This is a genomic window from Pseudomonas fluorescens (genome assembly GCF_018614775.1).
In the GTDB taxonomy this organism is placed as follows: Bacteria; Pseudomonadota; Gammaproteobacteria; order Pseudomonadales; family Pseudomonadaceae; genus Aquipseudomonas; species Aquipseudomonas fluorescens_BY.
On sequence record NZ_JAGGOF010000053.1, the window covers coordinates 1 to 41,875 of the forward strand.

The 41,875-nt window shown below is 61.7% G+C and carries 42 protein-coding genes and 2 tRNA genes; 20 read left to right on the plus strand and 24 right to left on the minus strand.

Features of this window, described 5'->3' with window-relative positions; translation table 11 throughout:
• Positions 1-44 precede the first annotated feature (44 nt).
• The 10 genes from J7E36_RS15565 (at position 45) to recX (ending at position 7,846) form a co-directional block, all read left to right on the plus strand.
• Positions 45-626 carry a phage tail assembly protein gene (locus tag J7E36_RS15565; RefSeq protein WP_215004400.1) on the plus strand — a complete coding sequence of 194 codons (582 nt, stop codon included), beginning with the start codon at positions 45-47 and terminating at the stop codon, positions 624-626.
• Between the two features lie 179 nt (positions 627-805).
• A complete protein-coding gene (locus J7E36_RS15570) occupies positions 806-2,911 on the plus strand; it encodes a phage tail tape measure protein (RefSeq protein ID WP_231286392.1) in 2,106 nt (701 codons plus the stop codon).
• On the plus strand, positions 2,911-3,294 hold the full coding sequence (locus J7E36_RS15575; RefSeq protein WP_215004404.1) for a phage tail protein: 384 nt from the start codon (positions 2,911-2,913) through the stop codon (positions 3,292-3,294). The genes J7E36_RS15570 and J7E36_RS15575 overlap by 1 nt, the downstream gene beginning before the upstream one ends.
• Complete coding sequence (locus J7E36_RS15580) at positions 3,287-3,499, plus strand: tail protein X (RefSeq protein ID WP_215004406.1); 213 nt, start codon at positions 3,287-3,289, stop codon at positions 3,497-3,499. Before J7E36_RS15575 ends, J7E36_RS15580 begins: the two co-directional genes overlap by 8 nt.
• Before the next feature lie 9 nt (positions 3,500-3,508).
• Positions 3,509-4,525: a contractile injection system protein, VgrG/Pvc8 family gene (locus J7E36_RS15585; RefSeq protein ID WP_215004408.1), complete on the plus strand. Its 1,017-nt coding sequence runs from the start codon at positions 3,509-3,511 to the stop codon at positions 4,523-4,525.
• Between the two features lie 79 nt (positions 4,526-4,604).
• Entirely contained in the window at positions 4,605-5,150 is a 546-nt protein-coding gene (locus J7E36_RS15590; protein ID WP_215004410.1) for a glycoside hydrolase family 19 protein, read from the plus strand.
• On the plus strand, positions 5,147-5,662 hold the full coding sequence (locus J7E36_RS15595) for a lysis system i-spanin subunit Rz (protein ID WP_215004412.1): 516 nt from the start codon (positions 5,147-5,149) through the stop codon (positions 5,660-5,662). The genes J7E36_RS15590 and J7E36_RS15595 overlap by 4 nt, the downstream gene beginning before the upstream one ends.
• 71 nt (positions 5,663-5,733) lie before the next feature.
• Positions 5,734-6,234 carry a CinA family protein gene (locus J7E36_RS15600; RefSeq protein ID WP_215004414.1) on the plus strand — a complete coding sequence of 167 codons (501 nt, stop codon included), beginning with the start codon at positions 5,734-5,736 and terminating at the stop codon, positions 6,232-6,234.
• A gap of 83 nt (positions 6,235-6,317) precedes the next feature.
• A complete protein-coding gene (gene recA, locus J7E36_RS15605) occupies positions 6,318-7,370 on the plus strand; it encodes a recombinase RecA (protein WP_215004416.1) in 1,053 nt (350 codons plus the stop codon).
• Between the two features lie 8 nt (positions 7,371-7,378).
• Positions 7,379-7,846 (plus strand): recombination regulator RecX, encoded by a 468-nt coding sequence (recX, locus tag J7E36_RS15610; RefSeq protein ID WP_018607949.1) that lies wholly within the window; start codon positions 7,379-7,381, stop codon positions 7,844-7,846.
• 42 nt (positions 7,847-7,888) lie between these two features.
• On the opposite strand, the gene J7E36_RS15615 is transcribed toward recX, so the two are convergent.
• A complete protein-coding gene (locus tag J7E36_RS15615; protein WP_215004418.1) occupies positions 7,889-9,007 on the minus strand; it encodes a TIGR00730 family Rossman fold protein in 1,119 nt (372 codons plus the stop codon).
• A 241-nt stretch (positions 9,008-9,248) separates the two neighbouring features.
• Between J7E36_RS15615 and J7E36_RS15620 the strand changes: the two genes are divergently transcribed.
• Positions 9,249-9,440 carry a hypothetical protein gene (locus J7E36_RS15620; RefSeq protein ID WP_215004420.1) on the plus strand — a complete coding sequence of 64 codons (192 nt, stop codon included), beginning with the start codon at positions 9,249-9,251 and terminating at the stop codon, positions 9,438-9,440.
• On the opposite strand, the gene J7E36_RS15625 is transcribed toward J7E36_RS15620, so the two are convergent.
• Entirely contained in the window at positions 9,441-9,863 is a 423-nt protein-coding gene (locus J7E36_RS15625; RefSeq protein WP_003198359.1) for a quorum-sensing-regulated virulence factor family protein, read from the minus strand.
• Positions 9,864-10,047: 184 nt separating this feature from the next.
• Here J7E36_RS15625 and J7E36_RS15630 point away from each other — a divergent pair, with 184 nt between their 5' ends.
• The 3 genes from J7E36_RS15630 (at position 10,048) to J7E36_RS15640 (ending at position 12,095) form a co-directional block, all read left to right on the plus strand.
• Positions 10,048-10,794 (plus strand): tRNA-uridine aminocarboxypropyltransferase, encoded by a 747-nt coding sequence (locus J7E36_RS15630; protein WP_215004422.1) that lies wholly within the window; start codon positions 10,048-10,050, stop codon positions 10,792-10,794.
• Between the two features lie 213 nt (positions 10,795-11,007).
• Positions 11,008-11,661 (plus strand): response regulator transcription factor ErdR, encoded by a 654-nt coding sequence (gene erdR, locus J7E36_RS15635; protein ID WP_215004424.1) that lies wholly within the window; start codon positions 11,008-11,010, stop codon positions 11,659-11,661.
• Between the two features lie 71 nt (positions 11,662-11,732).
• A complete protein-coding gene (locus tag J7E36_RS15640; RefSeq protein ID WP_063322710.1) occupies positions 11,733-12,095 on the plus strand; it encodes a diacylglycerol kinase in 363 nt (120 codons plus the stop codon).
• Between the two features lie 4 nt (positions 12,096-12,099).
• Here J7E36_RS15640 and J7E36_RS15645 read toward each other — a convergent pair whose 3' ends face one another.
• On the minus strand, positions 12,100-13,026 hold the full coding sequence (locus tag J7E36_RS15645; protein WP_215004426.1) for a LysR family transcriptional regulator: 927 nt from the start codon (positions 13,024-13,026) through the stop codon (positions 12,100-12,102).
• A gap of 121 nt (positions 13,027-13,147) precedes the next feature.
• On the opposite strand from J7E36_RS15645, the gene fpr reads away from it, so the two are divergent.
• Positions 13,148-13,927 (plus strand): ferredoxin-NADP reductase, encoded by a 780-nt coding sequence (gene fpr, locus J7E36_RS15650; protein ID WP_007923929.1) that lies wholly within the window; start codon positions 13,148-13,150, stop codon positions 13,925-13,927.
• A 191-nt stretch (positions 13,928-14,118) separates the two neighbouring features.
• On the opposite strand, the gene tsaA is transcribed toward fpr, so the two are convergent.
• From tsaA to rimO, 5 genes are all read right to left on the minus strand, one after another.
• Positions 14,119-14,817: a tRNA (N6-threonylcarbamoyladenosine(37)-N6)-methyltransferase TrmO gene (gene tsaA, locus J7E36_RS15655; protein WP_215004428.1), complete on the minus strand. Its 699-nt coding sequence runs from the start codon at positions 14,815-14,817 to the stop codon at positions 14,119-14,121.
• Between the two features lie 71 nt (positions 14,818-14,888).
• Positions 14,889-15,350 carry a DUF1456 family protein gene (locus tag J7E36_RS15660; RefSeq protein ID WP_215004430.1) on the minus strand — a complete coding sequence of 154 codons (462 nt, stop codon included), beginning with the start codon at positions 15,348-15,350 and terminating at the stop codon, positions 14,889-14,891.
• 59 nt (positions 15,351-15,409) lie between these two features.
• Complete coding sequence (locus J7E36_RS15665) at positions 15,410-16,120, minus strand: rRNA pseudouridine synthase (protein WP_215004432.1); 711 nt, start codon at positions 16,118-16,120, stop codon at positions 15,410-15,412.
• An 82-nt stretch (positions 16,121-16,202) separates the two neighbouring features.
• On the minus strand, positions 16,203-16,676 hold the full coding sequence (locus tag J7E36_RS15670; protein WP_215004434.1) for a GNAT family N-acetyltransferase: 474 nt from the start codon (positions 16,674-16,676) through the stop codon (positions 16,203-16,205).
• A 141-nt stretch (positions 16,677-16,817) separates the two neighbouring features.
• Positions 16,818-18,158 (minus strand): 30S ribosomal protein S12 methylthiotransferase RimO, encoded by a 1,341-nt coding sequence (gene rimO / locus J7E36_RS15675; protein WP_215004436.1) that lies wholly within the window; start codon positions 18,156-18,158, stop codon positions 16,818-16,820.
• 337 nt (positions 18,159-18,495) lie between these two features.
• On the opposite strand from rimO, the gene J7E36_RS15680 reads away from it, so the two are divergent.
• Positions 18,496-20,337 carry a potassium transporter Kup gene (locus J7E36_RS15680; RefSeq protein WP_435304178.1) on the plus strand — a complete coding sequence of 614 codons (1,842 nt, stop codon included), beginning with the start codon at positions 18,496-18,498 and terminating at the stop codon, positions 20,335-20,337.
• Positions 20,338-20,617: 280 nt separating this feature from the next.
• Here the strand turns inward: J7E36_RS15680 and J7E36_RS15685 are convergent, their stop codons facing one another.
• The 4 genes from J7E36_RS15685 to J7E36_RS15700 form a co-directional block, all read right to left on the minus strand.
• Positions 20,618-21,907, minus strand: coding sequence for a virulence factor family protein (locus J7E36_RS15685; RefSeq protein ID WP_215004440.1), 1,290 nt, complete (start codon positions 21,905-21,907; stop codon positions 20,618-20,620).
• Positions 21,907-24,549: a bifunctional lysylphosphatidylglycerol flippase/synthetase MprF gene (gene mprF / locus J7E36_RS15690; protein WP_215004442.1), complete on the minus strand. Its 2,643-nt coding sequence runs from the start codon at positions 24,547-24,549 to the stop codon at positions 21,907-21,909. The genes J7E36_RS15685 and mprF overlap by 1 nt, the downstream gene beginning before the upstream one ends.
• A gap of 151 nt (positions 24,550-24,700) precedes the next feature.
• Positions 24,701-24,777, minus strand: a tRNA-Met gene (locus J7E36_RS15695).
• A 229-nt stretch (positions 24,778-25,006) separates the two neighbouring features.
• A tRNA-Met gene (locus J7E36_RS15700) sits at positions 25,007-25,083 on the minus strand.
• A gap of 282 nt (positions 25,084-25,365) precedes the next feature.
• On the opposite strand from J7E36_RS15700, the gene dinB reads away from it, so the two are divergent.
• Positions 25,366-26,427 carry a DNA polymerase IV gene (gene dinB / locus J7E36_RS15705; protein WP_215004445.1) on the plus strand — a complete coding sequence of 354 codons (1,062 nt, stop codon included), beginning with the start codon at positions 25,366-25,368 and terminating at the stop codon, positions 26,425-26,427.
• A gap of 65 nt (positions 26,428-26,492) precedes the next feature.
• On the opposite strand, the gene J7E36_RS15710 is transcribed toward dinB, so the two are convergent.
• From J7E36_RS15710 to J7E36_RS15725, 4 genes are all read right to left on the minus strand, one after another.
• Positions 26,493-27,446, minus strand: a complete 954-nt coding sequence (locus J7E36_RS15710) for a hypothetical protein (RefSeq protein WP_215004446.1) — start codon at positions 27,444-27,446, stop codon at positions 26,493-26,495.
• A gap of 17 nt (positions 27,447-27,463) precedes the next feature.
• On the minus strand, positions 27,464-29,179 hold the full coding sequence (locus tag J7E36_RS15715; protein ID WP_215004448.1) for a proline--tRNA ligase: 1,716 nt from the start codon (positions 29,177-29,179) through the stop codon (positions 27,464-27,466).
• Positions 29,180-29,308: 129 nt separating this feature from the next.
• Complete coding sequence (locus tag J7E36_RS15720; RefSeq protein ID WP_215004450.1) at positions 29,309-30,868, minus strand: AmpG family muropeptide MFS transporter; 1,560 nt, start codon at positions 30,866-30,868, stop codon at positions 29,309-29,311.
• A gap of 43 nt (positions 30,869-30,911) precedes the next feature.
• Positions 30,912-31,265: an MGMT family protein gene (locus J7E36_RS15725; RefSeq protein WP_215004452.1), complete on the minus strand. Its 354-nt coding sequence runs from the start codon at positions 31,263-31,265 to the stop codon at positions 30,912-30,914.
• Between the two features lie 155 nt (positions 31,266-31,420).
• Here J7E36_RS15725 and J7E36_RS15730 point away from each other — a divergent pair, with 155 nt between their 5' ends.
• The gene (locus tag J7E36_RS15730) at positions 31,421-32,428 is read left to right on the plus strand and encodes a DUF481 domain-containing protein (RefSeq protein ID WP_215004454.1); all 1,008 of its coding nucleotides are present in this window, start codon (positions 31,421-31,423) and stop codon (positions 32,426-32,428) included.
• A gap of 192 nt (positions 32,429-32,620) precedes the next feature.
• Here J7E36_RS15730 and J7E36_RS15735 read toward each other — a convergent pair whose 3' ends face one another.
• The gene (locus tag J7E36_RS15735) at positions 32,621-32,830 is read right to left on the minus strand and encodes a cold-shock protein (RefSeq protein WP_002554837.1); all 210 of its coding nucleotides are present in this window, start codon (positions 32,828-32,830) and stop codon (positions 32,621-32,623) included.
• 354 nt (positions 32,831-33,184) lie between these two features.
• Between J7E36_RS15735 and dcd the strand changes: the two genes are divergently transcribed.
• Both dcd and J7E36_RS15745 read left to right on the plus strand, forming a co-directional pair.
• Positions 33,185-33,751 (plus strand): dCTP deaminase, encoded by a 567-nt coding sequence (gene dcd / locus J7E36_RS15740; RefSeq protein ID WP_004881882.1) that lies wholly within the window; start codon positions 33,185-33,187, stop codon positions 33,749-33,751.
• Positions 33,752-33,853: 102 nt separating this feature from the next.
• Positions 33,854-34,060 carry a hypothetical protein gene (locus J7E36_RS15745; RefSeq protein WP_041022879.1) on the plus strand — a complete coding sequence of 69 codons (207 nt, stop codon included), beginning with the start codon at positions 33,854-33,856 and terminating at the stop codon, positions 34,058-34,060.
• 71 nt (positions 34,061-34,131) lie between these two features.
• Here the strand turns inward: J7E36_RS15745 and pdeM are convergent, their stop codons facing one another.
• From pdeM to J7E36_RS15780, 7 genes are all read right to left on the minus strand, one after another.
• A complete protein-coding gene (gene pdeM, locus J7E36_RS15750) occupies positions 34,132-34,785 on the minus strand; it encodes a ligase-associated DNA damage response endonuclease PdeM (RefSeq protein ID WP_215004456.1) in 654 nt (217 codons plus the stop codon).
• Positions 34,785-37,271 (minus strand): ligase-associated DNA damage response DEXH box helicase, encoded by a 2,487-nt coding sequence (locus J7E36_RS15755; protein WP_215004458.1) that lies wholly within the window; start codon positions 37,269-37,271, stop codon positions 34,785-34,787. The genes pdeM and J7E36_RS15755 overlap by 1 nt, the downstream gene beginning before the upstream one ends.
• 150 nt (positions 37,272-37,421) lie before the next feature.
• A complete protein-coding gene (locus tag J7E36_RS15760) occupies positions 37,422-38,186 on the minus strand; it encodes an ABC transporter ATP-binding protein (protein ID WP_215004459.1) in 765 nt (254 codons plus the stop codon).
• Between the two features lie 13 nt (positions 38,187-38,199).
• Positions 38,200-39,318: a succinylglutamate desuccinylase/aspartoacylase family protein gene (locus J7E36_RS15765; RefSeq protein ID WP_215004461.1), complete on the minus strand. Its 1,119-nt coding sequence runs from the start codon at positions 39,316-39,318 to the stop codon at positions 38,200-38,202.
• Between the two features lie 27 nt (positions 39,319-39,345).
• Positions 39,346-40,056 carry an ABC transporter permease gene (locus J7E36_RS15770; RefSeq protein WP_215004463.1) on the minus strand — a complete coding sequence of 237 codons (711 nt, stop codon included), beginning with the start codon at positions 40,054-40,056 and terminating at the stop codon, positions 39,346-39,348.
• A complete protein-coding gene (locus J7E36_RS15775; protein WP_215004465.1) occupies positions 40,053-40,781 on the minus strand; it encodes an ABC transporter permease in 729 nt (242 codons plus the stop codon). Before J7E36_RS15775 ends, J7E36_RS15770 begins: the two co-directional genes overlap by 4 nt.
• A 57-nt stretch (positions 40,782-40,838) precedes the next feature.
• Positions 40,839-41,621 (minus strand): transporter substrate-binding domain-containing protein, encoded by a 783-nt coding sequence (locus tag J7E36_RS15780; RefSeq protein ID WP_215004467.1) that lies wholly within the window; start codon positions 41,619-41,621, stop codon positions 40,839-40,841.
• Between the last annotated feature and the right edge of the window lie 254 nt (positions 41,622-41,875).

Consider the following 41,875-nt stretch of genomic DNA (forward strand, 5'->3'; position numbering starts at 1 on the left):
GCTCGCTCCCACAGGGGGTCTTTATCCACCCAAGGAATTGATTCATGCCCTGGACGCCCCCCCTGCACACCCTGCTGTCGCCCATCACCGGCGACGACGGGTCACCCATCGAGCAAGTTCAACTCAAACCGCTGTACTACGCCGCACAGAAAGACGCCCTGGCCCGGGCCGGCGATGACGAAGACGATCAGTTCTTCGAACTGGCCAGGCTGGCCACCGGCTTGTCGGTCAAGGAACTGGACCAGCTCAAGCGCCCGGACTACGTGAGCATCGCCCAGTACGTCCACGAGATGTCGACCCGCCCGGCGTCGTACTTTCTCGAACAGGCCGAGGCTGATATTGCCCCGGACGATCCCGACCAGGTGCAACTGCTGCAACCGATCAGCGTGGCGGGCCGCAGTGTTACGTCGCTGACCCTGGAAATGCCGGTGCTGCGGGCCACCAAAGCGATGAAAAAACTGAAGACGGCCAAGGAACGCGCCGAGTTCATCACCGCCCATTGCACGGGCCTGATGATCCCCGATCTGGGGCTGTTGAGCGTGCCTGACTGGACCCAGCTGCAGGTGCGTATCGACGATTTTTTAAACAAACCGGCGGACTTCTTTCGGAGCGCGACATCGAAGTGATCCTCGATGTGGTGCCGCTCATTTACCAGGTAAGTGAGGCGGACATTCTGGAGTGGGACGCCGGCAAGGCATTGCGCCGTTACGGCATCGCGATCACTCGCCTTGGCGTGAAACAGGAGTAGAGCGGGATGGCGGACAATAGATATTCGCTCAAATACGCGGCCTTCGATGAGAGTGGGTTGGCGTTCGGGAATACCAGCCTGGCCACGGCAGTCACGCGCGTGCCCACACAGGAACCGGGTGGACAGCTGGCTGGCCTCGATCTGGCGCTGGAGCGCGTCGGGCTCAAGCTCAGCCTGCTGACGACGGCCATTGAATCGTTGACCTTGAAACTGTCATCGCTACGGCTGTTGTCCCAATCGGCAGGAGCGGGCGCCAAGAGCGAGCCGGCCAGTGGACAAAAGAGTGCGGGGAGTATCGAGCCCCCCGACCTGCTCAAACCCGCGATAGCCATGGATTCGGCCCTGGCCGATCTGAAGCAGGCGGGCAAGTTCACCCCTCGTCAGACCCAGGAAATGGCCCAGGGCACTCAACGAATCGCCATCGCGCCGCTGATATCGGCTGGTGCAACCCAAGCGGTTGATCTGGTGAGGATTGAAAGCCTGGCGGCCCGGGCAGGCATCGGCGGCGATTTGCCCGACCCTGCGGATCGGCAGTCTGAGCTGCTGCGCTTTGCCAGTGATGTGGGCGTTGCCGCATCGGCCTTCAAGATGCCGGCCATGGAGGTCGCCGAGATGATGCTTGGCTGGCGCACGTCCATGAAGCTCACCGGCGCCCAGGCCTTTGACCTGGCGGATGCGGCCAACCATCTGGGCAAGCTACCGGGTGGGGCGAAACCGGGTGACATCGGCGCCGTCTTGCAGCGTGACGGTGCTGCTGCAACAGCGGCCGGCCTGGCCCCCGCGCAAGCTGCGGCGTTGACGGCGGCGCTGCTCGGCAGCGGTTCGCAAAAGGATGAAGCCGGGGCAGCGCTCAGAGACATCACCACCGTCATGGGTAAAGGTAATCAAACTTCCGTAACCGAGCGGGCGGCCTGGAGACAGCTGGCGCTGGATCCCAAGGCCGTGGCGAGCGGCTTGCGCGACAAGGACACGGCGTCTGGCACCGTGATGTCGGTGCTGGCGGCCGTGAACGCGCAACCTGCCGAGCAACGCACGGCGCTTGCTGCCACGCTCTTTGGCAACAGTGACGAGGCGGTGCTGCGCATGGCGCAGAAACTGGCCGATGTGAACGACGCCTTCGGACAGGTAAACGACAAGGCTCAGTACGCCACCTCGGAGCTGGGCAATAAAGGCTCGGTGCGGCAGGACGCGTGGGCGTCGTCGCAAACCCGGCAGGGCCAGTGGAACAACCTGAACGCACGCAATGACCGAGCGCTGGTGGCTGCCGGAAACGCCCTGGCGCCCACGGAAGAAAGCTCGCTTCAAGGCCTGGGTGCGTTGGCGGACGGCATGGGTGACTTGGCCGAGTCTTCACCCAAAGCCGCTGCGGCGATTGTGCTGGTTGCCGCCGCGATCAAGCCGCTGGTGGGCGCGCTGCTCAAGGCCGTCACGGATGAGCTGAGCAGCCGAGTGGGCAAGCGGGTCGTCGGCGGTGTGGCGAGTCGTCTTCCTGAACGTATGGGCGAGATGATTTCTGAGGACGTCGCAAAGGGTCGAACGGCCAGGCTGGATATCAAGGATGCGACGGTAAACGCCGCGAAGGCCGAGGCCGGGATGGGTTCCGACCCTTCATTGCGCGGGGTGAGCGCCTCAGTCCGCTCATTGACCCGCTTCATTCCCGCCGCTGCCGCGTTAACTGCCGTCCCCGAGGTGGTCGACGGGGTGATGAGCGGCGACGCGCGGAAGGTAGGCGCAGGCCTGGGCGCTGCGGGTGGTGGCTGGGCGGGTGCTGAGGCTGGGGCTATAGCGGGCGCCACGATAGGTACCTTCTTTGGCCCGGGCCTCGGCACGGCCATTGGTGGAGCGCTCGGCGCTGTCGTCGGAGGGTTGGCGGGAGGCTGTCTGGGGAGCGAAACGGGTGCCTGGCTGGGCGAAAAGCTGACTTCGCCCGCGGACACTCTCGCCGCCCCGGAGCAAGTCAGCAAAGACCTGACCAGCACCCAAACCACCAGCCAACAGAACACCATGACCGCAAACATCTACATCAACGGCCAGGACCAGGCCAGTGCCAGCCAGTTGGCCAACCTGGTGGTGCGACAGCTCACCGGCCAATTCGGACTTACCACCATGCCCAACTCACTCGCCATGCGCAGTGACGCGGCCCTGACTGACGGAGTGACGTGATGCGCCAGCAAATGGCACTGGGCGGTTTCATTTTCGGCCTGTCCAGGAACTTTGCGTACCACTCGCTGGTGCGCACCTCGGACGGTGGCTGGAAGAGCATCGACATCCTCACCAGCAAACCCAGGTCCAGCCAGATCGGCCAAGGCCTGCAGGGGCTGACCATCACGGGCAAGTCGATGTACGCCACCGCGATGGATCGGCTCGATGAGTTGCGCGCGCTGCAAGCGCTGCGCGTCCCGGTGCCGTTGGTTGACGGTATCGGTCGCAACTGGGGCCTTTGGCAGATCAGCAAGGTCACGGAAACCCAGACCGAGATCATTGATGATGGCACCGCGATGGTGGTCGGTTGGCTGATTGAATTGACGGAGTTCGCCAATGCGTAGGGTTCGAAGTATCGCCGGTGATTCGGTGAATCTGTTGCTGTATCGCGAGTTGGGGCGCTGTGACGATGCCGCCGAAGAGGCGCTCTGGCAGCTCAATCCGGGGCTGGCGGAATGGGGGCCGGTATTGCCGGCAGAGGTGTGGGTGGTGCTGCCGGAAGTGGATCTGAAACCCGCTGCAGCCACGCCGGTCTCGGCCTGGGACTAAGGAGGCAACATGGCACTGGGTTTTACACCTGCAGTGGAAATTTACGGCGCCAACGCGGTGCTGCTCAATGAGCGATTGCTCGATTGGACGCACGTCGATGCGGCCGGTATCGAGTCCGATCAGCTGACGTTGACGATCAACCTGGAAGGGCTCGATGGCCTGCCCAGCCTGGGCGGGAAAATCGGGCTGCGGGTCGGCTATCTGGAGTCGGGGCTGGTGGACAAGGGCGAGTTCGTCATTTCACGGCTCACGCCGATTCTATTCCCCTTGCGCTTGACGCTGGTGGCCACGGCGGCGCCGTTCAGTGCTTCGGACCCGACCGGCTTCAAGCAGCGTCGATCCGTCAGCCACGGGCCGACGACCCTGGGCGCGTTGTTCCGTCAGCTGGCTTCCCGGCACGGTTTTTCCCCTCGGGTGGCGCCGGAACTGTCGTTGATAAAAATCGAGCACATCGACCAATCCAACGAAACCGACATGGGTTTCCTCACACGCCTGGCCCATCGTTATGACGCCGTCGCCAAGCCGACCAACGAGCTGTACGTGCTCGCCCGGCGCGGCCAGGCCAAATCGTTGTCGGGCAAGGTGCTGCCCGACATCCGGCTGTCGGTGACGACCAACAATCGTCCCGGTGATCACGCCTTTGTCTCGGCCATCTTTGATGAAACCGCCCGGGCGAAATACCAGGGCTGCAAGAGCAGTTGGTGGGATGCAACGGCGGGCAAGGTGCGCGTCGAGGAGAGTGGCATCGCGCCGTTCAAGACCCTTCGCCAGCGTTTCCAAAGTGCCAACGACGCCCGCGCCGCCGCTGAAGGCGAAGTACGCAGAATGCTGCGCGAAGCACTCAAGGTGACGATCGAATGCCCCGGCAACCCGGGGTTATCCGCCGAAGGTATCGTCCTGCTGGACCCCTCCTGGCCGGATTTCATGCGCGGGCGCTGGTCGATCGACAAGGTTACGGCGACGGGTAATCGGGCCACCAGCTACCGCTGCAAACTCCACGCGACCTGCCTGGACGCCCGGGCCTGACGCCCATCACCAAAGTCCACGCTGGCCCTGTGGGCGCGAGCCTGCTCGCGATGAGGCCAGCACAATCAACGAGAACGTCATGCCCATCACCCAAGCGCAACTGCTGCACATCCTCCCTGACGCCGGTGCCAATGTCGGCGTTTTCACCCCCTTCCTGAACGCCGCCATGGGCCGCTATCAGATCATCGGCCCGAAGCGTGTCGCGGCGTTCATTGCCCAGGTGGGTCACGAGTCCGGCCAACTGCGTTATGTGCGAGAACTGGGCAGCGACGCCTACCTGTCGAAATATGATACCGGTCAACTGGCCTTGCGCCTGGGTAATACGCCGGATGCGGACAGTGATGGCCAGAAGTACCGCGGCCGCGGACTGATCCAGTTGACTGGCCGGGTAAATTACCAGGCGTGCGGAGAGGCGTTGGGCCTGGACCTGGTCCATGAGCCCGCGCTGTTGGAACAGCCGCGATGGGCCGCACAGTCGGCGGCCTGGTTCTGGGCAGTCCATGGGCTCAACACGCTGGCTGACGCGGGACACTTCGACACGATCACCCAGCGGATCAACGGTGGCCAGCACGGTGCGGCGGATCGGCGGACCCTGTATGAACGGGCCTTGCAGGTGCTGGAATGAACCCCGGCTGGCTCAGACTGGCCCCAGTATGGAGGCTGGCGCTTTTGCTGGCGGCAGCCGGCGTGGCGTGGAAAGTCCAGGATTGGCGTTACGGCAAGGCGCTGGCAGATCAGGCTCGGTTGCAGGCCGAAACCCTGAGTCGATTGAACGTGGCGGCCGCCGCCTTGCAACAGCAGGAAACAGACAAGCGCCTGGTCCTGACACAACAACTCTCCATCAGCGAGCAAACCCACTACCGAGCCCTGAGCGATGCCCAACGTGACCAGGATCGCCTGCGCGATCGCCTTGCTACTGCCGATGTCCGGCTGTCAGTCCTCCTCGACGCCGACGATGCCTCCTCCGGTTGTGCGCTGCCTGCCCCCGCCAGCACCGGCAGCGTGGATCATGGCGCCCCACGCGCCCGACTTGACCCGGCGCATGCTCAACGAATTATCGGCATCACCGACGAAGGCGACCGGGGATTGATCGCTTTGCAGGCCTGTCAGGCCTACGTCAGGGCGCTGGGTCAGTAATCCGGCAAGCCTTGCAAGCGTCGACTGCTCGTGTACGGTAGGCCCCTATTGCGCCGAATCTGGAGAGTACCGTGGACGAGATTACCGAACTGGCCGCAGAACTGGGCAGGCGCTTGCAGTTGCTCAACGCCCACGTCACTACCGCCGAGTCCTGTACCGGCGGCGGGATTGCCGAGGCGATCACCCGGATTCCGGGGAGTTCGGCCTGGTTCGAGGCCGGTTACGTCACCTACTCCAATCGCCAGAAGACCCAGCAGTTGAATGTACCGGGCGGCTTGTTCGAGACGGTGGGGGCGGTCAGCCGCGAGGTGGTCGAAGCCATGGCCCGCGGCGCCCAGCACAAAAGTCTGGCGCGGTTTGCCGTGGCGGTCAGCGGCGTGGCCGGGCCTGACGGGGGCTCGCCGAACAAACCGGTGGGCACTGTATGGCTGGCCTGGGTCGTTGGCGAGGCGCTGATCAGCGAGCAGCGCTTTTTCCCGGGCAACCGTGAGGAGGTCCGCCGACAAACGGTGAAGGCCGCGCTAGAGGGGCTGTTGCACCATGCCTTGGCAGAAATCTCAAATCAGGGGTAGGCGATCTTCAATCCCTGTGGAATAATACTGGCTACTTATACAGGTGTTGGCCGCCAGGCCTTATTGATTACGTGAGGACTTTAATGGACGACAACAAGAAGAAAGCCTTGGCTGCGGCCTTGGGTCAGATCGAACGTCAATTCGGCAAGGGTGCCGTAATGCGTATGGGCGATCAGGACCGTCAGGCTATTCCTTCCATCTCCACCGGCTCCCTGGGCCTGGACATTGCGCTGGGCATCGGCGGCCTGCCGAAAGGCCGGATCGTTGAGATCTACGGTCCTGAATCTTCCGGTAAAACTACACTGACCTTGTCCGTGATCGCCCAGGCCCAGAAAGCCGGCGCGACCTGCGCCTTCGTCGACGCCGAACACGCCCTGGATCCGGAATATGCCCTCAAACTGGGTGTCAACGTCGACGACCTGCTGGTTTCCCAGCCGGACACCGGTGAGCAGGCCCTGGAAATTACCGACATGCTGGTGCGTTCCAACGCGGTTGACGTGATCATCGTCGACTCCGTGGCGGCCCTGGTGCCAAAGGCTGAAATCGAAGGTGAAATGGGCGACATGCACGTGGGCCTCCAGGCTCGCCTGATGTCCCAGGCCCTGCGCAAGATCACCGGTAACATCAAGAACGCCAACTGCCTGGTGATCTTCATCAACCAGATCCGTATGAAGATCGGCGTGATGTTCGGCAGCCCGGAAACCACCACCGGTGGTAACGCATTGAAGTTCTACGCCTCGGTTCGCCTGGACATCCGCCGCACTGGCGCGGTGAAAGAAGGTGATGAGGTGGTCGGCAGCGAAACCCGCGTCAAGGTGGTGAAGAACAAGGTGGCTTCGCCGTTCCGTCAGGCCGAGTTCCAGATTCTTTACGGCAAGGGCATCTATCTTAACGGTGAGATGATCGACCTGGGTGTGTTGCACGGTTTTGTCGAAAAATCCGGCGCCTGGTACGCCTACAACGGCACCAAGATCGGTCAGGGTAAGGCCAACTCGGCCAAGTTCCTGGCAGATAACCCGGAAGTTGCAGCGGCCCTCGAGAAGCAACTGCGTGACAAGCTGCTGAGCCCGGTGGCTGACGTCAAGGCAGTGGCCAACCGCGAGACCGCTGACGACCTGGCTGACGCTGACCTCTGATCGACTCGATGACCGCCGTACTCGATACCCTCGTCGCGGTGCGGCGAACCGCGATGGACCTGCTCGCCAGGCGCGAGCACGGGCGAGTCGAGCTGACGCGTAAACTGCGTCAGCGCGGTGCTCCCGATGAGTTGATCGACACGGCCCTCGACCGTTTGACGGAAGAGGGCCTGCTGTCGGAATCCCGTTACCTCGAAAGTTTTGTCTCCTACCGTGCTCGCTCCGGGTATGGCCCCTTGCGAATTCGTGAGGAACTGGGCCAACGCGGCTTGCAACGCCCCGATATCGAACTTGCCCTGCGCGAAAGCGGTATCGATTGGCAGGAGCAGCTAACGGACACCTGGCGTCGCAAGTTCTCCGGGCATCTGCCCATCGATGCGCGGGAGCGAGCCAAGCAGGGACGTTTCCTGGCGTATCGAGGGTATTCCATGGAGATGATCAACCGCTTGTTCAGCGGTCGCGGTATGGACGATTAAACTAAAGGCCCGCTATTCGATAGCGGGCCTTTTTTTATGGGTTCAGGTCGCCTTGATCGGTTCCCAGGTGAGGGGTTGGATCTTTTCGGCTGGCTGGGCCCAGTTTTCTGCCAGGTTGATGTAATCCACCAGTTCTCTCAAGCGGCCGTGATTGCGGGCGGTGAAGTTGAATGCCAGTCGCGTCAGGTGGCTGAAGCGGGCTTCGTCGTGGTCTTCGTCGCTGTAGTCATGCTGGTGGAAACAGTCGTTCAGGCACAGGTCGGCAAATTCCGCCTGCATTTGCTGGAGCGCCTGTTCGCTGAGCTTGTGATTCATGCGAATTACAAATTGATGCTTGAGCCAGCGACTGGAGTGGAAGTTGCGATAGAACTGGTTGATTTCTTCCACGGCGTCTTCGGCGTTGTACACCAGGCGTATCAATTTCATGTCCGTGGGCAGGATGTAGCGGTTTGCTTCCAACTGCTCGCGAATGAAATCGAGAGCGCCTTGCCAGAACTTGCCCCCCGGAACATCCAGCAGGACCACCGGTACCAGCGGGCTCTTACCGGTTTGCACCAGCGTCAGAACCTCCAGTGCTTCGTCCAACGTGCCGAAACCGCCCGGGCAGAGCACCAGTGCGTCAGCTTCCTTGACGAAGAACAGTTTGCGGGTGAAGAAAAAGTGGAACGGCAGCAAGTTCGGCGTGCCTTCGACGGTAGGGTTTGCGTGTTGTTCGAAGGGCAGGGTGATATTGAATCCCAGGCTGTAGTCGCGTCCCGCGCCTTCATGAGCCGCGGCCATGATGCCGCCGCCAGCGCCGGTAATGACCATCATGTCCGAGCGGGCCAGCGCTGTCCCCAGTTCCCGGGCCAGGGCGTATAGCGGATGTTCGATGGGTGTTCGGGCCGAGCCGAAGACGGTGACCTTGCGCCGCCCCTTGAACTGTTCGAGGGAGCGGAATGCATGTTCCAGTTCCCGCAGGGCCTGAAGCGTAATCTTGGCATTCCAGCGGTTGTGATCTTCCTGGGCCATACGCAGTACGGTCAGGATCATGTCGCGGTAGATGGGGAGGTTTGGGCTGTTGGGTGAAACCAGGTTGAGTTGTTCTTCGACCTTGCGGGTGAGGTCGTGGCCGTGGTTCTCAAAATGACGACTGAGGAGGTCATTCGGTTTGTAAGGCATTCAACTTCTCCTTCTTGGCAGGACGAATCCTGTTCCTCGTCCCAAACTTCGCTGCGTTGATCATGGCGCTCAAAAGTGACCGTTGGCAACCGCTGGATACATACGCGCGCCGCTCGTCAGATTGCCGGCCAGGCGCACGTTGCTCTGATTTACTGATTATCAAGCGTGGCAATGCAACAGGCGCTCAGGGCTGGGCGCCACGCGATGGATTGAAGGCAGAGCAGGCATGGAGGCAGGAGAGATGAGGGTGACGCTGGAACTCGACAGGCAGTTGTACCTGACGTTGTTGGAATCGGCTCAGGCCAATCGGGTGAGTCTGGAAGAGGAATGCTGTCGCCGACTGGAAGGGCGAACCTGGCGCTCGCGCTATCTACAGGCGCTGGTGGCGGAACTGCGCGCCGATGATGAACAGCGACGCGCGCGTCCGGATTGATTACTTCTTCGTCTTGGCCGGTTTCGGGCAATCCGATTCCTGGAAGCGTTCGGTCGCAACCGGACGGTTGGTCTTAACTTCGGTGAACTCGTAGCGCATCGTCGCGCCCTTGGCCATCAACTTGCGAAAGCCCGGGTTGGTGCACACCGTGGAGCCCAATTGGAAATACACGGCTTTGGGGTCGGCGCGCATTTTCTGAGCGTGGCTGCTTTGCACGCTGAGGTGGTTGATCAGCTCGGTGCCTTCGACGGTGTAACCCTGGTCGAGAATATCTTCGTTGATCGCCCGCGGCGTGCCGACGCTGCTTTCCTTGGCAACGTTCTGCAGCATCTTGTTCAGTTCGAGTTCTTTCAGCGAGGCAGCCTGAGCGCTGAAGGACGTCGCCAGCAGAACGGCAACGGTAGGGACGATAAGGCGCAACATGAAACTCTCCTGGTTCAGTGACTGGTGGTTCGACCCATCACATGACTGTGCGTTCAGTGGCCGGGAATTATAGGGGAGCTCGGGTGGACGGTACAGGCTTGCGCGCTCTGGTAGACTGCCGGCCTTTATTGCCCTGCCGAGTGTTGTTCGTGTCCAGTCCCTTTGTTCGTCGACGTCGCCCACGATGAATCACGCCCCTAACGCCGTCGCCCGCCTGCGCGACCAGCGTATCGACGAAGGCATCAAGCCAATTCAGGCCCGTGGCTGGCGTGCGCCCCGTTGCAGCGCCTGCCGGGTGATCGAGAGCCATTGCCTGTGTGCCTGGCGGCCGAGCGTGGAGACCCGTTCGGGGATCTGCCTGATCATGACCAACAAGGAAGTGTTCAAACCGAGCAATACCGGTTGGCTGATTGCCGACGTGGTGCGTGACAATCATGCGTTCATCTGGTCGCGCACCGAAGTCGACGAGCAACTGCTGGCGCTGCTGAACGACCCGCAATGGCAACCGTACCTGGTGTTTCCTGGCGAATACGTCGAACCCTCCCGGGTGACCCACACGGTTGACCTCGATCAGTCCAGGCGCCCGCTGTTCATTCTGCTGGACGCGACCTGGACGGAGGCGCGCAAGATCTTCCGTAAAAGCCCGTATTTCGACCGGCTGCCGATCCTGAGCCTGATGCCCGACAAGCTGTCGCGCTATCGCTTGCGCCGTTCGACCCGCAGCGAGCATCTGTGCACCGCCGAAGTGGCAGCGTTGTGCCTGGAACTGGCCGGGGACAGCGATGCCGCGTCGGCGCTGGACGCCTATTTCGATGTGTTCAGCCAGCATTACCTGGGTGCCAAACGCCAGCAGGAGGTGAATGTGTCGACCCCGGCTCACGCCGAGCTGCTGCCCTTCATTCAGACTGAGTCAGCGGTGTTGGCCCAATAGTGGCCCATACTCGACACACGGGTGGCCGTGCGGCTTGACCACCCCGGCTTCGCTGGGCATGCTTGGCGCCGACCCGGGTGCGGCCCAAGTTTGAAGCGCTGTGTTTGGCGCCGAACGTGCCCCGCGGATGCTGCTGCATCGGTGGCGTCATGAGTTGTTTTGGTGAGGCGCGAATGCATCGGGCCTGCCATTAAAAACAGGATCATTGAAAAAATGGCCACATACGAAATCCTGATTGCCGATGACCACCCGCTCTTTCGCAGCGCGTTGCATCAGGCAGTGACCCTGGGCCTGGGCCCGGATGTCCGGTTGACGGAGGTGGCCAGTATCGCGGAGCTGGAAGCCCGGCTGACGGAAAAGGCTGATTGGGACCTGGTCCTGCTGGACTTGAACATGCCCGGTGCCTACGGCTTTTCGGGCCTGGTGCTGTTGCGCGGCCAGTACCCGCAGATTCCCGTGGTGATGGTGTCGGCCCAGGAAGAAGCGTCGGTCATGGTCAAGGCCCGCGAGTTCGGGGCCAGTGGGTTCATCCCCAAATCCAGCTCCCTCGAGATGATCCAGAAGGCTGTGAAAGCGGTGCTCGATGGCGATGTGTCCTGGCCGCCTCAGGCGTTCGAAGCTGTGAGCGTGTCCGAAGAAGCCAAGGCCGCCAGCGCGGGCCTGGCCAGCCTGACGCCGCAGCAATTCCGGGTGTTGACCATGGTTTGCGAAGGCCTGCTGAACAAGCAGATTGCCTATGAATTGAACGTATCGGAGGCCACCATCAAGGCCCATGTGACCGCGATCTTTCGCAAGCTGAATGTGCGTACTCGGACCCAGGCGGCCCTGCTGCTGCAACAACTTGAGTCAATTTCACCGCAGTCTTAATGGTCTGGTTCACGCTTTTTTGACCGGATTTGAATTAGCTTCTCCACTCCTTTTCGATCAGTGCCTACTCTATGTCACCTTTCAAAGGCCAAACCGGCCTGAAACGCATCCTCAACGCCTCTGGCTATTCCCTGGACGGGCTGCGCGCCGCGTTTGTCGGTGAAGCGGCGTTCCGTCAATTGGTACTGCTCAATGTCGTCCTGATTCCGTTGTCGTTCTTCCTGAACGTCAGCCGCGTCGAGCAGGCGCTGCTGATTGCCGTCTGCCTGCTGGCATTGATCGTCGAGTTGCTCAACTCGGCGGTGGAAGCAGCCATCGACCGCATCTCCCTGGAGCTGCATCCGTTGTCGAAAAACGCCAAGGACATGGGCAGCGCTGCCCAGCTCGTCGCCCTGACGATGATCGCCTTGGTCTGGGGTGTGGTGCTGCTCTAATCCCTCAGGCAATGGTCGGCAGCACGATTTCGTCGCTGCGCTGGACCCCGGCGGTGAAGGCCCGACACAGCTCGAGGAATTCACGCATGGCCGAGGTCTGGTATTTCTGTTTGTGCCAGATGAAGTAGAACTGGCGCGCCAGGTCCATGTCCGGGGTTTCCACCGCGACCAGGCTGCCGCGCCGGAAGGCATCGCGCAGGGCCAGGCGAGAAATGCAGCCGATGCCCAGGCCGGATTCCACGGCGCGCTTGATGGCTTCGGTGTGCTCCAGTTCCAGGCGGATGTTCAGTGCGCTGCGGTGGTGGCGCATGGCTTGGTCGAAGGTCAGCCGAGTGCCTGAACCCTGTTCCCGCAGAATCCACGCTTGATGGGTCAGTTCCTCCATGCTCGCCTGGCCGCGCTGGGCCAGGGGGTGTTGGGGGGCGCAGAACACCACCAGTTCGTCCTCGACCCAGCTCTGCACCTCAATGTCGGGATGGTTGCAATCGCCTTCGATCAGACCCAGATCAATTTCATAGTGGGCTACCTGGTGCACGATATTGGCTGTGTTCTGCACATGCAGCTTCACTTGGCTTTCCGGATGGCGCTGCATGAAGCCGCCGATCAACAGGGTTGCCAGGTAGTTGCCGATGGTCAATGTGGCGCCAACCGCCAGTGAGCCAAAGCCGGACTTGCCGTTGAGCAGGTCCTCGATCTCCTTGGCCTGGTCCAGCAGCGCCACCGCCTGGGGCAGCAGCTGCTTGCCAAGGGCGTTGAGGCTCAGGCGCTTGCCAGCGCGGTCGAACAATTGGCAGCTTGATTGCCGCTCCAGTTCGGTGATGGAGGTGCTGGCCGCCGACTGCGACAGGTTGAGCAGGCCCGCAGCACGGGACACGCTTTCCTGCTGGGCGACGGCGACGAAGACTTGAAGTTGACGTAGAGTAAATCGCATATCTATATAACCGATAACCCTTATCTTAATAATCCAGTTAACAGATATTGTCGTCGCCATTAGAATGCGATGCAAATGCGCATATAACGACGCAGGCATCATTCCCAGGAGTCCCACGTACATGAGCAATATGAACCACGAGCGTGTCCTCAGTGTTCATCACTGGAACGACACTCTGTTCAGCTTCAAGTGCACCCGCGATCCGGGCCTGCGCTTCGAGAACGGTCAGTTCGTGATGATCGGCCTGCAGCAGCCCAACGGCCGCCCGCTTATGCGCGCTTACTCGATTGCCAGCCCGAACTGGGAAGAGCATCTCGAATTCTTCAGCATCAAGGTGCCCGATGGCCCGCTGACTTCCCAGCTGCAGCACCTGAAGGAAGGCGACGAGATCATCATCAGCAAGAAGCCCACCGGCACCTTGGTGCTGGACGATCTCAAGCCCGGCAAGCATTTGTACCTGCTCAGCACCGGCACCGGCCTGGCGCCGTTCATGAGCGTCATCCAGGATCCGGAAACCTACGAGCGTTTCGAAAAAGTGATCCTGTGCCACGGCGTGCGCTACGTCAATGAAGTCGCCTACCGCGAGTTCATCACCGAACACCTGCCGCAGAACGAGTTCTTCGGCGAAGCACTGCGTGAAAAGCTGATCTACTACCCGACCGTGACGCGCGAGCCCTTCGAAAACGAAGGCCGCCTGACTGACCTGATGCGCAGTGGCAAGCTGTTCAGCGACATCGGCCTGCCGCCGATCAACCCGCAGGATGACCGCGCCATGCTGTGCGGCAGCCCGAGCATGCTCGACGAAACCAGCGAAGTGCTCAACAGCTTCGGCCTGACCGTTTCGCCGCGTATGCGTGAGCCGGGTGATTACCTGATCGAGCGGGCGTTTGTAGAGAAGTAACCTGTAAGATTTGCAGTGGATGACAGGCCGTCATCGCGAGCAGGCTCGCTCCCACAGGGTTTCGTGCATCGCCACAAATCAAGTGTGGGAGCGAGCCTGCTCGCGATGGCCGCGACTCGGTCTGTCTTAAGGCCTCACAAAAAAAGCCCGCGTTGCCTTTATCAGGCAGCGCGGACTTTTTCGTTTCTGGCTTATCGCTCGGCAGGAACGACTTCCAATACCCGGATCAACCCCGGCTGCGGGTAATGCCAGCGCACGTCCAGGTCCCAGAATTGCGCACCGTATTCCCGTTCGGCGGTTGGTGTCTGGTACGCCGGACGGGGATCCTGGGCCAGGCATTGTTCGATCAGCTCCACCAAGGGCTCCTCCAGGCGTGTCGCATGGTCACGGGCCTGGAGCAGGGCTGCATCCGTCCATTGCACAGGAATCAGCTCGGGCGCTGCGCTGGCGATGGCATTGGACGCCGAACCGATGATGTCGGCGTAGGGCACGTAGGGCTTGATGTCCAGCACCGGCGTGCCGTCCAGCAAATCGATGCCCGAGAGCCACAGGCGCCCGGCTTCAACCCGCTCCAGCTTCACCACCGACTGGCCGATGCCGTTAGGACGGTGGGTGGCGCGGGTGGCAAACACGCCCATGGACTTGTTGCCGCCCAGGCGTGGCGGTCGCACTTTCAGTCGCGGCTTGTCTTCAAGGGCCTGATGAAACAGGAACAACAGCCAGACATGACTGACCTGCTCCAGGCCCTGCACCGCATTCCCCTGGTCGAACGGCGCCACCAACTCCAGCACACCGCGTGCGGCGGGGGCCAGTTGTGGTTGGCGGGGGATGGCGAACTTCTCCTTGAAGCAGGAGCGGACGAAGCCGATGGGGGAGACGGTATGGGTCATGTCGGGAGCCCCAAGCTACAAGCTGCAAGTCGCAAGCTTTGAACTTGCCGCTTGAAGCTTTTGGCTGTTGTTTAAGCTCTGACGCGCAGCGTCAGCCCCTTGAGGAAGTTGCGCAGCAACTGGTCGCCACACGGGCGGTAGTTGGTGTGGCCGAACTTGCGGAACAGCGCGCTCAGTTCCGGCTTGGACACCGGGAACTCTGCGGCCTTGAGGATGGCGTGCATGTCGTCTTCCTTCAGTTCGAAGGCCACTCGCAGTTTCTTGAGGATGATGTTGTTGGTCACCGGCACTTCGATGGGCTGCGGCGCCCGGCTTTCATCCTTGCCGCGCTTGAAGATCACCAGGCCATCGAGGAAATGCGCCATGACGTCGTCAGGGCAGAACACGAAGCCTTCTTCCTCGTCTTTCTTGAGATAGCCGGCCAGGTCCGCCAGGGTCACTTCCAGGCCGCCGAGCTTGATGATCTCGATGACTTTCTTGTCGCTGATGTCGAGCATGTAGCGCACGCTGCGCAGTACGTCGTTGTGAATCATGTGGGCAATCCTGATCAATCGGCAGTGGGCGCCTCAGCGGGGTGCGGCGCCGAAAAAATTTAGAACTTCTCTTTGGCGGACAGATAGCGCCACTGGCCCAGCGGCACCTTGCCGATGGACACGCCGCCAATGCGGATGCGGCGAATGGCGACCACCTTGAGGCCGACCGCCTGGCAAAACAGCGCGATCACGCCCGGTTGCGGGTTCTTCATGGCGAAGCGCAGGCGGTTCTCGTTCTGCCAGCTGGCCTTGACCGCCGGCAGCTCCTTACCCTTGTAGGTCAGGCCATGGTTCAGGCGGTTGAGGCCGTGGGCGACCATCTCGCCTTCGACTTCCACCACGTATTCCTGTTCGATCTTGGCGGCGTCGGCGGTGAGCTTGCGCAAGATTTTCCAGTCCTGGGTGAACACCAACAGTCCGCTGGCGTTGGCCTGCAGGTCGGCGCTGGCGGTCAGGCGCAGGAAATGGCCCTTGAGCGGGCGCTTGCCGAAGCGATGTTCTTCGCTCAGGGTTTCCGGCCCCAGGGACGCCATGGCGGTGTCCACGTCCGTGCCGGCCGGGACGTTCAACAGCAGGGTCACCGGTTCCGGCGCGGTGGCCTTGGCCTCAGGGTCGAGGGCGACCTGTTCGGTGGTGACCTTGAACTGCGGTTCATCGATCACTTCACCGTCCACGGTGACCCAGCCGCCCTCAATGAACAGCTCAGCCTCCCGACGGGAACAGCCGACGAGTTCGATGAGGCGTTTGGAGAGACGAATCGGGTCAGTCATGACAGGGCCGTAACAAAAAGAGGGTGGGCATTGTACCTGCCTGGCGCCGGTTAATCGCGGGTCCATTTGCGCCGTGTGGCTTTTAGCCGCGTCGGGCCTTCAGGTCGGGTTGTTTGTATCGCATGTGCAGCAGCGGGTAGGGCTGGTTCATACCGTCGCGTGCCGAACGCCCGATAACCTCGAATCCTTGCTTGAGGTAAAAGCCCAGGGCTTGCGAATTCTGTTCATTGACGTCCAGTTGATCGGCGTTCAGGTGCTCCATGGCGTAGCGCAGCAATTGCTTGCCCAGGCCCTGGCCACGGTGCTGCGGGTCGATGAACAGCATCTCGATCTTGCCGGCCGCGACGCCGGCGAAACCGGTGATCCGCTGGCGTGCGTCCCGGGTGCAGATGAGCATCACCGCGTCCAGGTAGCGGGTGAGCACCAGGTTTTTCAGCACTTCGATGTAACTGTCCGGCAGGAAGTCATGGGTCGCGCGTACCGATGCCTCCCACACCTCGGTCAGTTCCTGGTAGTCGCTCGGTTTCGGTGTATGGATGACCGAATGCTGCCGCATGCCCGCCTGTTCCTTGTGCTGGATGCCCTGGGTTTCTCCATACGATAGCCGTAAAAAAGCCCCGCATCTTGTTGCAAGGGCGGGGCTTCTCAATTTTTGCCTGGATATGACAAACCTGTGGCCTTGGGAAGTGTGGCTCGATCAGCCGATCTGCTCAGCCCACAGGTCATATTCATCGGCGTCGGTCACCTTGCACCAGACCTTGTCACCTGGCTTGAGGTTGCTGCCGTTGTCGATGAAAACGTTGCCGTCGATTTCCGGGGCGTCGAAGAAGCAGCGGCCCACGGCGCCTTGTTCGTCGACTTCATCCACCAGCACTTCGATTTCGCGGCCGATGCGCAGTTGCAGGCGGGCCGAGCTGATGGCCTGCTGGTGCGCCATGAAGCGCTCCCAACGGTCCTGCTTGACGTCGTCCGGCACCACGTCCAGCGCCAGGTCGTTGGCCGGTGCGCCTTCTACCGGGGAATACTGGAAGCAGCCGACGCGGTCGAGCTGGGCTTCGGTCAACCAGTCCAGCAGGTACTGGAAGTCTTCTTCGGTTTCACCCGGGAAGCCGACGATGAACGTCGAGCGGATGATCAGGTCCGGGCAGATTTCGCGCCAGTTCTTGATGCGGGCCAGGGTCTTGTCTTCGAACGCCGGGCGCTTCATGGCCTTGAGGACTTTCGGGCTGGCGTGCTGGAACGGGATGTCCAGGTACGGAAGGATCTTGCCGGCGGCCATCAGCGGGATCAGCTCGTCGACATGCGGGTACGGGTAGACGTAGTGCAAGCGGACCCACACGCCGAGGGTGCTGAGGGCCTCGCACAGTTCGGTCATGCGGGTCTTCACCGGCGCGCCGTTCCAGAAGCCGGTGCGGTACTTCACGTCGACGCCGTAGGCGCTGGTGTCCTGGGAAATCACCAGCAGTTCCTTGACGCCGGACTTGACCAGGCGCTGGGCCTCGTCGAGCACATCGCCCACTGGGCGGCTCACCAGTTTGCCGCGCATCGACGGGATGATGCAGAAGCTGCAGCTGTGGTTGCAGCCCTCGGAAATCTTCAGGTAGGCGTAGTGGCGCGGGGTCAGCTTGATGCCTTGCGGCGGCACCAGGTCGATCAGCGGGTTGTGGTCCTGGCGCGGCGGTACCACCTGGTGCACGGCGTTGACCACCTGCTCGTACTGCTGCGGACCGGTCACGGCCAGCACGCTCGGGTGCACGTTGCGGATGTTGCCTTCTTCCACGCCCATGCAGCCGGTGACGATGACCTTGCCGTTTTCCTTGATCGCTTCGCCGATCACTTCCAGGGACTCGGCCTTGGCCGAATCGATGAAGCCGCAGGTGTTGACCACTACCACATCGGCGTCCTGGTACGTGGACACGACGTCATAGCCTTCCATGCGCAGTTGGGTCAGGATGCGCTCGGAGTCGACCAGAGCCTTCGGGCAACCCAGGGATACGAAGCCGACCTTCGGATTGGCTGGCGCGGTAGTGGTGGACATGTCTAACCTCGGTGTAGGGGGATCGTCTCTTGCCGAGACAGGGCGCCTGACGCGCCTCTGATCAAAAAGTGCGCAATTCTAGCGGTGGGCGACGCACTTGACCAGCTTTATACCGGGAAAAACGACGAGTGCTGCGCTATGCTTCGCGCCTTTACGTTCTAACGATTTTTGCGGTCAAGAAAACGTCTGTAACAATCGGTAAAACAGCGCATGCTGCAACGACAAAAAAGCAGAGTGCTTCGTTCAAGAAGACAGGTCTGGGAATCAGGAGTGTTGGATGGGTCATGCAAGTAGTCAGGTGGCGGGTGCCGAGCATTCGGCAACGAAGCCGCTGAGCATGCTGGTCGCGGCGGTCGGAGTGGTTTACGGCGATATCGGCACAAGCCCCTTGTACACCCTCAAAGAAGTGTTTTCCGGCGGGTACGGCGTGCCCGTCAACCACGACGGGGTACTGGGGATCCTGTCGCTGATTTTCTGGTCGCTGATCTGGGTCGTGTCGATCAAGTACATGATGTTCGTCCTGCGCGCCGACAACCAGGGCGAGGGCGGGATCATGGCGCTCACAGCCCTGGCGCGGCGGGCGGCGGCAGGGCGGGCGCGACTGCGCGGATTCCTGGTGGTCTGCGGGCTGATCGGCGCGGCGCTGTTCTACGGCGACAGCATGATCACCCCGGCGATTTCCGTGCTCTCGGCGATCGAGGGCCTTGGCCTGGCGTTCGACGGCATCGACCATTGGGTCGTGCCGCTGTCGCTGGTGGTGCTGGTCGCACTGTTTATCATCCAGCGCCACGGTACGGCGCGGATCGGCATCCTGTTCGGCCCGATCATGGTGACCTGGTTCCTGGTGCTCGGCGCCCTGGGTGTGTATGGCATCAGCCAGCACCCGGAAGTGCTGCACGCGGTGAACCCGGTCTGGGCCGTGCGCTTCTTTGTCGTGCACCCCGGCATGGGCGTGGCGATCCTCGGGGCCGTGGTGCTGGCACTGACGGGCGCCGAAGCGCTGTACGCCGACATGGGCCACTTCGGCCGCAAGCCGATTGCCCGCGCCTGGTTCATCCTGGTGCTGCCGGCGCTGGTCCTCAACTACTTCGGCCAGGGCGCGTTGCTGCTGGGCGACCCGGAGGCGGCGCGCAACCCGTTCTATCTGCTGGCGCCTGGCTGGGCACTGATCCCGCTGGTGGGCCTGTCGACCATGGCCACGGTGATTGCTTCGCAAGCGGTGATCTCCGGGGCGTTCTCCCTGACGCGCCAGGCGATCCAGCTCGGTTACATCCCGCGCATGTACATCCAGCACACCTCCAGCGCCGAGCAGGGCCAGATCTACATCGGTGCGGTGAACTGGTCGCTGATGGTCGGCGTGGTACTGCTGGTGCTGGGGTTCGAATCGTCCGGCGCGCTGGCTTCGGCCTACGGCGTAGCGGTAACCGGCACCATGCTGATGACCACGATCCTGGTGTCGGCGGTGATGTTGCTGTTGTGGAAGTGGCCACCGCTGCTGGCGGTGCCGGTGCTGCTCGGTTTCCTGTTGGTGGATGGGCTGTACTTCGCTGCCAACGTGCCGAAGATCATTCAGGGCGGTGCGTTCCCGGTCATCGCCGGTATCGCCCTGTTCGTGCTGATGACCACCTGGAAGCGTGGCAAGCAATTGCTGGTGGACCGCCTGGACGAAGGCGCATTGCCGCTGCCGATTTTCATCAGCAGCATCCGCGTGCAGCCACCCCATCGCGTGCAGGGCACCGCTGTGTTCCTGACCGCGCGTTCGGACGCGGTGCCTCATGCGCTGCTGCACAACCTGCTGCATAACCAGGTGTTGCACGAACAAGTGGTGCTGCTGACGGTGGTATACGAAGACATTCCCCGAGTGCCGCCGCAACGACGCTTCGAGGTCGATGCCTATGGCGAAGGGTTCTTCCGGGTGATCCTGCACTTCGGCTTCACCGACGAGCCGGACGTCCCGCAGGCACTCAAGCTTTGCCACCTGGACGACCTGGACTTCAGCCCGATGCGCACCACCTACTTCCTCAGTCGCGAGACGGTCATTGCCTCCAAGCTGGAGGGCATGGCCCGCTGGCGTGAATTGTTGTTCGCTTTCCTGCTGAAGAACGCCAATGGCAACCTGCGTTTCTTCAACCTGCCGGTGAACCGGGTGATCGAGTTGGGGACGCAGGTCGAGATGTAGGTTCGGTCGACAAAAGCCCCCGTTGCCTTGCGGCAGCGGGGGCTTTTTTGTGAAGGTGAAGCCTTGTGGGAGCGGGCTTGCTCGCGAATGGGGCGGGTCAGTTAGCAACGATGTCGACTGATACACCGCCTTCGCGAGCAAGCCCGCTCCCACAGGGATTTGTGCATTCATACCTATCAACTGTGGGAGCGAGCCTGCTCGCGATGAGGCCATGACAGCCACAGCAAAAAGCCCCTGCAACCGTAAGGCTGCAGGGGCTTCTCGTTAAACCAGCATCAGATTACTGCTCGGCAGGCTTGGCCTGGCGCTTGTTGATCTCATCGATCAGGCGCTTGGCCAGGGCCGGGTAGTTTTCATCGAAGTGGTGACCACCAGGCAACTTGATGGCTTCGCCGACGGCGGTCTTCTCGGTGCAGCCGCTTTCGTCGGCCTCTTCGCCACCGTAAATGCACACCACTTTCTCGGCCGGCAGTTTGGCCATTTCCGGGCCGGTGGCGGCTTCGGTGCCGGCGTTGCCAAGCCAGCCTTCGACCTCGATCTCGAAACTGCCGGTGCGGGCGAAGGCCAGCAGGATAATGGCATCGACCCGCTGTTGTTCGGTGGCCGGCAGGCGGTTATAGATCGCCGGCAGCACGTCGGCGCCAAAGGAGTAACCGGTCAGGATGAAACGCTTGGTGCCCCAGATCTGGCGGTAGTGCTGCATCAGTTCGGCAAGGTCCACCGCGCTCTGCTCGGGGCTCTTGTGCTGCCAGTAGTAGCGCAGGGTGTCGATGCCGACCACCGGGTAGCCGATCTTGGCCATTTCATCGGCCACGTCACGGTCCAGGTCACGCCAGCCGCCGTCGCCCGAGAGGAACAGGGTCACGGTGTCCCGAGTCTGGCTGGCCGGCACTTCGACCACCGGGATGGCCAGGCCACCCTTGGCCTTGTCGGTGCCAACGAGGATTTTGCGCAGTTCGTTGTTCAGCACTTGCGGCAGGTTGATGTCGTAGTCGCTGATGCTGGTTTCGGCATTTTTCTGATCCCGCACGAAACCGGCGCTGGTGTCGTCAGGGTTATCGTTCCAGGCCACCAGCCAATGACCGTGGGCCGCGCTTTTTGGCAGCAGGTGGGTACAGCCGGGTTTTTCCAGGGCCAGGTCTACCGATACGGCGTTGGCCTTGTCATCTTTTTGCTCGGCCAGCCAACGCCAGGCCAGCACGGCCCCCGGGCCGATACCGCTGACGAGGGTCGCCGGCCCCTGCAACTCGCGCAGGCCCGCCTGCAGGGCGCGCCCTTGCAGCATGCAATCCTTGGGCAGGATTACCTGGACGATCCGCGCCGAGCCGCTGCGGCTGAGGGTCGTCAACTGGGTATCACTGAGCTTCTGGTCTTCATTGACCGCCACCAGCACCTGGGCACGCGACTTGGTGCCGGGGATGACCCGGGTCATCGCGACGCCATCGGCAGGCGCCAATTGTTCCAGGACGGGTTGCGGGGCCGGGCGGTTCCAGTACCAGTAACCGCCACCGAGAATCACCGCCAGCACCAGCAGGGCGGCCACTACGTATCGCCAGGAGCGTTGTATCATCAGCGTTTCACCAGTCCAGTCAGGCCGCCTGCAATCAGGGCGGCGGTATCGGCCAGCGCCACCAGCGGATCGAGTCCGGCAGGCACGGCCATGTAACGAGGTTCCCAGTCAGGCTGGAACTTGTCTTTGAAACGGCGCAGTCCCTGGAAATTGTAGAGCTGCTCGCCACGGCGGAACACCATCGAACCCAGGCGCTGGGTCAACGGTGCGCCGCGCCGCGGTTGCAGGCCCGACAGGGGGACCATGCCGAGGCTGAAGCGGGCGTAGTCATGGTTCTTATAATGCTGGATCAGGCCGACCATCATGAATTCCATGGTCAGTTTCGGGGCCTCGGGGTGGGCGCGCATCAGGTCGAGGCTGGCCAGCTCATGGCTGTGGGTTTCCAGCAGGTTGGCGAACGCTACCGGGCGGCCCTCGAAACGAATCACCGCGATGCGGAAATGCTTGAGGTAGTCATCGCTGAAACGTCCCAGGGAAAAGCCTTTCTCGCGCACGTTCTTGCCGGTCAGCCAGGCATCGGAAATGACCTTGAGTTCGTCCATCGGCGCCTGGCCCGGCTCGTGGATCTCCAGCGACAGGCCGTCACGGGTGCCGCGGTTCCAGGTGTAGCGCAGGTCCTTCATTTCCTTGCCCTTGGCCTCAAGATCGAAACGCTTGAGGTCGACCCGGGCTTCCTCACCGAGTTTGATCGCCGTCAGGCCAATGTCCATGTAGTACGGCAGGTTCTCGGCGCGCACCTGATAGAACACCGGGCGAGCGTGGTGGATGTCGCACAGGTCGCGAAATTGCCAGATCATTTCGGCCCGCTGCTGGGTCGGCCCGATCGGGTCGTACAGCGCCACCAGGCTGCGGCCGCGGCGGGCGTACATCAGGAACGCCTCGTCGTTGGGGTGGAACAGCAGCGCCTTGTCGCCGGTCAGCGCCAGGCCGCCGTCGGGCTGTGAAGACGCCATGAGGATCGTCCTGGCTCGCTCCAGCTCTTGCGGCGTCGGTACATGGATGACCGGCCGGGCGGTGCGCAGCAGCCAGGTCAGGGACACCACCACCAATAGCACCGCCGCGCCCAGCAGCGAACGCAAGCCGCGCGGGGCGTCGGCATCGAGCGTGAACTGCCACCACAGTTGATGGCTGTAGGGCACGTCCTGGTAAGCAAACAGCAGCAACCAGATCGACGCGCCGAGCACGCAGAGGCTGGCAATCAGGAACAGCGGGGAGAAAGGCAGTTCAGTCAGGCGGCTCGCTCGATAGAAGGAGCGCCGGAAGACCGCCAGCAGCGTGGCGGTCAGGGTCAGCAGCGTGGCTTCTTCCCAATCGAAACCCTTGAGCAGCGAGAGCAGGGCACCCATCAGCAGCAGCACGGTGGTCAGCATCCAGGCCGCGGACAGGCGTCGGCGCAGGCCTTGGGCGAGCAGCAGGCACAGCACGCCGACCAGGCTGGCGCCGAAGTGCGAAGCGTCCACCAGCCGATGAGGGATCAGGAAACCGATGTGCTCCAGGCGCGTGTCAATCTCCGGGGTCACGCCGGAAAACAGCAGCACCACGCCCGAAAGGAAGACCAGCACCGCCAGGATCGGTGCGGCAAAACCCGACGCCACCCGCAACGTCTGGCGTGTCTGGAACAGCCGTTGTGCTTCGTTGACCAGCAGCAGGATGCACGCGACCAGCATCGGTAGCAGCACGTAGATCAACCGATAGAGCAGCAGGGCGGCGGCCAGCGGTGCGGCCCCCAACTGGTCGGCGAACGCGGCCAGCAGGATGGCTTCGAATACCCCCACGCCGCCGGGTACATGGCTGAGCACCCCGGCGGCCAGCGCCAGCAGGTACACCAGCAGGAACGCCCCGAACGGCGGCGCTTCGGGAAGCAGCAAGTACAGCACGGTGGCGGCGGCCGCGACGTCCAGTGCCGTGATGACCAGTTGCAGGAAGGTCAGGCGGCGGCCCGGAAGGCGCAGTGTGCGGCGCCCGGCCTTGACCAGCAGGCTGTCGCGATGGGGTTGTTCCGGCAGGCGTCGCCGATAGATACCGATGGCCAGCACGCTGGTGAGCAGCAGCACCGCGACGGATATGGCCCCGAGCAGGGTAGCGGATACGTGCAGCGCGGCAGACGCGGCGGGCAAGTTGCTGAGGGTCGCCAGGGCAGCCAATGGCGGCAGCGCGCAGCCCAGGGACAGGCTGGCGAACAAGGTCATGTGGGCGACATCCGAGGCGCCCAGGCCATGACGCGCGTACAGGCGATAGCGAACCGAACCGCCAGACAACAATGACAGGCCAATCGCATTGCCGATGGCGAACGCGGTGAACCCGCCCAGGACCAGGGTCTGTGGCGGCAGCGTCACGCCGGCATAGCGACTGGCGGACCATTCATAGCCCAGCAGAATGATGAACCCGACCACCGTGGCGGCGAAGGCGCCGAGCAGGGCCGGCCTGGGCACGTCCAGAATCGAGTCGTGCAGGGCGTACAGGTCGAGTTCGCTCAGCAGGTGGCGGCAAGCAATCAATGCAATCGCAAACAACAGCAGCGTGATGGCGAGGCCGATAGGCTGGCGGTACTGGCTGATCCGATCCAGCCAGCGCAATCGCTCGGCCTTGATCGGTTGTGTCGCGGTAACAGAGTCTTGCGGGTCAGACGAGTGGGCGCGCATCAATCACCTCTTGAGCTATGCGCGACAGGATGGGGGTATCCGGCCAAGTTACCAATCCCTGCGGCAGAAAATAATTACAAAAATTTTGTAATGTAGCCTTTTATAGCAGACACAAAAAAGGCCGCTCTTTCGAGCAGCCTTTCTTGATATTTGGTTGCGGGAGCCGGATTTGAACCGACGACCTTCGGGTTATGAGCCCGACGAGCTACCAGACTGCTCCATCCCGCGTCTGTGTGGCGGCATTCTACAGGCGAACGCCGGGGTGTCAACCGTTAAAAGGTCATGGGCGCAAATAAACCGCCGATCCGTCCCTTATCTTTCTAAATGCGCGGAAACAAAAGAGATTGTCCTACAACGCCGAAGTGGGAGGGCTGTCGCAGTGGGGATTCTCGCAGCATGGATCTGAAGTGAGCGCGCACAAAAAAGGCCACTCTTTCGAGTAGCCTTTTTTGATGTTTGGTTGCGGGAGCCGGATTTGAACCGACGACCTTCGGGTTATGAGCCCGACGAGCTACCAGACTGCTCCATCCCGCGTCTGTGTGTCGGCATTCTACAGAGGATCGAACGCCTGTCAACCCTGGGTCCATGAAAACCTGTTCCGCTTCAAGCGCTTAGGTTCTGGAAGGGATTGCGTGGCAGGGCTGTGACGCTTGCCTGGCAAGGGCTGGCGCTCTATTGGAGGATCTGCTGCGATTGAGTAAATAAATTTATGTAGGCACTTTCGCGCCTCCGTGACGGATCTTTCAGACTACTGGTGCTATATACAGGTGTCAGTGCGATACTGACGGCCCGATTCGTCGTACACTCCGCTTCGCTATGACGCAACGTAAAATCATCCATGTCGACTGTGACTGTTTCTATGCCGCCATCGAAATGCGCGACGACCCGCGGTTGGCCGGAAAACCCCTGGCAGTGGGCGGCTCCGCAGATCGACGGGGGGTGATTGCGACCTGCAATTACGAAGCGCGGGCCTATGGGGTGCGCTCGGCCATGTCATCCGGGCAGGCCTTGAAGCTCTGCCCGGACCTCACCATCGTCAAGCCGCGAATGGATGCCTATCGGGAGGCCTCGAAGGAAATTCACACGATTTTCAGCGATTACACTGACCTGATCGAGCCGCTTTCCCTGGATGAGGCCTACCTGGACGTTTCCGCCAGCTCTCATTTTGGTGGCAGCGCTACCCGAATTGCCCAGGACATTCGGCGGCGTGTCTCCAACCAACTGCACATCACCGTGTCTGCCGGCGTTGCACCGAACAAGTTCCTGGCCAAGATTGCCAGTGATTGGAAGAAACCCAACGGTTTGTTCGTCATCACCCCGGATCAGGTCGAGGACTTCGTTTCGGCCCTGCCAGTCAGCAAGCTCCATGGTGTCGGAAAAGTCACCGCCGACAAGTTGAACCGCCTCGGTATCCTCGATTGTCGGCACCTGCGTGAGTGGGACAAGTTGGCGCTGGTGCGCGAATTCGGCAGTTTCGGTGAGCGGCTCTGGAGTCTGGCCCGTGGGATTGATGAGCGCCTGGTGCATAACGACAGCCGGCGGCAGTCCATCAGTGTGGAAAACACCTACGATGTCGATCTGCCCGATCTGGCGAGTTGCCTCGATAAACTGCCGGAGTTGATGCAAACCCTCAGTGGTCGCATGGCACGGATCGACAGCAGTTATCGCCCGGGCAAGCCGTTCGTCAAAGTCAAATTCCACGATTTCACCCAGACCACCTTGGAGCAGGCTGGGGCAGGGCGGGACTTGGGCAGTTATCAACTGTTGCTGACCCAGGCCTTCAACCGTGGCGGCAAGCCGGTGCGGTTATTGGGAATTGGGGTACGGCTGGAGGATTTGCGCGGCGGGTTTGAGCAGTTGGAGTTGTTTGATCGGTGATAGCGGGGGTGAGCAGGCGCTCTTCGTGGCGAGGGGGCAAGCTCCCTCGCCACAGGGGTTGTGTGTCAGTGAGCCCCAGGATCCGCCACCAACCGCCTGCCATCCTTGGTCAGTGCCTTCATGAATTCGGTCTGCAATTCAGGATCGTTGCGCGTCAGCTCGATCAGGCTCTGTTCCAGTTCGCTGGCTTCTTCTTCAAGCCCCAGTTCCGACAGGCGCTTGATCCGGTGAACCCACTGGCTCACCTCGTCGTCTTCCAGGTCGTCGTAGATCAGTGCGTGAGCTTCCACCAGTTTGCTGCGCAAGGTGCTGCTGATGCTCAGGGACGAGTCGGTATGCACTTCGTCCTGGGCGTCGGTCACGCTGATCTGCAACTTGCCGAATTGGCTCAGGTCCTGCTCGGCGAAGGGGCTTTCCAACAAGTTCAGACGCAACACGCCATTGCGGTCGGTGCTCAGCTCAAATGTCTGCCGGGCAGCCTCGACCTCCACCGGGCGTTCGCTCCAGGGCAGGCTCGAGTGCTCCGTGCGCTTGTCGCGCTGGACTTCCTCAATGCCCGCCAGGTTCTGTTGGGCGCGGCCATGGGACGGAACGTTCATGAACGGGTTCAGCCCGGCGACACCGTAACTGAGCCAGTCATGGGTCACGGTCTCCGGCAGGTTGCCGAGGGCGAACACATTGACCACGTTCGCGCCGACACCGGCCACCACCGCTACGGCGCCCAAGGGAATCTCGTAGATCTCTCGCCAGGGTTGGTACGGCGTATAGCGGTCGTAATGACGGGTGACCTCGAACTCGGTGACTTCGAAGGTTTTCTGTTCATTGATACGCACGCGCCGCTGCGGCAGGTCGAGCACCTTGGGTTCGCCCACATCAATCTGCAGGCTGTGGTCGAGCAACTTGCGCTCGACCCGCTCCTCGTGTTCGCTGCGTTGTGACATGTGGTTGGCACAGCCGCTGACCAGCAGGGCGCCGCACAGGGCGGCGCCACCGAGGCCTAAGGTGTTTCGCTTGAACATGACGTCTCTATCTGGTGTCAGCGGCGGATACGGGCCTGGAGGAAGGACAGCACGTCAGCGACCGGCAGGGCTTGCGGCTCGGCCTCGGTGCGGCTCTTGTATTCCAGGTTGCCATCGGCCAGGCCGCGGTCACTGACGACGATCCGGTGCGGAATGCCGACCAGTTCCATGTCCGCGAACTTGATGCCGGGGCTGGTTTTCTTGTCGCGGTCGTCCAGCAGCACTTCGAAGCCGGCGGCGGTCAGTTCGGCGTAGAGCTTGTCGGTCGCTTCGCGAACCAGGTCGGTCTCGTAGCGCAGCGGCACCAGGGCGATCTGGAATGGCGCCAGGGTGTCGCTCCAGATGATCCCCTTGTCGTCGTTGTTCTGCTCGATGGCGGCGGCGACCACGCGGGAAACGCCGATGCCGTAGCAGCCCATTTCCAGGGTGACCGGCTTGCCGTTCTCGCCCAGCACTTCGCACTTCATCGCCTTGCTGTACTTGTTGCCCAGCTGGAAGATGTGGCCGACTTCGATGCCGCGCTTGATTTCCAGGGTGCCCTTGCCGTCCGGGCTCGGGTCGCCGGCCACGACGTTGCGCAGGTCAGCCACGGTCGGCACCGGCAGGTCGCGTTCCCAGTTCACGCCGAAATAGTGCTTGTCATCGACGTTGGCGCCGATGGCGAAGTCGCTCATCAGTTCCACCGAGCGGTCGATGATGATCGGCAGCGGCAGGTTCAACGGGCCAAGGGAGCCGGCACCGGCGCCGATGGCGTCGCGCAGCTCGGCTTCGGTGGCCATGACCAGCGGGCTGGCAACGCCTGGCTGGTTGGCGGCCTTGATTTCATTCAGCTCGTGGTCGCCACGAACGATCAGGGCGATCAGCTTGCCGGGTTCTTCAGCCCGCACGATCAGGGTCTTGATGGTGCGCTCGATCGGCAGGTTGTAGCCTTCCACCAGTTGGGCGATGGTCTTGGCGTTCGGCGTGTCCACCAGGCGCAATGCTTCGCTCGGAGCGGCGCGGGAGGTTTCCCGTGGCACGGCTTCGGCTTTCTCGATGTTGGCGGCGTAGTCGGAGCCATTGCTGAACACGATGTCGTCTTCGCCAGACTCGGCCAGCACGTGGAATTCGTGGGAGCCAGCACCGCCGATGGAGCCGTTGTCGGCTTCAACCGGGCGGAATTTCAGGCCCAGGCGGGTGAACACATTGCAGTACGCCTGGTGCATGCGGTCGTAGGTGACTTGCAGCGAAGCCAGGTCGGCATGGAACGAGTAGGCATCCTTCATGATGAATTCGCGTCCGCGCATCAGGCCGAAGCGTGGACGGATTTCATCACGGAACTTGGTCTGGATCTGGTACAGGTTGATCGGCAGCTGCTTGTAGCTGCTCAACTCGTTGCGCATCAGGTCGGTGATCACTTCTTCGTGGGTCGGGCCGGCGCAGAAGTCGCGACCATGACGGTCCTTGATGCGCAGCAGCTCAGGACCGTACTCTTCCCAGCGCCCCGATTCCTGCCACAGCTCGGCCGGTTGGGTGCTCGGCATCAACACTTCCAGAGAGCCGGCGGCGTCCATCTCTTCGCGAACGATGGCTTCGACCTTGCGCATTACCCGCAAGCCCATCGGCAGCCAGGTGTAGAGGCCCGAGGCGAGTTTGCGGATCATGCCGGCACGCAGCATCAACTGATGGCTGATCACGACGGCGTCGGAGGGCGTTTCTTTCTGTGTGGCGAGCAAAAATTGACTGGTGCGCATGGTTGGCCGTTGTCGGTTGCTGATGACGAGAAGTGACGGAGCATTGTACGGGCGAGATGCCCTGGCGTACAGGCGCGTGGCCGGTCGCCGGGTACAAACGCCGGTTTCCCCGGCGTTTGCTGAAGTTTCCTACGACTCTTCTGCCGGGCGGGTCGCCGTCGGTTCCGGAGCGGGGGCGGCGTCCTGGCGGCGGTTCTCCTGAAACCAGTGCAAGGCGATCAGCAGCAGGGTTGGCACGCCAAGCAGGGCGGTGATCAGGAAGAAGTTGTGGTAGCCGAACTTCTCCACCATCACCCCGGAATAGCCACCGATCAGCCGCGGCAGCAACAGCATGATCGAGCTGAGCAGGGCGTACTGGGTGGCGGAGAACTTCAGGTTGGTCAGGCTCGACAGGTAGGCCACGAATGCCGAGGTCGCCAGCCCGGAGCTGAAGTTGTCCAGGGAGATGGTGATGATCAGCATCCTCAGGTCGGCGCCCATGTCGGTGAGCATCAGGAAGAGGATGTTGGTGGCAGCCGAGGCCACGCCGCCGATGAACAGGATCGGCAGGATGCCGAAGCGGACAATCAACAGGCCGCCCATGCCGGCGCCGACGAGTGTCATGATCAGGCCGAAGATCTTGCTGACGCTGGCGATCTGGTCCTTGGTGAAACCCTGGTCGATGTAGAACACGTTGGCCATGACGCCCATGACCGTGTCGGACATCCGGTAGGTCGCGATCAGTCCGAGCAACAACAGGGCCTGCCAGCGGTAGCGCAGGATGAAGTCGTTGACCGGCGTCAGCACCGGGGCCAGCCCACGGCGGCCCATGGCCGACAGGCACAAGGCCGTCAGGATGATATAGAGGATGGCGCGCAGGAACGCGCGGTCTTCGAGCAGCAGGTCGAGCAGGCTGGTGCCTTCGAACAATACGCTGGCGAAGTCGGTGTAGTAGAGCTGGGTGAACATCGCCGGCACCGATACCAGCAAGACGATCAGTACGAACACCGAAGCCAATTGATGAGCGAATGTGTAGCGCCCGGCTTGCAGTTGAGTACGCAGGGGTACTGGCGGCTCGCGCATGAACAGCGACGTGAGCAATGCCGGGACCATCAGGACGCCAAACAGCAGGTAGGTGCCGGCCCAGGCCGAGTGCTTGTAGTTGAAACCGGTAGAGCCGAAACCTTCGGCGAAGAACAGGGCGCCGGCGGTGGCCAGCAGCGCGGCGACGCGGTAGCCGGACATGTAGCTGGCTGCCAGGGCCGCCTGGCGGGTATCGTCGGCGATCTCCAGGCGATAGGCGTCGACGGCGATGTCCTGGGTTGCCGAGGCGAAGGCGACCAGCACTGCAATAGCGATCAACCACGACAGGTGTTTTTGGGGGTCGCAGAAACCCATGCCGACCAGCCCGAGGATCACCAAGGCCTGGGAGAGCACCAGCCAGGAGCGGCGACGCCCGAGTTTACCCAGCAGTGGCAGGCGCCATTGGTCGAGCAATGGCGACCAGACCCATTTAAAGGCATAGGCGAGGCCGATCAGGCTTGCATAACCGATGGTTTCGCGGGCCACGCCGGCCTCGCGCAACCAGACCGAAAGCGTCGAGAACACCAGCATGTACGGCAAGCCGGCAGCAAAGCCAAGCAGCAACAGCACAAGCGTTGAGGGACTGGCATAGGCGGCGAGGGCGGCGCGCCAGGTTTTACGGGGCATGGGCTGGAGTCTGCCTCAAAATTGCGAAAACAAAGCGCGCACTCTAACCGCTGTGCTCTACCGGGCGCCAGCCATGGCGCCGAATATCAATACGATTATTCAGGACACTGATCCCTTCGGCGCGCAGGCGTGCGCGCTGTTCGTCTCCTGAGACGCTGCCCGCCGGCAGGCTGATCCGACCGCCGGCGCCCAAGACCCGGTGCCAGGGCAGCTTCGTGTCGTTCGGCAGTTGGCTGAGAGTGCGCCCCACCCAGCGTGCCGCGCGGCCCAGGCCGGCCATTTCGGCAAGCTGGCCATAGGTGACCACCTTGCCGGACGGCACTTGCGCCAAGGTCAGGTAGAGGGTGGTGCGACGAATCTGGGCAGCGTTCTCGGTGTCCACTGGGGTTTCAGTCACGGCTAAGGTTCCTGTGGGGTCCGTCTGTAGATTAATTCCTACAAGGCTGATTGAGGAGTGAACTCATCTCAAATACGCGGGTCAGTCGTTGCCAAGGTGTCGTCCTGGGGGATAATGCCGCCTTTTCCACGCAAACTTGAGCTCTTTATACGCTTATGTTGTCCAGAACCCTGCTATGCCTAGCTGTTACCAGCGCCTCCATGCCGTTGCTTGCCGATACCGTCTGGTTGAAGAACGGCGACAAGCTCAGCGGCAAGATTACCGTTTTCGATGGCGGCAAGTTGCTGATCCAGACCGATTACGCCGGCGCGATTCCAATTGATTGGAAACAGGTCAAGACCCTTGAAAGCGACCAGCAGTTACTGGTCAAGCAGGACGCCTACAGCGGTGAAAAAGCCAAGTCGCTGCAAGCGGCCGAGGACGGCAAGGTGACCCTGGCCAATGGCGAGGCGCCCAAGACCGTCGAGCTGGCCAGTATCCAGCAGATCCTCAAGCCCAAGCCGGTGGTCGAGGATCTGGTATGGAAGGGCAATATCGATGCCGCGCTGGATTACAAGCGCGCTGAAAACGATACCGACGATTACGACATCGACTTCAAGACGTCTGCGCGCCACGGCAGATGGCGGCATAACGCCGAAGGTGAATACAACCGGGAATTCCAGGATGACGTGGTATCCACCGACAACTGGCGGCTGGAATACTCCCTTGACCGATTCTTCACGGATAAATGGTTCTGGCAAGGTCGTCTGAACTACAAGCGCGACAAGGTCGAAGACCTGGCCCGTCAGCGCGTGGTGGGTACTGGCCCGGGCTACCAGTTCTGGGACGACGAATTGGGTGCGTTCTCGCTGGGCTCGCTGCTTAACCGCACCGATTATGAATACAAGGACGGTGGCAAGGATAACTTCTATTCCGTCGCCATGAAGTGGGACTACAACCGCTACCTGGTCGGCAAGCGCGTTGAGTTCTTCACCAATGGCGAAGTGGGCAAGCCGCTATCGGGTGTCGCGGAGTACGCCTACGATGCCGAGATGGGGTTGCGCTACAAGGTGACCGACTGGGCATCGCTCAACCTGAAGGCTGAGAAAGATGTCATTGAGGGGTCCGAAGACAGTGATCTGAGCAAGACCCGCTATACGGCGGGGTTTGGGGTGACCTGGTAACACCTGGGTAAGAAGAACCCTGTGGGAGCGAGCCTGCTCGCGATGGCGGCGTATCAGTCAGCATCCAGGTTGCTGATATGGCCCCATCGCGAGCAGGCTCGCTCCCACAATGGTTGCAGTGTCCTGAAAAACAACCGGGCACAAAAAAGCCCCGCTTTTGAGGGCGGGGCTTTTTACTAAAGCAAGGACAAGTTAGATAACTTGAACTTCTTCAGCTTGCATGCCTTTCTGACCGCGGGTAGCGATGAAAGAAACCTGTTGGCCTTCTTTCAGGCTTTTGAAGCCGTCGGATTGGATAGCTTTGAAGTGAACAAACAGGTCGTCACCGGATTGTGGGGTGATGAAGCCGAAGCCTTTTTCATCGTTGAACCACTTAACGGTACCAGTTTGGCGATTAGACATGGTGTAACTCCTTGAACAAAGATAACTGCGACTCAGGAAGAACCCTGACCGAGACTGAGTGCAAAGAGCAGGAAAAATTCTTGTAGATGGTTGGATCGAAATTCAACATATCGTGTAGAGATTCTCAGTGACACAAGCAACACAGTGACGCCACCTTAACCCTTTTTCCGGAGCCTGCCAATGGTCTTTGCGAAGGTTTCTGTATTTTGATGACTGGCGGCGGCCGCTGTTGCCGTCACGGCCCAGGAAATCAAGGGGGATCGGCGAGATTTGTGTCCCACGCTTTGAACCCGGCCTCGTGCCCCGGTAAGATGCCGGACGTATTTTTTCCACCTCGCTATTCAGGAACCCGCCATGAGCATCAAATCGGACAAGTGGATTCGCCGCATGGCGCAAGAGCACGGCATGATCGAACCCTTCGTCGAGCGCCAGATGCGTGGCGAAGGCGCCAACCGGCTGATTTCCTTCGGCGTCTCCAGCTACGGCTATGACGTGCGTTGCGCCGACGAATTCAAGGTGTTCACCAACATCAATTCGGCCACCGTCGACCCGAAGAACTTCGATGAGAAAAGCTTCGTCGACATCAAGAGCGACGTTTGCATCATTCCGCCGAACTCCTTCGCCCTGGCCCGCACTGTCGAGTACTTTCGCATTCCGCGCAATGTCCTGACCATTTGCCTGGGCAAGAGCACCTACGCCCGTTGCGGCATCATCGTCAACGTCACGCCGCTGGAACCCGAGTGGGAAGGCCACGTCACCCTGGAGTTCTCCAACACCACGACCCTGCCGGCGAAGATCTACGCCAACGAGGGCGTGGCGCAGATGCTCTTTCTCGAATCCGATGAAGAATGCGAAGTGTCCTACAAGGATCGGGGCGGCAAGTACCAGGGCCAGCGCGGCGTGACACTGCCGCGGACCTGATTCTGACGAGCTGTGGGAATTCCTGAGCGGGCAGACACTCTATTGCGTGTACTGCCCGTTTTTTTGCGCCAGCGCAGCGGGCCTTCGCTCAGGAGTTGCTCTATGAAGATCGATCCGCGAATCAGTGCCGAACTGGCAAGGCTTGAGCCCAATCAGATCGGCGTCATGGCCTGGTCATTGCTGGCCCATCCCGCCGAGGCGGCGGGCGGCATCCCCGGCCAGCCGGACCCCGACACCCCCAATGAACAACCCACCGAGCCCGGCGAACCCACCCTGCCGGACGAGCCGCCACCTGCGCCGGTTGCATGACATCAGCTGCGAGCTACAAGCTACAAGCGGGCGCTTCAGCTCTCTTGTGGCGTGCAGCTTAAAGCTTGCCGCTAAACCGGCCATATTTCGCCATCGCCAACCACGAAAATCCTGCAGTCATTGTCCTGCTCGACCCGATAACCGCCGGTGAACGCGCCGAAGGCCGGCAGCAGGCTGATATCGCTGCCCAGCCGGAAACAGGCCAGGCGCAGGCGTTGCCGTCCCTTGCCGCTCAGGTGATAGACCGGGTGCACGTGACCGGCCAGCACATGGCGGCTGGGATGGGGATCGGGTTCATGTTGCACGGCGAAAGGGCCCAGCAACAAGGGCTCGGGTACCACGCGAATATTCAGCGAAGCAGGTGGGTCGCCGGCACGCTTGTCATGATTGCCGCGAATCAGCGTCATGGCCAGGTGCGGATGCCTGTCACGCCATTCGGCAAGGGCCATCAGGGTGCCTGACGCGTGGGAACCGGGGCCGTGGAGGAAGTCCCCGAGGAAAATCAGTTGTCGGCACGGCAGGCTCGCCAGCAGCCCATCCAGTACCGCGATGTTGCTGGCGGTGGTGCCGTGGGGCACCGGCTGACCGAGGCTGCGGTAGGCAGCGGCCTTGCCGAAATGAACGTCGGCCACCATCAGGGTTTCCTGGGCGGGCCAGTAGATGGCTTTTTCTGGCAGCAACCAGAGTTCTTCGCCGGCCAGACTGACGGGATAAGGTGCGGGCATCAAGCGTCACCGCGATCGGCGGTTTTTTCCAACTCGCTGACCATCCGGCGGATGCGATCGGCAAGTTTTTCCGAACTCATGCTTTCCCTGAACCGCTCCACCAATAACGGGAAGCCGAGCGGCGTCGGGCGTTTGATCCTATGCAGGTCCAGCTTCAATGTATTGAGGCGTTCCAAGGTCTGCTCCAGTCGGCGGATATCCAATTCTTCACGCAAGACTTCTTCCCCGGCCTGGGCCAGCAGGAGGTTATCAGCGTCGTATTGCTTGAACACCTGGAAGAACAAGCCGCTGGAGGCCTGCACTTGCCGGGTGCTCTTCGGCGCACCGGGGTAACCGGCAAACACCAGGCCGGCGATCCGGGCAATTTCGCGGAAGCGCCGCAGGGCCAGTTCACCGGCGTTCAGGCTCGCGAGCACGTCATCCAGCAGGTTGTCCGCGCTCAAGAGCTCCGGGGTCAGGTATTTCGACCAATCCAGCGCCGTGGCGCTGAGCAGTTCCAGGCCGTAGTCGTTCACCGCAATGGAGAACGTCACCGGCTGTTGCCGGCTGACACGCCAGGCCAGCAGGCTCGCCAACCCCAGATGAACCTGGCGTCCGGCAAACGGGTACAGGAACAGGTGCCAGCCTTCTCGGGATTTGAGTGCTTCGGCCAGCAGCGAGCCTTGGGTGGGCAAGCCGGACCAGCGTTGCTGCGTCAATAGCAAGGGCTTCACGGCTTGCATCTCCGGGCCCTCGAAACGGCCCAGCGCCGCCTCGCTCAGGCGGGCCACGACGGCAGCGGCCAGTTCGTTGGAAAGGGGCATGCGCCCGCCGTTCCAGCGCGGTACGGCGGCTTTCTTGGCCTGGCTGCGTCGGACATAGGCGGTCATGTCTTCGACCCGGACCAATTCCAGCAGGCGTCCGGCGAACAGGAAACCGTCCCCGGGTCGCAGGCGGGCGATGAAACCTTCCTCCACGCTGCCCAGGGTCTTGCCGCCACCGCCCTTGCTCCAGAATTTCAATTGCAGGCTGGCATCGCTGACGATGGTGCCGATGCTCATGCGGTGACGCCGGGCCAGGCGTGCGTCAGGCACTCGCCAGATCCCGTGCTCGTCGGGCTCGACCCGCCGGTAATCGGGGTAGGCGGTCAATGACAGGCCGCCGTGGCGAACGAATGCCAGGGCCCAGGCCCATTCGGCTGGATTGAGGTCGCGATAGGCCCAGGCGCCGCGCACTTCCTCGTACAAGGCGTCGGGCGCGAAGCCGCCGCCCAGCGCCATGCTGACCAGGTGCTGCACCAGCACGTCCAGGGGCTTGTGGGGTGATTCGCGCGGTTCGATGCGCCGTTGGGCCACGGCGTCCTGGGCCGCTGCGGCTTCGATCAGCTCCAGGCTGTGAGTCGGCACCAGGGTCACCCGTGAGGTCCGGCCCGGCGCGTGGCCGGAGCGCCCGGCACGCTGCATCAGCCGCGCAACGCCCTTGGCCGAACCGATTTGCAGCACCCGTTCCACCGGCAGGAAATCCACGCCCAGGTCCAGGCTGGAGGTGCAGACCACCGCTTTGAGCTGGCCGTCCTTCAGCGCGCGTTCCACCCAATCGCGGGTGTCGCGGGACAGCGAACTGTGGTGCAGTGCGATCAGCCCGGCCCAGTCAGGTCTTGCCTCAAGGATGGCCTGGTACCAGATTTCCGATTGCGCCCGGGTGTTGGTAAAGACCAGGCAACTGCTGCTGGCGTCGATCTCGGCGACGACCTGAGGGAGCATTTTCAGGCCGATGTGCCCGGCCCAGGGAAAGCGTTCGAGGGCAGGGGGCAGCAGTGTGTCGATCCGCAGTTCCTTGGTGTTGGCGCCCTGTACGCTGATCCCGTTGCCTTGTGGGATCAATACCTGTTCGGCGTGGGCCTGGTTTCCCAGGGTGGCGGACACGCCCCAGACGATGAGGTCGGGATTCCAGTGGCGCAAACGGGCCAAGGCCAGTTGCAATTGCACGCCGCGTTTGTTGCCGATCAGCTCATGCCATTCATCCACCACCACCATGCGCAGGGTGGACGTGGCCGTGCGGGCATCGGCCCGCGCGAGCATCAGGGTCAGGCTTTCGGGGGTGGTGATCAACGCGGTGGGCAGGCGCCGGCCCTGGCGAGCCCGTTCACTGGTGCTGGTGTCGCCGGTGCGCAGGCCGACGCTCCAGGGCAGTTGCAGGTCCGCCAGCGGCGCTTCGAGGGCTTTGCCGGTGTCGGCGGCCAGGGCCCGCATCGGCGTGATCCACAGCACGGTCAATGGTTCGGCCGGTGGCTTGCGTTTGCTCGGTTTGTCTGGCGGCGGGGCGGGGCGGGCGAAGCGGTTGAGGGCGGCGAACCACACGGCGTAGGTCTTGCCGGCACCGGTGCTGGCATGCAACAGCCCGGACTCCCCGCGTTTCACCGCGGTCCATACCTGTTTCTGAAAAGCGAACGGCTTCCAGTTCCGGGCGCTGAACCACTGTCTTGCGAGGTCGTTGGATGTAGCCATGCCTGCCGCGTACGCCCTGAAAGTCTTCTTTCAGTGACCACGGCAGGATGCCAAAGGTTTTACGCGAAACTGATTGTTTGAGCAGGCTCTTGTGGCGAGGGAGATCGTTTCAGCAGGGGCTCCCTCGCCACGGGTGATGCCTCACCAGTTCTACTTCAAATTTCCACTGAGAAACTGCTTGAGCCGTTCGCTGGTGGGATTGCCCAGGACGTCTTCCGGCGCGCCTTCTTCTTCCACCAGGCCCTGGTGCAGGAACAGCACCTGGTTCGAGACTTTGCGGGCGAAGCTCATTTCGTGGGTCACCATGATCATGGTTCGGCCTTCTTCGGCCAGGCCCTGGATCACCTTCAAGACTTCCCCCACCAGTTCCGGGTCGAGCGCCGACGTGGGTTCGTCGAACAGCATCACTTCCGGCTCCATCGCCAGGGCGCGAGCGATGGCCACGCGTTGCTGCTGGCCACCGGACAGGAACGCCGGGTATTGCTCGGCGACCCGCGCCGGCAGGCCGACCTTGTCCAGATAGCGTCGGGCCCGGGCCTCGGCTTCCTGCCGGTCGAGGCCCAGCACCCGGCGTGGCGCCATGGTGATGTTCTCCAGCACCGTCATGTGGCTCCACAGGTTGAAGTGCTGGAACACCATGGCCAGACGGGTGCGGATACGCTGCAGTTCGTTGGCGTCGGCCACATGCATGCCGTGGCGGTCCTTGATCATCTGGACCGGCTTGCCGTCCAGGCTCATGGCGCCGTCGTTGGGTTGTTCGAGGAAGTTGATGCAGCGCAGGAAGGTACTCTTGCCCGAGCCACTGGCACCAATCAGGCTGATAACGTCGCCTGTCCTGGCCTTGAGCGAAACGCCTTTGAGCACCTGATGTTCGCCGTAGCTTTTATGCAGGCCTTCGATGGTCAGTTTGTACATGGAACGTGCATCCTCAAGGCGAAAGTAGGTAGCCGCTGCGGTAGGCTTCGGTGCCGGCGACATGGGCGATGACCATGCCGGCCGTGGCCATGCGGCGCAGCGAGCGGGCGTACAGCAGCCCGGCGTTACGGCAGTGAACGGGGGTGACGGTGTCGTTGACCGGGTCGATGATTTCCGCGATCAGTTGCCCCGCTTCCAGGTATTCCCCAGGCAGGGCGCTGTAGACCAGCAAGCCGCCCACGGGCGTCGCCACCGGCTCGACAGCGGCCAGCGGCGTGGCCGGGTAGGGCAGCTCGGGCATGGGCATCGGTTCGCCGTCGATGGCGCCGTAGCGGATCAGGTATTCGATCAGGGCCTGGCAGTCGAGGCTGGCCAGGCCGTGGTTGACGTCGCCCTGGCCACGCAGCTCCACGGTCACCGAAAAACTTCCCAAGGGAATCTCGAAGCGTTCGCCGAAGCGTTCCTTGAGTTGCCACCAGAGCAGGGTGAAGCACTCGTCAAAGGACTGCCCCCCCGAATCAGTCGCCAGCAGGCTCGCCTCGGCACCGATGTAGCGGGCCAGCGGCTCGACCTGTGGCCAGGCTTCGGGCGTGGTGTACAGGTGGGCCACGGCTTCGAAATCGCAATGCAGGTCCAGCACCATGTCGGCGTCACAGGCCAGCCGTTGCAGTGCCAGGCGCATCGACTGCAATTGGGTGCCAGCGGTCTGCCGCGCGAGGGCATCGCGCAGGCTGGTGCGGATCAGCATCAGGTTGTGCTGCGGATCGTCGGTGAGCAGTTCTTCGATTTCGTTGCCGATCTCCTCGCTCAGGTCGACGAAGCGGCGGTTGAAGTTCTGTCCGCTCTCGGTTTCGTAGCGGCCCAGGGGCACGTCCATCAGCACTTGTTCAAGGCCGATGGGGTTGGCGACGGGCACCAGCACGATCTCGTGTCGCAGGTGGCCCGACGCTTCGAGCTCGGCCAGGCGTTGCTTGAGGTGCCAGGCAACCAGCATGCCGGGCAGTTCATCGGCGTGCAGCGACGACTGGATGTAGATTTTGCCAGCGGCTTTTTCCGGGCCGAAGTGGAAGCTGTGGATCTTGCGTGCGGTCCCCGGTACCGGGGCCAGCAGGTCATGGATCTGGTGGCGCATTTGCGTGTGTGTCCTGGAAACGGAGCCCTAGTGGGTCGGCCCGAGAAAGGCCAGCCATCGGCGTTCGGCGAGGCGGAAGAGGCCCACCAGTGCGAAGGTGACCGTCAGGTAGATCAGCGCGGCGATCCCGAACGACTGGAACGTCAGGAACGTCGCCGAGTTGGCGTCCCGGGCAACTTTCAGCACGTCTGGAACGGTAGCGGTGAACGCCACGGTCGTCGAGTGCAGCATCAGGATCACTTCGTTGCTGTAATACGGCAACGAGCGGCGCAACGCCGAGGGCATGATCACGTAGGCGTACAGCTTCCAACCGGTCAGGCCATAGGCCTTGGCCGCTTCGACTTCGCCGTGATTCATGCTGCGGATCGCCCCGGCAAAAATCTCCGTGGTGTAGGCGCAGGTGTTCAGGGCGAAGGCGAGGATCGTGCAGTTCATTGCATCACGGAAAAAGCTGTCCAGCACGGGCTGGGCGCGCACCGCCGCGATGCTGTAGATGCCGGTGTAGCAGATCAGCAACTGGATGTAGAGCGGCGTGCCGCGGAACAGATAGGTGTAGAATTGCACCGGCCAGCGTACGTAGCGCTTGGGCGACACCCGGGCGATGGACAGCGGGATCGACACCAGAAAGCCGATCAGCAGCGAGGCGCTGAGCAGCCATAGGGTCATCGCCAGGCCAGTGACATTGACACCGTCGCTGTAGAGGAACGGTCGCCAGTATTCCTGCAGGAGTTCGATCATCGCACGGCCTCCCGGGCTCCGGCGGCGTAGCGGCGTTCAAGCCGGCGCAGGATGAAGTTGGACGCACTGGTGATCAGCAGATAGATCAACGCTGCCAGTACCAGGAAGTAAAACAGTTGGTAGGTGCTCTTGCCCGCATCCTGGGCCGCCTTCACCAGGTCGGCCAGGCCGATGATCGACACCAGTGCGGTGGCCTTGAGCATCACCATCCAGTTATTGCCGATACCCGGCAGGGCGAAGCGCATCATCTGCGGAAACACTACGAAGCGGAAACGCTGGCCACGCTTGAGGCCATACGCCGTGGCGGCTTCGACCTGGCCCCGAGGCACCGCGAGGATCGCGCCGCGAAAGGTTTCGGTGAAGTACGCGCCATAAATGAAGCCCAGGGTAATCACCCCGGCGCCGAATGGGTTGATCTCGATGTATTCCCATTCCATGAAGTCGGTAAACGAGGTCAGCCAGGTTTGCAGGCTGTAGAAAATCAGCAGCATCAGCACCAGGTCCGGCACGCCGCGGATCAACGTGGTGTAGAGCTGGGCAGGGATTCGCAGCAGTTTGACGCTGGACAACTTGGCACTGGCGCCCAGCAGCCCGAGCACGACGCTCACCAGCAACGACAAGGCCGCCAGCTTGATGGTCATCCAGGTGCCTTGCATCAGCAGCGGGCCAAAGCCCTTCAGGCTGAAGGCAGAGAGCCCCAGATTTTGTAGGAGTTGTTCGAACATGAAAGAGGCCTTTGGCAGGAGAAAAGCGCCCACCCGAGACCGGATGGGCGCAGCGCATTATTTGCCGCTGTACAGATTCAGATCGCCAAAGTGTTTTTTCTGGATTTCAGCGTATTTGCCGTCATCGTGTAACGCTTTGATACCTTTATCCAAAAGTGCCTTCAGCTCTTTGTTACCTTGCTTGATACCAATGGCGGTCTTGGCCGGCAGCAACTCACTGTCCACCGGCTTGCTGACTTCGTAGTCGGCGCCTTGTGGCGATTTCAGGAAGCCCAGTTCGGCTTGCAGCATGTCCTGAATGGATGCATCGAGGCGACCGGAGACCAGGTCGGCATAGACCTGATCCTGGTTGGCATAGGCCTGGGTCTTGACGCCGGCCTTGTCCAACACGGCCTTGGCGTAGGCTTCCTGGATAGTGCCTTGTTCGTAGCCGACGGTCTTGCCTTTGAGGGTAGCGATGTCTTCGCTCAGGCCTGCGCCTTTCTTGAACACTAGGGACGTTGGGCCGGAGAACAGCTCATTGGAGAAGTCGATGACTTTCTGGCGGGCCGGAGTCACGGTCATGGACGAGATCACGCCGTCGAACTTGTTGGCCTTGAGGCCTGGGATCATGCCGTCAAAGTCGCTTTCGACCCATTTGCATTTGACCTTCAGTTCGGCGCAGATGGCGTTGCCCAGGTCGATGTCGAAACCGACCAGGCTGCCGTCGGCGGCCTTGGATTCAAAGGGGGCATAGGACGGGTCGACACCAAAACGCAGCTCCTTGTATTCCTTGGCCGTGGCGACGCCGGCGGCCATGCACAACGCCAGTGCAGAAAGGGTCAGCAGTGCTTTTTTCATTATTCAATCCCTAAAACCAATATGAGCGCTTGTGGCGCGTAAGTATTGTTACCGGTGAAGGCGAGAACGGTATGACGGCATAAAGGTAGCAATTTCCGAACCAGAGTGCCGAACAGGTGTTTTAAAAAGCGTCGGCAGCCGGTAGCGGAACGCGTTGGTGCGCGGGGGGGATCGTACAACAAAAGATGCACCGGGATGGAGCGGGACGCGGATATTGGAGGCGGTTGACGCTCTGTGGGAACAAGGCTTGCCCG

Excerpts from the sequence above, each read along its gene's own strand:
- mprF (WP_215004442.1), bottom strand. The coding sequence starts at position 24,549 with ATGCGCGCCCACTCGTCTGACCCGCAAGACTCTGTTACCGCGACACAA.
- J7E36_RS15685 (WP_215004440.1), bottom strand. The coding sequence starts at position 21,907 with ATGATACAACGCTCCTGGCGATACGTAGTGGCCGCCCTGCTGGTGCTG.
- J7E36_RS15720 (WP_215004450.1), bottom strand. The coding sequence starts at position 30,868 with ATGCCCCGTAAAACCTGGCGCGCCGCCCTCGCCGCCTATGCCAGTCCC.
- J7E36_RS15645 (WP_215004426.1), bottom strand. The coding sequence starts at position 13,026 with ATGCGATTTACTCTACGTCAACTTCAAGTCTTCGTCGCCGTCGCCCAG.
- J7E36_RS15615 (WP_215004418.1), bottom strand. The coding sequence starts at position 9,007 with ATGCCTTACAAACCGAATGACCTCCTCAGTCGTCATTTTGAGAACCAC.
- J7E36_RS15625 (WP_003198359.1), bottom strand. The coding sequence starts at position 9,863 with ATGTTGCGCCTTATCGTCCCTACCGTTGCCGTTCTGCTGGCGACGTCC.
- J7E36_RS15590 (WP_215004410.1), top strand. The coding sequence starts at position 4,605 with ATGCCCATCACCCAAGCGCAACTGCTGCACATCCTCCCTGACGCCGGT.
- J7E36_RS15670 (WP_215004434.1), bottom strand. The coding sequence starts at position 16,676 with ATGCGGCAGCATTCGGTCATCCATACACCGAAACCGAGCGACTACCAG.
- J7E36_RS15585 (WP_215004408.1), top strand. The coding sequence starts at position 3,509 with ATGGCACTGGGTTTTACACCTGCAGTGGAAATTTACGGCGCCAACGCG.
- dcd (WP_004881882.1), top strand. The coding sequence starts at position 33,185 with ATGAGCATCAAATCGGACAAGTGGATTCGCCGCATGGCGCAAGAGCAC.
- J7E36_RS15575 (WP_215004404.1), top strand. The coding sequence starts at position 2,911 with ATGCGCCAGCAAATGGCACTGGGCGGTTTCATTTTCGGCCTGTCCAGG.
- J7E36_RS15775 (WP_215004465.1), bottom strand. The coding sequence starts at position 40,781 with ATGTTCGAACAACTCCTACAAAATCTGGGGCTCTCTGCCTTCAGCCTG.
- J7E36_RS15620 (WP_215004420.1), top strand. The coding sequence starts at position 9,249 with ATGAGGGTGACGCTGGAACTCGACAGGCAGTTGTACCTGACGTTGTTG.
- J7E36_RS15745 (WP_041022879.1), top strand. The coding sequence starts at position 33,854 with ATGAAGATCGATCCGCGAATCAGTGCCGAACTGGCAAGGCTTGAGCCC.
- J7E36_RS15660 (WP_215004430.1), bottom strand. The coding sequence starts at position 15,350 with ATGATTCACAACGACGTACTGCGCAGCGTGCGCTACATGCTCGACATC.
- J7E36_RS15760 (WP_215004459.1), bottom strand. The coding sequence starts at position 38,186 with ATGTACAAACTGACCATCGAAGGCCTGCATAAAAGCTACGGCGAACAT.
- recX (WP_018607949.1), top strand. The coding sequence starts at position 7,379 with ATGACCGCCGTACTCGATACCCTCGTCGCGGTGCGGCGAACCGCGATG.
- tsaA (WP_215004428.1), bottom strand. The coding sequence starts at position 14,817 with ATGACCCATACCGTCTCCCCCATCGGCTTCGTCCGCTCCTGCTTCAAG.
- J7E36_RS15765 (WP_215004461.1), bottom strand. The coding sequence starts at position 39,318 with ATGCGCCACCAGATCCATGACCTGCTGGCCCCGGTACCGGGGACCGCA.
- J7E36_RS15780 (WP_215004467.1), bottom strand. The coding sequence starts at position 41,621 with ATGAAAAAAGCACTGCTGACCCTTTCTGCACTGGCGTTGTGCATGGCC.
- J7E36_RS15595 (WP_215004412.1), top strand. The coding sequence starts at position 5,147 with ATGAACCCCGGCTGGCTCAGACTGGCCCCAGTATGGAGGCTGGCGCTT.
- J7E36_RS15640 (WP_063322710.1), top strand. The coding sequence starts at position 11,733 with ATGTCACCTTTCAAAGGCCAAACCGGCCTGAAACGCATCCTCAACGCC.
- J7E36_RS15770 (WP_215004463.1), bottom strand. The coding sequence starts at position 40,056 with ATGATCGAACTCCTGCAGGAATACTGGCGACCGTTCCTCTACAGCGAC.
- erdR (WP_215004424.1), top strand. The coding sequence starts at position 11,008 with ATGGCCACATACGAAATCCTGATTGCCGATGACCACCCGCTCTTTCGC.
- J7E36_RS15665 (WP_215004432.1), bottom strand. The coding sequence starts at position 16,120 with ATGACTGACCCGATTCGTCTCTCCAAACGCCTCATCGAACTCGTCGGC.
- J7E36_RS15735 (WP_002554837.1), bottom strand. The coding sequence starts at position 32,830 with ATGTCTAATCGCCAAACTGGTACCGTTAAGTGGTTCAACGATGAAAAA.
- J7E36_RS15680 (WP_435304178.1), top strand. The coding sequence starts at position 18,496 with ATGCTGGTCGCGGCGGTCGGAGTGGTTTACGGCGATATCGGCACAAGC.
- J7E36_RS15710 (WP_215004446.1), bottom strand. The coding sequence starts at position 27,446 with ATGTTCAAGCGAAACACCTTAGGCCTCGGTGGCGCCGCCCTGTGCGGC.
- fpr (WP_007923929.1), top strand. The coding sequence starts at position 13,148 with ATGAGCAATATGAACCACGAGCGTGTCCTCAGTGTTCATCACTGGAAC.
- pdeM (WP_215004456.1), bottom strand. The coding sequence starts at position 34,785 with ATGCCCGCACCTTATCCCGTCAGTCTGGCCGGCGAAGAACTCTGGTTG.
- J7E36_RS15565 (WP_215004400.1), top strand. The coding sequence starts at position 45 with ATGCCCTGGACGCCCCCCCTGCACACCCTGCTGTCGCCCATCACCGGC.
- J7E36_RS15730 (WP_215004454.1), top strand. The coding sequence starts at position 31,421 with ATGTTGTCCAGAACCCTGCTATGCCTAGCTGTTACCAGCGCCTCCATG.
- J7E36_RS15580 (WP_215004406.1), top strand. The coding sequence starts at position 3,287 with ATGCGTAGGGTTCGAAGTATCGCCGGTGATTCGGTGAATCTGTTGCTG.
- rimO (WP_215004436.1), bottom strand. The coding sequence starts at position 18,158 with ATGTCCACCACTACCGCGCCAGCCAATCCGAAGGTCGGCTTCGTATCC.
- J7E36_RS15630 (WP_215004422.1), top strand. The coding sequence starts at position 10,048 with ATGAATCACGCCCCTAACGCCGTCGCCCGCCTGCGCGACCAGCGTATC.
- dinB (WP_215004445.1), top strand. The coding sequence starts at position 25,366 with ATGACGCAACGTAAAATCATCCATGTCGACTGTGACTGTTTCTATGCC.
- recA (WP_215004416.1), top strand. The coding sequence starts at position 6,318 with ATGGACGACAACAAGAAGAAAGCCTTGGCTGCGGCCTTGGGTCAGATC.
- J7E36_RS15715 (WP_215004448.1), bottom strand. The coding sequence starts at position 29,179 with ATGCGCACCAGTCAATTTTTGCTCGCCACACAGAAAGAAACGCCCTCC.
- J7E36_RS15755 (WP_215004458.1), bottom strand. The coding sequence starts at position 37,271 with ATGGCTACATCCAACGACCTCGCAAGACAGTGGTTCAGCGCCCGGAAC.